The 57,370-nt window shown below is 50.0% G+C and carries 55 protein-coding genes (1 of these 55 cut by a window edge); 31 read left to right on the top strand and 24 right to left on the bottom strand.

Annotated features, from left to right (window positions below):
- The 3 genes from metF to metB all read right to left on the bottom strand — a co-directional run.
- Window positions 1–28 carry the start of a methylenetetrahydrofolate reductase gene (metF, locus tag SPM24T3_RS15540; RefSeq protein WP_009637737.1) on the bottom strand. It extends 878 nt beyond the left edge of the window, so 28 of the gene's 906 nt are visible here — the first part of the coding sequence; its start codon is at window positions 26–28; the stop codon falls past the left edge of the window.
- Between the two features lie 217 nt (window positions 29–245).
- Complete coding sequence (locus SPM24T3_RS15535) at window positions 246–2,681, bottom strand: bifunctional aspartate kinase/homoserine dehydrogenase II (RefSeq protein ID WP_009637736.1); 2,436 nt, start codon at window positions 2,679–2,681, stop codon at window positions 246–248.
- A gap of 3 nt (window positions 2,682–2,684) precedes the next feature.
- Entirely contained in the window at window positions 2,685–3,845 is a 1,161-nt protein-coding gene (gene metB, locus SPM24T3_RS15530) for a cystathionine gamma-synthase (protein WP_009637735.1), read from the bottom strand.
- 329 nt (window positions 3,846–4,174) lie between these two features.
- Between metB and metJ the strand changes: the two genes are divergently transcribed.
- Window positions 4,175–4,492: a met regulon transcriptional regulator MetJ gene (metJ, locus tag SPM24T3_RS15525; RefSeq protein WP_004392248.1), complete on the top strand. Its 318-nt coding sequence runs from the start codon at window positions 4,175–4,177 to the stop codon at window positions 4,490–4,492.
- A 94-nt stretch (window positions 4,493–4,586) separates the two neighbouring features.
- Here the strand turns inward: metJ and rpmE are convergent, their stop codons facing one another.
- Window positions 4,587–4,799: a 50S ribosomal protein L31 gene (gene rpmE / locus SPM24T3_RS15520; protein WP_009637734.1), complete on the bottom strand. Its 213-nt coding sequence runs from the start codon at window positions 4,797–4,799 to the stop codon at window positions 4,587–4,589.
- A gap of 205 nt (window positions 4,800–5,004) precedes the next feature.
- Between rpmE and priA the strand changes: the two genes are divergently transcribed.
- From priA to rraA, 6 genes are all read left to right on the top strand, one after another.
- On the top strand, window positions 5,005–7,200 hold the full coding sequence (priA, locus tag SPM24T3_RS15515) for a primosomal protein N' (protein ID WP_009637733.1): 2,196 nt from the start codon (window positions 5,005–5,007) through the stop codon (window positions 7,198–7,200).
- Between the two features lie 234 nt (window positions 7,201–7,434).
- Window positions 7,435–8,463, top strand: a complete 1,029-nt coding sequence (gene cytR, locus SPM24T3_RS15510; protein WP_009637732.1) for a DNA-binding transcriptional regulator CytR — start codon at window positions 7,435–7,437, stop codon at window positions 8,461–8,463.
- 71 nt (window positions 8,464–8,534) lie between these two features.
- Complete coding sequence (gene ftsN, locus SPM24T3_RS15505) at window positions 8,535–9,473, top strand: cell division protein FtsN (protein WP_071988439.1); 939 nt, start codon at window positions 8,535–8,537, stop codon at window positions 9,471–9,473.
- Between the two features lie 114 nt (window positions 9,474–9,587).
- A complete protein-coding gene (gene hslV / locus SPM24T3_RS15500; RefSeq protein WP_009637730.1) occupies window positions 9,588–10,124 on the top strand; it encodes an ATP-dependent protease subunit HslV in 537 nt (178 codons plus the stop codon).
- Window positions 10,125–10,136: 12 nt separating this feature from the next.
- Window positions 10,137–11,471: an HslU--HslV peptidase ATPase subunit gene (gene hslU / locus SPM24T3_RS15495; RefSeq protein WP_009637729.1), complete on the top strand. Its 1,335-nt coding sequence runs from the start codon at window positions 10,137–10,139 to the stop codon at window positions 11,469–11,471.
- Window positions 11,472–11,645: 174 nt separating this feature from the next.
- Complete coding sequence (gene rraA, locus SPM24T3_RS15490; protein ID WP_009637728.1) at window positions 11,646–12,131, top strand: ribonuclease E activity regulator RraA; 486 nt, start codon at window positions 11,646–11,648, stop codon at window positions 12,129–12,131.
- A 361-nt stretch (window positions 12,132–12,492) separates the two neighbouring features.
- Here the strand turns inward: rraA and zapB are convergent, their stop codons facing one another.
- Window positions 12,493–12,732, bottom strand: a complete 240-nt coding sequence (gene zapB, locus SPM24T3_RS15485; protein ID WP_009637727.1) for a cell division protein ZapB — start codon at window positions 12,730–12,732, stop codon at window positions 12,493–12,495.
- A 485-nt stretch (window positions 12,733–13,217) separates the two neighbouring features.
- On the opposite strand from zapB, the gene SPM24T3_RS15480 reads away from it, so the two are divergent.
- The 6 genes from SPM24T3_RS15480 (at window position 13,218) to tpiA (ending at window position 19,314) form a co-directional block, all read left to right on the top strand.
- Window positions 13,218–14,063, top strand: a complete 846-nt coding sequence (locus tag SPM24T3_RS15480) for an MIP/aquaporin family protein (protein ID WP_009637726.1) — start codon at window positions 13,218–13,220, stop codon at window positions 14,061–14,063.
- Between the two features lie 41 nt (window positions 14,064–14,104).
- Entirely contained in the window at window positions 14,105–15,625 is a 1,521-nt protein-coding gene (glpK, locus tag SPM24T3_RS15475) for a glycerol kinase GlpK (RefSeq protein WP_009637725.1), read from the top strand.
- 145 nt (window positions 15,626–15,770) lie between these two features.
- Entirely contained in the window at window positions 15,771–16,781 is a 1,011-nt protein-coding gene (gene glpX / locus SPM24T3_RS15470; protein ID WP_009637724.1) for a class II fructose-bisphosphatase, read from the top strand.
- A gap of 119 nt (window positions 16,782–16,900) precedes the next feature.
- Window positions 16,901–17,647 carry a ferredoxin--NADP(+) reductase gene (gene fpr, locus SPM24T3_RS15465; RefSeq protein WP_009637723.1) on the top strand — a complete coding sequence of 249 codons (747 nt, stop codon included), beginning with the start codon at window positions 16,901–16,903 and terminating at the stop codon, window positions 17,645–17,647.
- Between the two features lie 15 nt (window positions 17,648–17,662).
- Window positions 17,663–18,265, top strand: a complete 603-nt coding sequence (locus tag SPM24T3_RS15460) for a DUF1454 family protein (RefSeq protein WP_009637722.1) — start codon at window positions 17,663–17,665, stop codon at window positions 18,263–18,265.
- Window positions 18,266–18,543: 278 nt separating this feature from the next.
- Window positions 18,544–19,314, top strand: coding sequence for a triose-phosphate isomerase (gene tpiA / locus SPM24T3_RS15455; RefSeq protein WP_009637721.1), 771 nt, complete (start codon window positions 18,544–18,546; stop codon window positions 19,312–19,314).
- Window positions 19,315–19,383: 69 nt separating this feature from the next.
- Here tpiA and SPM24T3_RS15450 read toward each other — a convergent pair whose 3' ends face one another.
- From SPM24T3_RS15450 to cpxP, 3 genes are all read right to left on the bottom strand, one after another.
- Entirely contained in the window at window positions 19,384–20,373 is a 990-nt protein-coding gene (locus tag SPM24T3_RS15450) for a sulfate ABC transporter substrate-binding protein (RefSeq protein ID WP_009637720.1), read from the bottom strand.
- Between the two features lie 180 nt (window positions 20,374–20,553).
- Entirely contained in the window at window positions 20,554–21,516 is a 963-nt protein-coding gene (gene pfkA / locus SPM24T3_RS15445) for a 6-phosphofructokinase (RefSeq protein ID WP_009637719.1), read from the bottom strand.
- A gap of 481 nt (window positions 21,517–21,997) precedes the next feature.
- Window positions 21,998–22,510 carry a cell-envelope stress modulator CpxP gene (cpxP, locus tag SPM24T3_RS15440; RefSeq protein ID WP_009637718.1) on the bottom strand — a complete coding sequence of 171 codons (513 nt, stop codon included), beginning with the start codon at window positions 22,508–22,510 and terminating at the stop codon, window positions 21,998–22,000.
- A gap of 149 nt (window positions 22,511–22,659) precedes the next feature.
- On the opposite strand from cpxP, the gene cpxR reads away from it, so the two are divergent.
- From cpxR to trmL, 3 genes are read left to right on the top strand one after another with little or no spacing between them, the layout of a single operon-like run.
- On the top strand, window positions 22,660–23,361 hold the full coding sequence (cpxR, locus tag SPM24T3_RS15435; RefSeq protein WP_009637717.1) for an envelope stress response regulator transcription factor CpxR: 702 nt from the start codon (window positions 22,660–22,662) through the stop codon (window positions 23,359–23,361).
- Entirely contained in the window at window positions 23,358–24,728 is a 1,371-nt protein-coding gene (cpxA, locus tag SPM24T3_RS15430) for an envelope stress sensor histidine kinase CpxA (protein ID WP_009637716.1), read from the top strand. Before cpxR ends, cpxA begins: the two co-directional genes overlap by 4 nt.
- 48 nt (window positions 24,729–24,776) lie before the next feature.
- Complete coding sequence (trmL, locus tag SPM24T3_RS15425) at window positions 24,777–25,265, top strand: tRNA (uridine(34)/cytosine(34)/5-carboxymethylaminomethyluridine(34)-2'-O)-methyltransferase TrmL (RefSeq protein WP_009637715.1); 489 nt, start codon at window positions 24,777–24,779, stop codon at window positions 25,263–25,265.
- 118 nt (window positions 25,266–25,383) lie between these two features.
- Here the strand turns inward: trmL and cysE are convergent, their stop codons facing one another.
- From cysE to SPM24T3_RS15400, 5 genes are all read right to left on the bottom strand, one after another.
- Window positions 25,384–26,202 (bottom strand): serine O-acetyltransferase, encoded by an 819-nt coding sequence (cysE, locus tag SPM24T3_RS15420; RefSeq protein WP_009637714.1) that lies wholly within the window; start codon window positions 26,200–26,202, stop codon window positions 25,384–25,386.
- Window positions 26,203–26,306: 104 nt separating this feature from the next.
- Window positions 26,307–27,326 (bottom strand): NAD(P)H-dependent glycerol-3-phosphate dehydrogenase, encoded by a 1,020-nt coding sequence (gene gpsA / locus SPM24T3_RS15415; RefSeq protein ID WP_009637713.1) that lies wholly within the window; start codon window positions 27,324–27,326, stop codon window positions 26,307–26,309.
- Window positions 27,326–27,796 carry a protein-export chaperone SecB gene (gene secB / locus SPM24T3_RS15410; protein WP_009637712.1) on the bottom strand — a complete coding sequence of 157 codons (471 nt, stop codon included), beginning with the start codon at window positions 27,794–27,796 and terminating at the stop codon, window positions 27,326–27,328. Before secB ends, gpsA begins: the two co-directional genes overlap by 1 nt.
- A gap of 70 nt (window positions 27,797–27,866) precedes the next feature.
- Window positions 27,867–28,115 (bottom strand): glutaredoxin 3, encoded by a 249-nt coding sequence (gene grxC, locus SPM24T3_RS15405; RefSeq protein WP_009637711.1) that lies wholly within the window; start codon window positions 28,113–28,115, stop codon window positions 27,867–27,869.
- A 39-nt stretch (window positions 28,116–28,154) separates the two neighbouring features.
- Window positions 28,155–28,586: a rhodanese-like domain-containing protein gene (locus tag SPM24T3_RS15400; protein WP_009637710.1), complete on the bottom strand. Its 432-nt coding sequence runs from the start codon at window positions 28,584–28,586 to the stop codon at window positions 28,155–28,157.
- A gap of 353 nt (window positions 28,587–28,939) precedes the next feature.
- Between SPM24T3_RS15400 and envC the strand changes: the two genes are divergently transcribed.
- Both envC and SPM24T3_RS15390 read left to right on the top strand, forming a co-directional pair.
- On the top strand, window positions 28,940–30,175 hold the full coding sequence (envC, locus tag SPM24T3_RS15395) for a murein hydrolase activator EnvC (RefSeq protein ID WP_237713082.1): 1,236 nt from the start codon (window positions 28,940–28,942) through the stop codon (window positions 30,173–30,175).
- A 2-nt stretch (window positions 30,176–30,177) separates the two neighbouring features.
- Window positions 30,178–31,185 carry a divergent polysaccharide deacetylase family protein gene (locus tag SPM24T3_RS15390; protein WP_009637708.1) on the top strand — a complete coding sequence of 336 codons (1,008 nt, stop codon included), beginning with the start codon at window positions 30,178–30,180 and terminating at the stop codon, window positions 31,183–31,185.
- Between the two features lie 85 nt (window positions 31,186–31,270).
- On the opposite strand, the gene tdh is transcribed toward SPM24T3_RS15390, so the two are convergent.
- Together tdh and kbl are read right to left on the bottom strand one after the other, a co-directional pair.
- Complete coding sequence (gene tdh, locus SPM24T3_RS15385) at window positions 31,271–32,293, bottom strand: L-threonine 3-dehydrogenase (protein ID WP_009637707.1); 1,023 nt, start codon at window positions 32,291–32,293, stop codon at window positions 31,271–31,273.
- Between the two features lie 42 nt (window positions 32,294–32,335).
- On the bottom strand, window positions 32,336–33,532 hold the full coding sequence (kbl, locus tag SPM24T3_RS15380) for a glycine C-acetyltransferase (protein WP_009637706.1): 1,197 nt from the start codon (window positions 33,530–33,532) through the stop codon (window positions 32,336–32,338).
- 241 nt (window positions 33,533–33,773) lie between these two features.
- Here kbl and rfaD point away from each other — a divergent pair, with 241 nt between their 5' ends.
- Genes rfaD through rfaC form a run of 3 tightly spaced genes read left to right on the top strand, consistent with a single transcriptional unit; the run spans window position 33,774 to window position 36,741 of the window.
- Entirely contained in the window at window positions 33,774–34,706 is a 933-nt protein-coding gene (gene rfaD, locus SPM24T3_RS15375) for an ADP-glyceromanno-heptose 6-epimerase (RefSeq protein ID WP_009637705.1), read from the top strand.
- Window positions 34,707–34,723: 17 nt separating this feature from the next.
- Window positions 34,724–35,785, top strand: a complete 1,062-nt coding sequence (gene rfaF / locus SPM24T3_RS15370; RefSeq protein WP_009637704.1) for an ADP-heptose--LPS heptosyltransferase RfaF — start codon at window positions 34,724–34,726, stop codon at window positions 35,783–35,785.
- The gene (gene rfaC, locus SPM24T3_RS15365) at window positions 35,773–36,741 is read left to right on the top strand and encodes a lipopolysaccharide heptosyltransferase RfaC (protein ID WP_009637703.1); all 969 of its coding nucleotides are present in this window, start codon (window positions 35,773–35,775) and stop codon (window positions 36,739–36,741) included. Before rfaF ends, rfaC begins: the two co-directional genes overlap by 13 nt.
- A gap of 141 nt (window positions 36,742–36,882) precedes the next feature.
- Here rfaC and SPM24T3_RS15360 read toward each other — a convergent pair whose 3' ends face one another.
- Window positions 36,883–37,971, bottom strand: coding sequence for a glycosyltransferase family 9 protein (locus tag SPM24T3_RS15360; RefSeq protein ID WP_009637702.1), 1,089 nt, complete (start codon window positions 37,969–37,971; stop codon window positions 36,883–36,885).
- A 434-nt stretch (window positions 37,972–38,405) separates the two neighbouring features.
- Here SPM24T3_RS15360 and rfaQ point away from each other — a divergent pair, with 434 nt between their 5' ends.
- From rfaQ to coaD, 6 genes are all read left to right on the top strand, one after another.
- Window positions 38,406–39,485: a putative lipopolysaccharide heptosyltransferase III gene (gene rfaQ / locus SPM24T3_RS15355; protein WP_037378792.1), complete on the top strand. Its 1,080-nt coding sequence runs from the start codon at window positions 38,406–38,408 to the stop codon at window positions 39,483–39,485.
- A complete protein-coding gene (locus tag SPM24T3_RS15350; RefSeq protein WP_009637700.1) occupies window positions 39,482–40,609 on the top strand; it encodes a glycosyltransferase family 4 protein in 1,128 nt (375 codons plus the stop codon). The genes rfaQ and SPM24T3_RS15350 overlap by 4 nt, the downstream gene beginning before the upstream one ends.
- 489 nt (window positions 40,610–41,098) lie before the next feature.
- Window positions 41,099–42,208 carry a glycosyltransferase gene (locus SPM24T3_RS15345; RefSeq protein ID WP_009637699.1) on the top strand — a complete coding sequence of 370 codons (1,110 nt, stop codon included), beginning with the start codon at window positions 41,099–41,101 and terminating at the stop codon, window positions 42,206–42,208.
- A gap of 63 nt (window positions 42,209–42,271) precedes the next feature.
- Window positions 42,272–43,549: a lipid IV(A) 3-deoxy-D-manno-octulosonic acid transferase gene (gene waaA, locus SPM24T3_RS15340; protein ID WP_009637698.1), complete on the top strand. Its 1,278-nt coding sequence runs from the start codon at window positions 42,272–42,274 to the stop codon at window positions 43,547–43,549.
- 3 nt (window positions 43,550–43,552) lie between these two features.
- A complete protein-coding gene (locus SPM24T3_RS15335) occupies window positions 43,553–44,335 on the top strand; it encodes a glycosyltransferase family 2 protein (RefSeq protein WP_009637697.1) in 783 nt (260 codons plus the stop codon).
- Window positions 44,332–44,817 (top strand): pantetheine-phosphate adenylyltransferase, encoded by a 486-nt coding sequence (gene coaD / locus SPM24T3_RS15330; protein ID WP_009637696.1) that lies wholly within the window; start codon window positions 44,332–44,334, stop codon window positions 44,815–44,817. The genes SPM24T3_RS15335 and coaD overlap by 4 nt, the downstream gene beginning before the upstream one ends.
- Here the strand turns inward: coaD and mutM are convergent.
- The 4 genes from mutM to radC all read right to left on the bottom strand — a co-directional run bounded on the left by mutM (window position 44,814) and on the right by radC (window position 47,348).
- A complete protein-coding gene (mutM, locus tag SPM24T3_RS15325) occupies window positions 44,814–45,623 on the bottom strand; it encodes a bifunctional DNA-formamidopyrimidine glycosylase/DNA-(apurinic or apyrimidinic site) lyase (RefSeq protein ID WP_009637695.1) in 810 nt (269 codons plus the stop codon). The two genes, coaD and mutM, sit on opposite strands and share 4 nt — an antisense overlap.
- Window positions 45,624–45,947: 324 nt before the next feature.
- On the bottom strand, window positions 45,948–46,115 hold the full coding sequence (gene rpmG, locus SPM24T3_RS15320; protein WP_004392084.1) for a 50S ribosomal protein L33: 168 nt from the start codon (window positions 46,113–46,115) through the stop codon (window positions 45,948–45,950).
- Between the two features lie 16 nt (window positions 46,116–46,131).
- The gene (gene rpmB, locus SPM24T3_RS15315) at window positions 46,132–46,368 is read right to left on the bottom strand and encodes a 50S ribosomal protein L28 (protein WP_005164747.1); all 237 of its coding nucleotides are present in this window, start codon (window positions 46,366–46,368) and stop codon (window positions 46,132–46,134) included.
- A gap of 299 nt (window positions 46,369–46,667) precedes the next feature.
- The gene (gene radC / locus SPM24T3_RS15310; RefSeq protein WP_009637692.1) at window positions 46,668–47,348 is read right to left on the bottom strand and encodes a DNA repair protein RadC; all 681 of its coding nucleotides are present in this window, start codon (window positions 47,346–47,348) and stop codon (window positions 46,668–46,670) included.
- Window positions 47,349–47,529: 181 nt separating this feature from the next.
- On the opposite strand from radC, the gene coaBC reads away from it, so the two are divergent.
- From coaBC to slmA, 3 genes are all read left to right on the top strand, one after another.
- The gene (gene coaBC / locus SPM24T3_RS15305) at window positions 47,530–48,747 is read left to right on the top strand and encodes a bifunctional phosphopantothenoylcysteine decarboxylase/phosphopantothenate--cysteine ligase CoaBC (RefSeq protein ID WP_071988438.1); all 1,218 of its coding nucleotides are present in this window, start codon (window positions 47,530–47,532) and stop codon (window positions 48,745–48,747) included.
- Window positions 48,725–49,183 carry a dUTP diphosphatase gene (gene dut, locus SPM24T3_RS15300; RefSeq protein WP_037378789.1) on the top strand — a complete coding sequence of 153 codons (459 nt, stop codon included), beginning with the start codon at window positions 48,725–48,727 and terminating at the stop codon, window positions 49,181–49,183. The genes coaBC and dut overlap by 23 nt, the downstream gene beginning before the upstream one ends.
- Window positions 49,184–49,416: 233 nt before the next feature.
- Window positions 49,417–50,013 carry a nucleoid occlusion factor SlmA gene (gene slmA, locus SPM24T3_RS15295; RefSeq protein ID WP_009637689.1) on the top strand — a complete coding sequence of 199 codons (597 nt, stop codon included), beginning with the start codon at window positions 49,417–49,419 and terminating at the stop codon, window positions 50,011–50,013.
- Window positions 50,014–50,084: 71 nt separating this feature from the next.
- Here the strand turns inward: slmA and pyrE are convergent, their stop codons facing one another.
- Complete coding sequence (gene pyrE, locus SPM24T3_RS15290) at window positions 50,085–50,726, bottom strand: orotate phosphoribosyltransferase (RefSeq protein ID WP_009637688.1); 642 nt, start codon at window positions 50,724–50,726, stop codon at window positions 50,085–50,087.
- A gap of 87 nt (window positions 50,727–50,813) precedes the next feature.
- Entirely contained in the window at window positions 50,814–51,530 is a 717-nt protein-coding gene (rph, locus tag SPM24T3_RS15285; RefSeq protein ID WP_009637687.1) for a ribonuclease PH, read from the bottom strand.
- A gap of 127 nt (window positions 51,531–51,657) precedes the next feature.
- Between rph and SPM24T3_RS15280 the strand changes: the two genes are divergently transcribed.
- Complete coding sequence (locus SPM24T3_RS15280; RefSeq protein ID WP_009637686.1) at window positions 51,658–52,521, top strand: YicC/YloC family endoribonuclease; 864 nt, start codon at window positions 51,658–51,660, stop codon at window positions 52,519–52,521.
- A gap of 497 nt (window positions 52,522–53,018) precedes the next feature.
- Here SPM24T3_RS15280 and SPM24T3_RS15270 read toward each other — a convergent pair whose 3' ends face one another.
- The gene (locus tag SPM24T3_RS15270; protein WP_009637685.1) at window positions 53,019–55,463 is read right to left on the bottom strand and encodes a restriction endonuclease-like protein; all 2,445 of its coding nucleotides are present in this window, start codon (window positions 55,461–55,463) and stop codon (window positions 53,019–53,021) included.
- 11 nt (window positions 55,464–55,474) lie between these two features.
- The coding region (locus tag SPM24T3_RS15265; RefSeq protein ID WP_009637684.1) for an MrcB family domain-containing protein at window positions 55,475–57,370 on the bottom strand (1,896 nt) is incomplete at its 5' end.

Below are 57,370 nucleotides of genomic sequence, written 5' to 3'. Positions count from 1 at the left end.
CGCGCTGGTTGGCGTGGAAAAAACTCATACGATCCCTACCTTGTGCATCATTTCATTTTAATTATCGCTTTACGATAAGCATCTAGACGTCTAAACGTTTAGATGTAAAATGCGACATTTTGCTCAAAGAGTCAACTCAAAATTAGCTTCGGAGTATGATTAATATTCAATCAAACTGAGGGAATTTCAAGTTAATCGGGAAGATGAAACTTCCCCCCACGGCGAGGATCCGCAGGGGGTAAAAATTAAAGCAGCTGGGTCAAGCGGTTAAGGTCAGACTGGATAGCACCAGCCGTGACATCGCGTCCGGCACCCGGCCCACGGATCACTAACGGGTTATCACGATACCAACGACTCTCGATTGCAAAAACATTGTCGCACGGCAGCAAAGAAGCCAACGGATGGTCGTCACGTACAGCTTCAACGCCGACTCGCGCCTTGCCGTTGGCGTCAAAACGCGCCACATAGCGCAACACCAGCCCCATCTCCCTGGCAGCCTCCAAACGCTGCAACATTTGCTGGTTCAGCGCCTCGCCACATTCAAAAAACTGATCCACTGATCCGTCTTCACAACCCTGCGGCACCAGTGATTCGACGCGAACCTGATTTGGCTCGATGTCGTAACCCGCCTCGCGCGCCAGAATAACCAGCTTACGCATCACGTCCTGACCAGAAAGGTCAACGCGCGGGTCCGGCTCAGTCAGGCCTTGCTGCCACGCCAAATCTACCAGTTCGGTAAATGGCTGAGTGCCGTCAAATTGCAGGAACAGCCACGACAGCGTGCCCGAGAAAATCCCGCTGATCGCCAGAATGCTGTCACCGCTTTCACGCAGGTCGCGAACGGTATGGTTAACCGGCAAGCCTGCGCCCACAGTGGCGTTGTACAACCAGTGGCTACCGGTTTTAGCGAAGGCATCGCGAGTCTGGCGATATTTGTTGCCATCCGACGCCCCCGCAACCTTGTTGGCGCTGATCACATGGAAACCGTAGCTGGCGAAATCAAGGTACTGATCGGCCAGGTCGGCGCTGGCGGTCACATCGAGCACCACCAGATCATCGTAAGGGTGTTCGCGCATCCACAAGAACAGCGACTCTTCGTCGTGTTCACGTGCTTCATCGTCGAAGAAGGCCAGCGCGCGACTGGCGTCTAGCCCATCGTAACTCAGCAAGCTGCGTTTGCTGTCGACCACACCAGCCAACACGAATTCGAAACCGCTGCGAGCGGAGATATTTTTCTGCTCGCGGGCAAACAACTCCAGCCAGCGTGAACCAATATTACCTTTGCCGAACAGCATCAGGCCGATACATTTTTCCGCGCGGAACAAAGTGTTGTGCAGCCCGTGGACCAGATGTTCAGTAGGACCGACGCGCAGTACCGCTACCAGGCTAATACCGTCTTCCGCCTGCCAGACAAACTCCACCGGCTGGTCTTTAATTTCCTGATAAAAACGATGGCTGTGCAGCGGGTTCTTGCAAACTCCCGCCCCGACCAGCGCCACTAATGCCAGACCTTCACGCAGGGTCAAACGCCCCGCTAACGCCGCTTCTTCCAACACAGCCAGTGCGCTGCCCACCACTTCCGAGGTGTAGCACAACTGCAAAAGATTACGATCGGGATGCACACCAGTGACCAGCGGTTTAACTTGAGCGCGCTTTAGCAGCAGCTCAACGTCTTTGTGTACCAGCGCAAAATCATGTTCCGGGGAAACAGCCAGTTCAATCAGACAGATATCGTCATGACTGGTGACTATCTTCGCACCAGTTCCTGACGCCAGAACGCGCTCGATACGGGTTGAACCCTGCTCTGGCTGATAGCTGCAACGCAGCTGCAAATCGATATCGCTGCCTGAAACTGGCTGTAGAGTACGGGTATGCAACACAGGTGCCGCCAGACGGGCAAGCTCGCTAGCCTCATCCAGACGCAGCAGCGGCAGCAGGCAGGCATCTTTCACCTTACGCGGATCGGCGCTGTAAACCCCGGCCACGTCGCTCCAGATGGTGACACGGCTGACACCTGCAAGCGCGCCAATTTGCGTCGCAGAATAGTCACTGCCGTTACGGCCAAGCAGTACAGTTTCACCCGCCTGATTGCGCGAGATAAAACCAGTGACGACCAGATACTGATGCGGATGCTGAGCCATCAGCTGTTGCAACAGCGGGTAGGAACGACCTTCATCGACCTGAGGCTGTGCAGCACGCTCGGCACGCAGGAAATCGCGGGCGTCGAGCCAGGCAGAAGGCAGATCTTTCTGGGCCAGCAGCGCCGACATCAAACGGGCAGACCAGACTTCACCATGCCCGACGACTTCAGCGTAAATGGCTTCGGTGACTTTACCGTCCAGCAATACGGCCAAGCGCTCAAGATCGTGAATAAATGTCGCAATCAGCGGTTCAGCCATTTCGGCAGGCAGCAGGCCGGTAATCAAATCACTTTGATAACGGCGCAGCGCCTGCTGCACCTGATGAGCCGAGATCCTGTCGCTCTGGCTCAATTTCAGCCAGCTAATGAGTTGGTTAGTCGTGCTGCCTGCGGCAGAAACCACCATAATATCGCCAGGATTACCGTATTCGGCCATGATGCCAGCTACGCGAAGATAACACTTCGCATCGGCCAGGCTGCTACCACCAAATTTATGTAACTGCCGGCTTCCTGCCGGTGCTGCAACCGCTATTGCATTCATTACTTACCTCTTCGCCGCCGACTGGAAAGCGTGTTCCAGGTCGGCAATTAAATCTTCGCTATCTTCAAGACCGACAGAAATGCGCAGCAGACTGTCGGATATCCCTGCGGCTTTACGTGCTTCCGGCGCCATACCCGCGTGGGTCATGGTGGCGGTATGAGAAATCAGGCTTTCAACGCCGCCCAATGATTCGGCCAATGTGAAAAGTTTAAGTTCTTTAAGGAAATGACGCAGACTAGTCTCATCACCATTAAACTCGAAACTTACCATCGCCCCGAAACCGCTTTGTTGACGTCGCGCAATTTCGTGCCCCTGATTCTCAGGCAAGGATGGATGATACAGTTTTTTAACCAGCGATTGTTTCTGTAAATAAGCAACAATTGCCAGCGCATTTTCCTGCTGCTGTTTTACACGCACGCCAACGGTACGCAAACCGCGTAGCAGCAGATAGCTGTCGAACGCCGCGCCGGTAACGCCAATGTTATTGCCCCACCATGCCAGCTCGGTCGCATGCTCGGCCGTTTTGGAAATTACCGTTCCGGCAACCACGTCAGAGTGACCATTCAAATATTTGGTACAGGAATGCACCACCAGGTCAGCACCCAGTTTAAGCGGCTGCTGAAGTACCGGGCTGAGGAAGGTGTTATCCACTACCGCCAGCGCGCCCGCTTGATGCGCCGCATCGCAAATAGCTTTGATATCCACCACGCGCAACAACGGGTTGCTTGGGGTTTCAATCAGTACCAGCTTGGGTTTTTGGTCCAGCGCTTCCTGCAACGCTTGGGGATCACCTTGATCGACAAACAGCACGCGGTACGCACCGCGCTTGCTCAGGCTGTCGAACAGACGATAGCTGCCGCCGTAGCAATCGTGCGGCGCTACCAGTAAATCACCCGGTTTAAGAAACACGGTGCAAACAAGATGAATCGCCGACATTCCACTGCTAGTCAGCACGGCACCCGCACCTCCTTCCAAATCTGCCAGTGCGCGCTGAACGACATCACGCGTCGGATTGCCGCGACGAGAATAGTCGTGGGCTCTCGGCTGATTGAAATCTTCAAAGCTATAGGTAGTAGAAAGAGTGATCGAGGGAACAACACCGCCATACTGCTGGTCAATGTTGAGTCCACTGTTTACCGCGATTGTGCCTTGCTTGAGCGTCATATTTGTTGCTCCCTGACGGGATAAATGAGGATGAGGGTGTAAAGATTAATCGTTAGCGGGATAGACGTCAATACATCTGGACATCTAAACTTCTTTGCGTATAGATTGAGCATTGTGATAATAACCGCTAAAATTATAGCTATATGGCGTATTATGCGGACGCAGCAACGCTGATTGGCACAGTAAAACACGAACCTGTCTCCGCTGACAAAGCGAACAGCATTCAGGCCAGGATTTACGGACAACGTCTATAGTGAGATCTGCGAAAATCGGGCATAATCGCCGGGTTTTCAGAATTTTATTTCTATTTGATAAATTTAAGGTGTCCCATGGCTGAGTGGAACGGCGAATATGTCAGCCCTTACGCTGAACACGGTAAGAAAAGCGAACAAGTTAAAAAAATTACGGTTTCCATTCCTCTGAAAGTATTGAAAATTTTGACAGATGAGCGCACGCGTCGTCAGGTTAACAACCTGCGTCATGCAACAAACAGTGAATTGCTGTGCGAAGCTTTTCTGCACGCCTTCACTGGCCAGCCGCTGCCAAACGATGAAGACCTGCGTAAAGAACGCAGTGATGAAATTCCGGAAGCCGCCAAAATTCTCATGCGTGAACTGGGCGTTGATCCTGATACCTGGGAGTATTAAGGAGAGTCTGACGTTTTCAGGGAAGAGAGACGTGGAAGAAAAACAGGCAATAAAAAAGGCGCCACCGGCGCCTTTTTTTGCTCTCGAGCGAAGCTTATTTGCTGCTCGGTACGCTGAAACGCTTGTTGAAGCGGTCAACACGTCCACCAGTAGCCACTTCACGTTGCTTACCAGTGTAGAACGGGTGACATTCGCCACAAACGTCCAGGTTCAGATCGTGACCAACGGTAGATCCGATCTTGATAACGTTACCGCATGAGCAGTTAGCAGTAACAACGGTATATTTAGGGTGAATACCTTCTTTCATGGGAAAACCTCTGTTTAGGCCGCGTCGCTATCCAACCGTGTTACCGCCGGACACCACGCGTGGTGTTAATGATTAGGTCTCTGATACGGAATGCATCAAAGGCGGCGAATCATACAGAATAAAATCTGACCGCGCAATCATGTTCATGCATTCCGAGACACCCAGTGTACACTATCTCGTCATTTTTTTATAGTCTGGACCACAAATGCCTGTTGCTCACGTTGCTCTACCCGTTCCATTAAGCCGCACTTTTGACTACATATTACCACCCAGTATGCAGGTGGTCCCCGGCTGTCGGGTCAGCGTTCCGTTTGGCAAGCGAGAGTCGATTGGTATTGTTACCGGCGTCAGCGACAGCAGTGATTTCCCGATTGAAAAACTCAAACCGGTAGCGGCTGTGCTCGACAGCGCGAGCCTGTTTACCCCAGATTTATGGCGCGTGTTGCACTGGGCCGCCGATTATTATCACTTTCCGCTCGGAGAAGTGCTGTCTCACGCGCTGCCGGTGCTTTTACGGCAGGGAAAACCTGCGAAACTCACCCCGTTATTACAATGGTTCGCCACCGAGCAGGGCCGCGCGACACCTTTAGATACCTTAAAACGCGCGCCGAAACAGCAGCAGGCGATGGCTGCGCTGATGCACGGCAAAATCTATCGCCATCAGATAAACAATTTAGAACTTAACGAAGCGGCGCTACAGGCCTTGAGATCCAAAGGGCTTGCGGATTTGCAAAGCGTAGCGCCGGTCACGCAGGACTGGCGCAAAGACTTCTCGGTGGTGGGTGAGCGTCTGCGCCTGAATACCGAACAGGCCACCGCCGTCGGGGCTATTCGTAGCGAAGATCAACAGTTCTCTGCCTGGCTACTGGCGGGGATCACCGGTTCGGGTAAAACTGAAGTCTATCTCAGCGTGCTGGAAAATATTCTCGCGCAAGGTCGCCAGGCGCTGGTGATGGTGCCGGAAATCGGCCTGACGCCGCAGACCATCGCCCGTTTTCGCGAACGTTTTAGTGCGCCGGTCGACGTGCTGCACTCTGGTCTGAACGACAGCGAACGATTGGCAGTGTGGCTGCGCGCCAGAAACGGCGAAGCCGGGATTGTCATCGGCACCCGCTCATCACTGTTCACCCCATTTGCTCGCCTTGGCGTGATCATTATTGATGAAGAGCACGACAGTTCCTACAAACAGCAGGAAGGCTGGCGCTATCATGCCCGCGATCTGGCAGTTTTTCGCGCCTATGCGGAAAACATTCCGATTATCATGGGTTCCGCCACCCCGGCCCTGGAAACGCTGCACAATGTGCAACTTGGCAAATATCGTCAGTTAACACTGACCAAGCGCGCGGGTAATGCCAAGCCGGCCGTGCATCATCTGCTGGATATAAAAGGACTACCGCTGAAGGTGGGCCTGTCGCAGCCGCTAATCCAGCGTATGCAGCAGCATCTCAAAGCAGATAACCAGGTAATGCTTTTCCTTAACCGTCGCGGCTATGCGCCGGCGCTGCTGTGCCATGAGTGTGGCTGGATAGCCGAGTGCCAGCGTTGCGATCACTATTATACATTTCATCAGAATCATCGGCAGCTGCGCTGTCACCACTGTGACAGTCAGCGCTCGGTGCCGCATCAGTGCCCGCAGTGTGGCTCGACGCAGCTGGTGTCGGTGGGTGTCGGCACAGAACAGCTGGAAAACGAGCTGGCGCCCATGTTTCCCGACACACCGATCACTCGTATCGATAGGGATACCACCAGCCGCAAAGGCTCGCTGGAACAGCATCTGGCGGAGGTGCATCGAGGCGGCGCGCGAATTTTGATCGGCACGCAAATGCTGGCCAAAGGTCATCACTTCCCTGACGTCACACTCGTTTCACTGCTTGATGTCGATGGCGCACTGTTCTCGGCAGACTTCCGTTCCGCCGAGCGCTTTGCCCAGCTTTATACCCAAGTCTCAGGACGTGCGGGACGCGCCGGTAAACAGGGCGAAGTGGTGCTGCAAACTCATCACCCAGAACATCCCTTATTACAAGTATTGTTACAGCAAGGTTATGACGCCTTTTCAAAACAGACGTTGGCAGAGCGTAAAAGCGTTTTTTTGCCACCGTTTACCAGTCACGTGCTGTTCCGTTCGGAAGACCATGACAATCAGCAATCGGCGATGTTTTTGCAGCAGCTGCGTAATCTGCTGGAAGCCAGCCCGTTAAAGGATGATTCACTGTGGGTGCTTGGACCCGTTCCGGCACTGCAGGCCAAGCGCAGTGGACGATTCCGCTGGCAGCTGCTTATCCAGCATCCGTCACGTAAAGTGCTACAACACGTAATCAAAAGTTCAATGCCTCTGATTGCCAGTCTGCCGCAGGCAAAAAAGGTTAAATGGACGCTGGATGTTGATCCTATTGATAATTAATTTAACGACGGGCAGGATTTTTGGAACACAGCGCGAAAAAACCACGTAAGTCACATTTTTTATGCAATTAGGTAAATAATCCTAGTCACAATCTGTTTAGAATGTGATGAGCTACGCAATCCATTACGTAGCAAAATAGTTTGCGAGTAAGTAAGCACGGATGCGGTAAATAAATTATAAAAATTAACATCCATGATGTCGTGTCAGATTGATGCAGATGCAAGGAGAGATGCGTTGGATCAGAATAGAGTTATCCCTACCGCCACGATGAAAGACGTGGCGGAAATGGCCGGAGTGTCCACCGCCACGGTTTCAAGAGCATTGATGAATCCTGAGAAGGTTTCCGCCACGACACGCCAGCGGGTTGAACAGGCAGTCATTGCCGTCGGCTACTCGCCTCATTCTCTATCCCGTAATCTTAAACGCAACGAATCGCGGACTATTCTGGTGATCATCCCTGATATCTGCGATCCGTTTTTTGCCGATGTGATCCAGGGGATCGAACGAACCGCTGCTGAAAATGGTTATCTGGTGTTGATTGGTGACTGCGCCCAGCAAAATCAGCAAGAAAAAACCTTTATTAACCTCATAATTACTAAACAAATTGACGGTATGTTGCTGTTGGGTTCGGATTTACCCTTCGATGCCAGCAAAGAAGAACAACGCAACCTGCCACCGATGGTGATGGCGAATGAGTTTGCGCCAGAGCTTGAACTCCCGACGGTACACATCGATAACCTGACGGCAGCCTACGAAGCCGTACATTATTTGATTGACCTTGGGCATCAGCGCATTGCCTGCATCGCCGGTCCAGAAAATATGCCGCTTTGCCAATATCGCCTGCAAGGCTATATTCAGGCAGTGCGCCGCAACGGGCAAACGGTAGAGAGTCAGTACATCGCCCACGGTGATTTCACCTACGAATCCGGTGCTCAGGCACTGGCGACGTTAATGAGTCAGCCAAAGCCACCGACGGCGATTTTTTGTCATAATGACATCATGGCTATCGGCGCAATGTGTGAAGCGAAAAAATTAGGGCTGCTTATTCCGCAAGATTTGTCTATTGTTGGGTTCGATGACATAAAAATCAGCCAGTTCTACGATCCACCACTTACCACGGTTGCTCAACCAAGATTCCAGATTGGCCGGGAAGCCATGTTATTATTGTTGGAACAATTAAACGGTCATGCAGTCCAAAGCGGTTCACGTTTGCTCGAAAGTGAACTGGTTATTCGCGGCAGCACTGCTGCGCCCAAGCGCTAGTTAACAGTCAAGTTTTCAGGATTCTGTAAAATGACGTACTTCTCTAAACATAACGACACAGCGAAACGATAGTGGCACAAAAAGACTATGTGAGCCGTGGACGCTCAGGAGCACGGCGGAAGAAAAGTACCAGCCGTAACAAGAAAAGCAGTTCCCCGATGGTTTCCAAAACCGTGGTGGCAATCGCCGTCGCCGTTCTGGTGGTCTTCGTGGGTGGCCTTTACTTTATCAGCCATAAAAAGATGGAAGAGGCGGAGATTTTGCCGACCCATGCAGTGCGTCCAGGTTCAGGCTTGCCGCCTAAACCGGAAGAGCGTTGGCGCTATATCAAAGAACTCGAGAATCGTCAGATGGGCGTGCAAACCCCAACCGAGCCTACCTCGGGCGGCGACATCTCGTCTAAAACCCAGCTAACGCCAGAGCAAAAACAACTGCTTGAGCAGATGCAGGCCGATATGCGCCAGACGCCGACGCAGCTTAGTGAGGTGCCATATAACGATCCATCGCAGGCAACGCACACTGCGCCGACTTCAAGACAGCAGGCCAGCCAGCCAACGTTTATGCAGCAGCCAGTAAGGGCTCCGCAGGCGCAACAGAATGCGCCGGCTCAGCCAAGGCCGCGGCCGGTCCAGCAGCAGCCAGTATTCACTCAGCCTAAACCTGAGCATGAAAAACCGCAGCAGCCAATGATCACCCAGGCAAAACCGGAACGAGAAAAACCGCAGCAGCAAACTCTCGCTCAGAATGCTCCGGAAAAAGAGAAACCTAAAGAGCAGGAAAAATCCCAGCGCTTTATCGTGCAGTGTGGTTCTTTCCGCGGTACAGAGCAGGCCGAGTCCGTGCGCGCCAAGCTGGCATTTGAAGGCTTTGAGAGCCGCGTCACCTCAAACGGTGGCTGGAATCGCGTGGTGATCGGCCCTTACAACAATCGCGCAGGCGCAGACGGTACGCTGTCTCGTTTGAAAGGTTCTGGCATTTCAAGCTGTATTCCTGTCCCCGTCGGGGGTTGAAAACCCATAATCCTCCCCAATCTATACATACAATATGGCCCGCGAAGTTATGTAACCCATTAAGGTTTGCATGACTTCGCCGGGATCTCTTCCGTCTGCAACGAGGAAAAGCTCGTGACAACAATTGTATGTGTGCGCCGTAATGGCCATGTGGTAGTGGGTGGCGATGGCCAGGCCACAATGGGTAACACCGTAATGAAAGGTAACGTCGTTAAAGTACGTACCTTCTTCAAAGATAAGGTGATCGCGGGCTTTGCCGGCGGTACAGCCGATGCCTTCACACTGTTTGAGCTATTTGAGCGCAAGCTGGAAATGCATCAGGGTCATTTAACCAAAGCCGCGGTAGAACTGGCAAAAGACTGGCGAACCGACCGCATGCTGCGTCGTCTTGAAGCGCTGCTGGTTGTAGCCGACGAGACCGACTCGCTGCTGATTAGCGGTAACGGTGACGTGATCCGTCAAGACAACGGGTTGATTGCTATTGGTTCAGGTGGCGCTTACGCCCAGGCAGCCGCGACCGCGCTGCTGGAAAACACCGATTTGAGCGCTCGTGAAATTGCCGAGAAATCGCTGAATATCGCCGGTGATATCTGCATTTATACCAACCATAACCTCAATTTCCTGGAATTGCCTAAGCAATCCCAAGCGTAAGGATCGAATATTATGTCTGAAATGACCCCACGCGAGATTGTCAGCGAATTAGACAACTACATCATCGGCCAGGACAAAGCGAAACGCGCGGTTGCTATTGCGCTGCGTAACCGCTGGCGTCGTATGCAGCTCGATGAAGCGCTGCGCCACGAAGTTACACCTAAAAATATTCTGATGATCGGCCCGACCGGTGTCGGTAAAACCGAAATAGCTCGCCGTCTGGCAAAACTGGCCAACGCGCCGTTCATCAAAGTTGAAGCGACCAAGTTCACCGAAGTCGGTTACGTTGGTAAAGAAGTCGATTCCATCATTCGTGATCTGACCGATTCGGCCATCAAAATGGTGCGCCAGCAGTCCATCGAACGGAACCGCTACCGCGCAGAAGAGTTGGCAGAAGAGCGCATTCTCGACGTGCTGATCCCACCAGCCAAAAACAACTGGGGCCAGCCGGATGAGGCACACGAGCCATCTGCGGCGCGTCAGTCTTTCCGCAAAAAACTGCGTGAAGGCCTGCTTGATGATAAGGAAATTGAAATTAATGTAGCCGATGCTCCAGCTGGCGTTGAAATCATGGCTCCTCCAGGCATGGAAGAAATGACCAACCAGTTGCAGTCAATGTTCCAGAACATGGCCGGTCAGAAACAGAAAGCGCGCAAGCTGAAAATCAAAGAAGCTTACAAACTGCTGGTTGAAGAAGAAGCGGCGAAACTGGTTAATCCAGAAGAACTGAAAGAGCAGGCAATCGAAGCCGTTGAACAGCACGGCATCGTGTTCATCGACGAAATCGACAAAATTTGTAAGCGCGGCGGTCAAAGCTCCGGTCCTGACGTTTCCCGCGAGGGCGTACAGCGTGATCTCCTGCCGCTGGTTGAAGGCTGTACCGTTTCAACCAAGCACGGCATGGTTAAAACTGACCACATCCTGTTCATCGCTTCGGGCGCATTCCAGACTGCCAATCCGTCAGACCTGATCCCTGAGTTGCAGGGTCGTTTACCGATCCGCGTTGAACTGCAGGCACTGTCTACCGAAGATTTCGAGCGCATCCTGACTGAGCCGAGTGCGTCTCTGACTCACCAGTATCAGGCGTTGATGCAAACCGAAGGCGTGACCATCACTTTCACTACCGATGGTATCCGTCGCATTGCGGAAGCTGCATGGCAGGTTAACGAAACCACCGAGAACATCGGCGCGCGTCGTCTGCATACCGTGCTGGAGCGCTTGATGGAAGATATTTCCTACGACGCCAGCGAGAGCAGCGGCGTTTCCATCACCATTGATGCTGAATATGTAGGTAGCCACCTCGATGCACTGGTTGCCGACGAAGATTTGAGCCGCTTCATTTTGTAATTCACTCGTTTATTCAGATGCTTATAGGGAGGCTCAGGCCTCCCTTTTTGTTGCCAGCAGAAATGAACAGCTGTTTATAAAGCCGTCAACTCAAACTGACAGGTGATGATTTTGCCAACAACTATCAGAAAGGGATATACTTACCACTCACGCGAGCAACCAGAAAAAAATCCTATGAAATACGATACTTCAGAACTGTGCGACATTTATCATGAAGAAGTGAATGTCGTTGAACCGCTGTTCTCCAACTTTGGTGGACGTACTTCATTTGGTGGGCAAATCACCACAGTGAAATGCTTTGAAGATAATGGCTTGCTCTATGATTTGCTGGAAGAAAATGGCCGTGGCCGCGTTCTTCTTGTCGACGGTGGTGGCTCGGTACGACGTGCGTTGCTTGATGCAGGACTGGCGAATCTTGCCCTGCAAAACGAGTGGGAAGGCATCGTGATTTACGGCGCCGTCCGTCAGGTTGACGACCTTGAAGAGCTAGACATCGGCATTCAGGCAATGGCAGCTATCCCGGCTGGCGCGGCAAGTGAAGGCATCGGTGAAAGCGATATTCGCGTTAATTTCGGCGGCGTGACTTTCTTCTCCGGCGACCATCTTTATGCAGATAATACCGGTATCATCCTGTCCGAAGACCCGCTCGATATCGAATAGTTCTTTTCTTAATAAACGAATAACCCTTTGTCTTTTATGTAAAAAAGACAACAAAAAAGACGCACTCAAAGGCGTCTTTTTTATTTTGGAATAGCGCAGATTTAACCGAGTAAATGAAGTTGCAGCAAGGCAGCAAGCGAGCCGAATCCCGATGAGCTGACACAGGTCAGTGATTCGGGTGAGCGAGCGTGGCTAACGCCGCTGCAGCTTCAAGAACCAAATCAGAATCAAAGATTTAACCGAGTAATTGGAGTTGCAGCAAGGCAGCAAGCGAGCCGAATCCCGATGAGCTGACACAGGTCAGTGATTCGGGTGAGCGAGCGTAGCTAACGCCGCTGCAGCTTCAAGAACGAAGGTAAAATCAAACTTCTTCCATCTTACCGAGCAAAGAACGCAAACGCTCTTGCCACACGTGCTGCTCTTCTTTCAGGTGAGTATTTTCACGGATCAGAGATTCGTGATTACCGTTAGCCTGCTGAACCTGCTGAGACAGATTGTTGTTCTGCTCTTTCAGTTCTTCGATTTCCATCTGCAGCAAAGTAATAGTATCAATCGCTTGCTGAACTTTAGTTTCTAGCTTTTCAAATACTTCAAATGACATGTTTATTCCCCTTAATGTTCGCAAAGCGTACATCTTTTAAGACTCGCCACATCTTCCCGACGCAGCTCGATAATACAATTAACTACTGGCTGAAATTAACGCCGCGACTTAATTAACCCCGATTGTATGTAGGCATCCGGTCCCTGTCTAGCGACATGCGGGCCCTACTCGCAGTCTGTTGCAATTATAACGGCCGTACTATCAGGAAATACTGAAAGAAAGCGCCAATGTCCCACTAAATACGATAGTTCTTATCTTGAAAACCCCTTTATTCGATTAACAGTTTCTAAAAAACACTCGTATTCGCTCATTTTTATGACATGGCACACACATTTTGATTTCGGTATTTCTCGTTTATGCTCGTTAACGATAAATTTACATCACATTCTCATTTCATCAGAGATGTTAAAATCAATAACACTAAACAAGAAAAATTAAGTGACCTCAACCCTACCCTAAACAACTATCCTTTATAGGATTCGATTATGAGCCAAAATATGAGTTCTACAATCAAAGGTCAGTGCATTGCAGAGTTTCTGGGAACCGGCCTGATTATCTTTTTCGGCGCTGGTTGTGTAGCAGCACTGAAACTGGCTGGTGCAAGCTTTGGCCAGTGGGAAATCAGCATCATCTGGGGCCTCGGGGTCTCAATGGCCGTTTACCTGACGGCAGCAATTTCCGGTGCGCACCTTAATCCAGCTATCACCATCGCCCTGTGCCTGTTCGCCAATTTCGAAGGTCGCAAGGTTGTGCCTTATATCATCGCGCAGGTCGCCGGTGCTTTCTGTGCCGCAGCGCTGGTTTACGGCCTGTATTACAACCTGTTCCTGGACTTCGAGCAGAGTCACAACATGGTGCGCGGCAGCGTTGCCAGCCTGGACTTGGCCGGTATCTTCTCGACTTACCCTAACCCGCACATCAGCGTGTTGCAGGCATTCCTGGTTGAAACCGTTATTACCGCCATTTTGATGGCCCTGATCCTGGCATTAACCGATGACGGCAACGGTGTACCGCGCGGTGCTCTGGCTCCGCTGCTGATTGGTTTACTGATCGCAGTAATCGGTGCGTCTATGGGCCCATTAACCGGATTCGCCCTTAACCCGGCCCGTGACTTCGGTCCTAAGCTGTTTGCCTATTTCGCAGGTTGGGGAAAAGTCGCCTTCACCGGAGCGCGTGATATCCCTTACTTCCTGGTACCTATCTTCGGCCCGCTGATCGGTGCATGTCTGGGTGCTGTTGGTTACAAGGCATTGATTAGTAATCATCTCCCTCAGACTGTTTCCATTGCACCAGAAGAGACTGCCGCGCAGCAGACTCAGCGTAAAGCCTGATAGGTTAAATTGTTCACAGCCCACTTTGCAGGACATAAATCATGACAGCAGATAAATCACACGAAAAAAAATATATCGTCGCCCTCGACCAGGGTACAACCAGCTCTCGCGCCGTAGTGCTCGATCACGATGCTAATATCGTTAGCGTAGCGCAACGTGAGTTCACCCAGATCTACCCTAAAGCAGGTTGGGTCGAGCACGATCCGATGGAAATCTGGTCGTCACAGAGCTCTGTCCTGGTTGAAGTGTTGGCTAAAGCAGATATTAACTCAGACCAAATCGCCGGTATCGGTATCACCAATCAGCGTGAAACCGCTATCGTCTGGGAAAAAGAGACCGGCAAGCCGATTTACAACGCCATCGTCTGGCAATGTCGTCGTACAGCCGAAATCTGTGAACAGTTGAAAGAAGCCGGGATGGAAGAATACATCCGACACAATACTGGCCTGGTGGTTGACCCGTATTTCTCAGGCACCAAAGTTAAATGGATCCTCGACCACGTTGAAGGCTCTCGCGAGCGCGCCAAACGCGGTGAGCTGTTGTTCGGTACTGTCGATACCTGGCTGATTTGGAAAATGACGCAGGGGCGCGTGCACATCACCGACTACACCAACGCCTCGCGCACCATGATGTTCAACATTCACAGCCTCGAGTGGGACGATCGCCTGCTGGAAGCGCTGGATATTCCACGTGAAATGCTGCCGGAAGTACGCCCATCCTCGGAAATTTACGGCCAGACCAACATTGGTGGTAAAGGCGGGACGCGTATTCCAATCGCCGGTATTGCCGGTGATCAGCAGGCGGCGCTGTACGGCCAACTGTGCGTTCAGCCTGGCATGGCTAAAAATACCTACGGAACCGGCTGCTTCCTGCTGATGAACACTGGCACCGAAGCGGTCGTGTCCAAGAATGGTCTGCTGACTACGATTGCCTGTGGCCCGCGCGGTGAAGTGAACTATGCGCTGGAAGGTGCGGTGTTCGTTGGCGGTGCGTCGATTCAATGGCTGCGTGACGAACTCAAGCTCATCAACGATGCTGCCGACTCTGAATACTTTGCCAGTAAAGTGAAAGACACCAATGGAGTTTACGTGGTGCCTGCCTTTACCGGTCTGGGCGCGCCTTATTGGGACCCGTATGCCCGTGGCGCAATCTTCGGCCTCAGCCGTGGTGCCAACAGCAACCACATCATTCGCGCAACTCTCGAGTCGATCGCCTTCCAGACTCGCGACCTGATCGACGCAATGCAGGCCGATTCCGGCACGCGTTTGCAATCACTGCGCGTTGACGGCGGCGCGGTTGCCAACAACTTCCTGATGCAATTCCAGTCAGATATCCTCGGCACCCGCGTCGAACGCCCTGAAGTACGTGAAGTAACGGCGCTCGGTGCAGCTTATCTGGCTGGTCTGGCAGTGGGATTCTGGAGCGATCTCGAAGAAGTTCGCAGCAAAGCGATCATCGAAAAAGAGTTCCGTCCGGGTATCGAAACCACCGAGCGTAACTTCCGCTACAAAGGCTGGCAGAAAGCCGTGGCGCGCGTTCGCTCATGGGAAGATCACGAATAAATCGGCGTTAATGTCCAAACTTTTCAAGCCTCATCAAACTCCCCGTCTCGGGGAGTTTTTTTTTATGCCTGCCTGCTATGGTAGACTTTGAGGCCTGAGATGAGCCTTTGCTCACCGCCCTGATTTTTCTCAAAACGGATTTATCATGAAACGTGAATTAGCTATCGAATTTTCCCGCGTGACTGAAGCTGCGGCACTGGCTGGTTATAAATGGCTGGGTCGTGGTGACAAGAATCTGGCCGATAACGCCGCAGTGCAGGCAATGCGCATCATGCTTAACAAGGTCGATATCGCCGGTGAAATCGTCATTGGCGAAGGCGAAATCGATGAAGCCCCGATGCTGTATATCGGCGAGAAAGTCGGGACAGGTCAGGGCGACGCGGTTGACATTGCGGTTGACCCCATCGAAGGCACGAGAATGACGGCCATGGGCCAGTCAAACGCGCTGGCGGTATTAGCGGTCGGCGACCAAGGCTCATTCCTCAATGCGCCAGATATGTACATGGAAAAACTGGTGGTAGGGCCAGCAGCCAAGGGCCATATCAATCTCGATCTGCCGCTGGTAGATAATTTGCGACTTATTGCCGCCGCGCTGAATAAACCGCTTAATGAGCTTACCGTATCGATTCTGGCCAAACCGCGCCATGATGCGATCATCCGCGAGTTGCACCAATTGGGCGTGCGCGTGTTTGCCTTCCCCGATGGCGATGTGGCCGCCACTATTCTGACCTGCATGCCGGAAAGCGAAGTTGACGTGATGTACGGCATCGGCGGCGCGCCGGAAGGGGTGATTTCCGCCGCAGTGATCCGAGCTCTGGATGGCGATATGCAAGGCCGTCTGCTTGCTCGTCACCACGTTAAAGGCGACACGCCCGAGAATCGTCGTCTAGGCGAAGAAGAGCTGGCTCGCTGCCAGCAAATGGGCATCGAAGCAGGAAAATTGCTGCAGTTGGAGGATATGGCGCGTAATGACAATGTCATCTTCTCGGCGACTGGAATTACTCAGGGCGATCTGCTCGCGGGCATCAGCCGTCAAGGCAATATGGCGACCACTGAAACCCTGTTAATCCGCGGAAAATCGCGCACCATTCGTCGCATCCGCTCAACGCATTATCTCGATCGTAAAGACCAGGCGCTGCACAAATTTATCATCTGATTTGCGCTTGCAGGCCGGAGCTAACTTCGGCCTGATAACATTTAATCGATAATCCTTCTGCAAAATATGGAATAAGATCAGCCGGTAATTTCAATCCTATAGAACTGGAGAGGGAGTCGATGGCTGAATGGGTAACAGGTAAAGTAGCGAGGGTGGAGCACTGGACAGAAAGTTTGTTCAGCATCGTGATTAATGCGCCAATCAATGACTTTGCCGCCGGGCAGTACGCCAAACTCTCGTTGGAAATAAACGGTGAACGCGTGACGCGCGCTTACTCTTTTGTGAACGCTCCGAGCAATAACGATCTCGAGTTTTATCTGGTGACGGTCCCCGAGGGCAAACTCAGCCCGCTGGTGCATGACATGCAGCCGGGCGCGGAAATCATGGTCACCAAAGAATCGCAGGGCTTTTTCGTCATCGACGAGATCCCCGAGTGTGAAAACCTGTGGATGCTGGCGACCGGCACGGCGATTGGCCCGTTTCTGTCTATCCTGCAGGAAGGCAAGGGGCTCGAACGGTTCAAAAACATCGTATTGGTTCATGCGGCGCGTTTTTCACGTGATTTAAGCTATCTGCCACAGATGCAGCAGTTGCAACAGCGTTACAATGGCAAATTACACATTCAAACGGTGGTAAGCCGTGAGGAGACGCCAGGCTCGTTGACAGGCCGCGTGCCTGCGCTGATTGAAGATGGTTCACTGGAAAGCGCGGTTGGCCTGAGAATGGAAGCTCACGACAGCCACATCATGCTGTGTGGCAATCCACAAATGGTTCGCGACACCCAACAGGTGCTCAAAGACAGCCGCGAGATGCGCAAACATCTGCGTAGAAAACCTGGTCACATGACCAGCGAGCACTACTGGTAACTCATGCTAAACACTATGAAAATCGCTATCCCCCTTCGCCTGGTCTCGACGTTGCTGTTTTTGACCCTAGGCTGCGGGATGGCCTTTGCGGATCCGCCGCCCGATAACCAGGCCAGAGAAGATGTGCCTCGGGCGCCCTATCTAATGCCGGGAGCACCCACGTTTGAACAAACGTTGGTAAATTTCCGTGAAAAATACAACATCGCCAACCCGACGCAGCAAATCGGGGAGTTCCGCGCAATACCTGACAAGCCCGATGCCGTCTTGCTGACCCGCGCCGCCAGTAAAATTAACGAAGACCTCTACGCCTCCACGGCGTTAGAGAAAGGCACGGGAAAAATCAAAAGCATGCAGATCACTTACATGCCGATCCAGGGTCCCGATGAAAAGGCCGCGCATGCCACCGCGATTAGCTACATGGCGAACGTTATCCGTGAATTCGACCCAACGCTTTCGGTCGATCAGAGCGCCGCGAAGGTCAATAGTCTGATCGATAAAGGTAAGGGCATGCAGTTCTATCAACAGCAGGTTGGTGCGGTGCGCTATGTAATTTCCGACAATGGCGAGAAAGGCCTGACCCTCGCCGTCGAACCGGTAAAACTGTCACTGGCGAACTAACAAAGTTGTGGCTGCAAATACCGCAAAATCAATCAGATGCAATCCCTAAGTAGTTTAAATCACAACGCGGCGGCAAACGCACGAATCCCGATGAGCTGACACCGGTCAGTGATTCGGGTGAGTAAGGGAAGCCAACAAAGTTGTGGCTGCAAATACGACGGGATTATGACGAAAAGCAAAGCCTTTGGGCTTGATCATCTCTATACTGTTGTGCAGTTAATCTGCCTTTTCGGCAGAAATTTTAATCGACACTCGCGTCCCCTTATGGAGGAAATAAAATGCGACATCCATTAGTGATGGGTAACTGGAAACTGAACGGAAGCACACATTTAGTTAACGAACTGATTGCCGCTCTGCGTACCGAGTTGAGCACCGTTGAAGGCTGTGGCGTAGCTATCGCACCGCCTGAAGTTTACCTGTCACAGGCTAAACACGCGCTGTCCGGTAGCCGTATCGCGCTGGGCGCACAGAACGTTGACACTAACCTGTCAGGCGCGTTCACTGGTGAAATTTCTGCCGACATGCTGAAAGATATTGGTGCTCAATACATCATTATCGGCCATTCAGAGCGTCGTACTTACCATAAAGAAAGCGACGAATTTATTGCCAAGAAATTCGGCGTATTGAAAGAAGCGGGTCTGATCCCAGTGCTGTGTATCGGTGAAACCGATGCAGAAAACGAAGCCGGACAAACTCAAGCCGTATGTGCCAAACAACTGGACGCCGTGCTGTCTACTCTGGGCGCGAAAGCGTTCGAAGGCGCGGTTATCGCCTACGAACCTGTCTGGGCTATCGGTACCGGCAAATCTGCTACTCCAGCGCAGGCTCAGGCAGTTCACAAATTCATTCGTGATCACATTGCCAAGCAAGATGCCGCGGTTGCTGAACAAGTTATCATCCAGTACGGCGGTTCTGTAAACGCTGGCAATGCTGCTGAACTGTTCACCCAGCCAGACATCGACGGTGCACTGGTTGGCGGCGCTTCCCTGAAAGCCGACGCCTTTGCCGTTATCGTTAAAGCCGCAGCCGAAGCGAAAGCCAAAGCCTGATTGCCGAAACCTTGATAGCAAAAACCCCGCATTGCGGGGTTTTTTTGCTTCTAAAAAGTCAGTTCCTGCTTAACGTTTGTTTACCTGATCGTAGATGCCACCGTTAGCAAAGTGATCTTTCTGCGCAGCGGTCCAGCCACCTGCAATTTGTTGAACAGTATAAAGTTTTATTGCCGGGAACTGCTTGGCAAACTGTTTCGCCACTTCGGGGTCACGAGGACGATAGTAGTTACGAGCGGCGACAGTCTGACCTTCTGGCGAATAAAGATATTTCAGATAGGCAGTGGCAACATCGCGGGTTCCGCGCTTATCGGCCACTTTATCTACGACAGAAACGCTTGGTTCAGCCAGGATTGACTCACTTGGATAGACCACTTCAAACTTGCCCTTGCCCAGTTTTTGATCGGCAAGAATCGCATCGTTTTCCCATGAAATCAGCACATCGCCAATGCCACGCTCTACGAAAGTATTGGTTGCACCGCGTGCGCCAGAATCCTGAACTTCAACGTTTTTAAACAAAGCGCGAAGGAAATCGGTCGCCTTGGCTTTGTCGTTATTGTTGTGATGCAGCGCGTAACCCCAGGCTGCAAGATAGTTCCAGCGAGCGCCACCTGAGGTTTTCGGGTTTGGTGTAATCACTGACACACCCGGTTTGATCAAATCATTCCAGTCGTGAATACCTTTTGGGTTGCCTTTGCGCACCAGGAACACGATGGTAGAAGTGTACGGTGCAGAGTTGTCCGGTAAGCGGGTTTCCCAGTCCTTATTGATGCGACCACGATCGGCAATGGCATCAACGTCCGATTGCAGCGCAAGGGTCACGACATCGGCATCGATGCCATTAATGACAGACGTTGCCTGAGAACCTGAACCGCCATGTGATTGACGAATTGTCACTTTATCGCCAGTTTTCGCCAACCAGTATTTGCTGAATACCTGGTTATAATCCTGATAGAGTTCACGCGTTGGGTCATAGGAAACGTTCAAAATCTGGATATCTTTAGCCATGGCACCCGCTGTGACCAACAGTAATGCCAGCCCTACTCCCAATTTACGCATCGCGCTTCTCCCAGAGAATTTTATAGTTGCATAGGTTTTTTAATCAGAGTGTTAAAGCCTGCCAGAGAAAAAGAAAACAATTAAAGAATTAAAAATTTATTTCTATTCCATTTGGAAATATACGAAATTGGGTCAAAAAAAAGCCTCCATAAATGAAGGCTTTAGTTTTATTAGTGAAAATTAATACAGTTTTTTAGCGGTTTCCCACATTTCTGTCTTGAACGGGCGCTTCATATTTTCGATTGCGTCGATGATATCGTGATGCACCAGTTTTTCGTTTTGTACACCGACGCAGCGACCGCCATAGCCCTGCAACAGCAGCTCGATAGAATACGCACCCATGCGTGAAGCCAGAATACGGTCAAAGGCGCAAGGCGCTCCGCCGCGTTGAATATGGCCCAAAACGGTCGCGCGAGTTTCGCGTTTGGTTTCGGTTTCAATATGACGCGCCAGATCAGCGATATCACAGATGTGTTCGGTGATGGCAACGATGGCGTGTTTCTTCCCTTTAGCGATACCGGCTCGGATCTCTTCGACCAAGTCGTCACGGTTGAACTCAACTTCAGGGATTACGATAAATTCACAGCCACCAGCAATTGCCGCTGACAGAGTCAAATCACCGCAGTAGCGGCCCATGACTTCAACGATAGAAATACGCTGATGAGAAGAGGAAGTGTCGCGTAGACGGTCAATGGCTTCGACCACAGTCTCTAGCGCGGTAAAATAGCCGATAGTGTAATCCGTACCTGCTACGTCATTATCGATGGTGCCAGGCAGGCCGATGCAGGGAAAACCCATTTCGGTGAGGCGTTTCGCGCCCATATATGAACCGTCGCCGCCGATGACCACTAGTGCATCGATACCGCGGTTTTTCATGTTCTCGATGGCTTTGGCCCGCACTGCTTCGTCGCGGAATTCAGGGAAACGCGCTGAACCCAGGAAGGTGCCGCCGCGATTAATCACATCTGAAACGCTGTAGCGGTCAAGCTGCTTCATGCGATCTTCATAGAGTCCAAGGTAGCCGTCGTAAACACCAAAGACCTCAAGGCCCTCGGTAAGTGCTGCGCGAACAACGCCGCGTATCGCCGCATTCATGCCGGGGGCGTCGCCACCACTTGTCAGTACACCGATTTTTTTGATCATGACTACCTCTGAACTTTTAGATGCAATTTCTTAAGAATTCTTGAGCATACCTGCCAAACCGGACCTTTCTGGTCGCATTCCTGGTTCTTCGCTTGGATACTCAAATCATATAACAAAATGCTTAAACTGAATTGATGCAGGTCACCTGCACGTCGTAATTCAGCTTTGTTCAATGCAATTTACTTACAGGCTCTGATTATACAAGGGTCAGGTGACAAACCTTAGATGGAAATTTAAGTTATTCGAGAAAGACCGAGTTTTGTCATCAAATGAGCCGTCTGCCCTAAGGATAGCATTGTTCGCCATGACATCTGACTGATAATGCAACAAATCCGTTACATTTCTTAGGGCCGTTATTTTAGACATTTGGGCAAAAAAAAGCCCCACCTTTCGGTGGGGTAAGACAGGGATGGTGTCTATGGCAAGGAAAAGATGTGATTTGCTTTTACAACTTACTGCTTACTAATGTTGACTCGTACTACTACTCTGTACTGCTTGCGGGCTTCTGGATACTTGTAGGCTGTTGATCAGAAGAAGGTTGGACGCCGGAAATCTGCGCGGCGAGAAGCTGCATACGTTGCTCGTGCTTCTGGTTTAAAACCTCTTTTTGCTCAGGAGTGAGTAGATTAAACATCAGGTTACGAATACGGGCCATTTCTACCTGGCGATTGACCTGCTCCTGCGCTATTTTTTCTGCCAGCGATCTTACCGCGGCCTGATCAAAATTCTTGGCGGTTACCAGCTCATGCATGGTATCCATTTGCTTCAAATCTATTTGCGGTGAATCTTTGCGAGCCTGATGCATAAGATCACGCATTTGCTGGCGTTGCTGTTCGGTTAAATTAATTCCGTCGAACATCGTGTTACGCCTATCCAACATATTGCCATCATGAGCTAAAGTATCTGCAGGCAAAGATTTAGCGCTTTCTGCCAACACTACACTTGAACTAAGTGAGAGCATTGAGGCCATAATCATTGCAGCTACCTTACACATCACGAACTCCTATATATTTTCGCACTGAGCGAATCATTGAAAAGCAGTCTAACCCTGGAGCTGCAAACTAGCGTCAGTGCTTGTAAAACTACGTAAAGTCATGGAATAGCGGCAATTGATGACGTATTTTGCGTCTAGAGGTAAATACAATGAATAAAATTTTGTTAGTTGATGACGATCGTGAACTGACTTCACTTTTGAAAGAATTGTTAGAAATCGAAGGATTTAGCGTTGTGGTTGCCTACGACGGCGAGCAGGCGCTTGAGAAGCTCGACAGCAGCATCGGGCTTTTACTGCTCGATGTCATGATGCCGAAGAAAAACGGCATTGAGACATTAAAAGAACTGCGCCAGCGTCATCAAACGCCGGTAATCATGTTAACGGCCCGTGGAAGCGAGCTGGACAAAGTGCTGGGCCTCGAACTTGGCGCAGACGACTACCTGCCTAAGCCATTTAACGATCGCGAACTGGTAGCGCGCATCAGGGCCATGCTGCGCCGCTCAAACTGGAGCGAGCAACAGCAGGCCGGCGAAACCAACAGTTCACCGACTCTCGAGGTTGATGGTCTTCAGCTTAACCCTGGTCGCCAGGAAGCCAGCTTTGACGGGCAGCCGCTCGACTTGACCGGTACCGAATTTACCCTGCTGTATCTGTTGGCAAAACACTTAGGCCAAGTGGTTTCACGCGAGCATCTCAGCCAGGAAGTATTGGGCAAACGCCTGACACCATTCGACCGCGCCATTGATATGCATATTTCCAACCTGCGCCGCAAACTGCCGGATCGCCAGGATGGACACCCATGGTTTAAAACGCTGCGTGGCCGCGGCTATCTGATGGTATCTGCTACATGATCAACAGCCTTACAGCGCGTATTTTTGCCATTTTCTGGTTTACCCTCGCGCTGGTGCTCATGTTGGTGTTGATGGTACCCAAGCTCGACTCTCGTCAGTTGACCCCGTTGCTCGACAGTGAACAGCGGCAAGGGCTGATGATTGAACAACACGTTGAAGCCGAGCTTGCAGGCGATCCGGCGAATGACCTGATGTGGTGGCGCCGACTGTTCCGCGCCATCGACAAATGGGCACCGCCGGGCCAGCGTTTGCTGCTGGTCACCAGTGAAGGCCGGGTGATTGGTGCGCAACGCAATGAAATGCAGATTGTGCGTAACTTTATCGGCCAGTCTGACAACTCCGATCGCCCCAAGAAAAAGAAATACGGTCGCGTAGAGATGGTCGGGCCTTTTGCCGTGCGTGATGGCGAAGATAACTACCAGCTGTACCTTATCCGTCCAGCAGGCAGCGCCCAGTCCGACTTTATCAACCTGATGTTTGACCGTCCGCTGCTGCTGCTGATTGTCACCATGTTAATCAGTGCTCCGCTGCTGCTCTGGCTGGCCTGGAGCCTGGCGAAACCGGCGCGTCAGTTAAAAAATGCCGCCGACGATGTGGCGCGCGGTAATCTTAAACAGCATCCAGAGCTGGAATCCGGCCCGCAGGAATTTTTGGCTACCGGTGTCAGCTTTAACCAGATGGTTAGTGCGCTTGAACGTATGATGACCGCGCAACAGCGGCTGATTTCTGATATCTCTCACGAATTACGTACCCCTCTGACTCGCTTACAGCTGGCTACGGCGTTATTACGTCGCCGCCACGGAGAAGGCAAAGAGTTGCAGCGTATCGAAATGGAAGCCCAGCGGCTGGACGGCATGATCAACGATTTGCTGGTGTTGTCACGCAGTCAGCACAAAAACGAGCTGACACGCGAACAATTGAAAGCCAATGAACTTTGGGCTGATGTCATTGATAACGCACAGTTTGAAGCCGAACAAGTTGGCAAGACTCTTGAAGTCACCGCCCCTCCGGGTCCTTGGAGGCTGATTGGTAATCCGAATGCCCTGGACAGCGCGCTGGAAAACATCGTGCGTAACGCCCTGCGCTATTCACATCAACACATTGCGCTGAATTTCACGGCGGACAGCGATGGCGTCACCATCATGGTCGACGACGATGGTCCAGGCGTGAGCGAAGAAGATCGCGAACAGATTTTCCGTCCGTTCTACCGTACCGATGAAGCCCGCGATCGCGAGTCTGGCGGTACCGGCCTGGGGCTGGCAATCGTTGAAACGGCGGTGCAGCAGCATCGGGGTTGGGTAAGAGCCGAGGACAGCCCTTTGGGCGGTCTACGTCTGATTATTTGGTTGCCGCTGCAACAACGGTGAAGATTCTGCTATCCTGCGTCCCTCAAGACTTAGAGGGGCGCGGTCCGCATGCTTAACATTGTTTTATTTGAACCAGAAATCCCACCAAACACCGGCAATATTATTCGCCTATGCGCCAACACTGGCTGCCAGCTGCATCTGATTAAACCAATGGGTTTTGCCTGGGATGACAAACGCCTGCGTCGCGCTGGTCTGGATTATCACGAATTTACCAACATCAAGCATCATGAAAACTATGACGCTTTTTTAGCGAGTGAAGCGCCACAACGCCTGTTTGCTCTGACCACCAAAGGCACACCGGCACACAGCGCCGTGTCTTATCAGGACAATGACTATTTGCTATTTGGTCCGGAAAGTCGCGGCCTGCCTGCCACCATTCTCGATAATCTGCCGCCCGAGCATAAAATCCGCATCCCAATGCAGCCAGACAGCCGCAGCATGAACCTGTCGAACGCCGTTTCTGTCGTGGTATATGAAGCCTGGAGACAACTGGGCTACCCTGGTGCAGTGATTAAAGAGCTGCCAAAGGAAGCGTAATTCCGCGGGTTGTAGGATATAGGGCTTAAGACAAGACGGGGAAACCAGTCTTGAGAGAAAAGTATTTACGTTGCTAGTGCAGAACTGAAACGGCATGCGAACACATGCCGCCGAAAAATTAGATCCCGTCGCCGAACTCGAATCCTTGAGTGCCGTTGAAGTACTGGTTCATGTCCATTGAAGGTTTTTCGCTTTCTGGACGACCAACAATCCGTGCTGGAACACCTGCTGCCGTGACGTGCGGCGGTATTGACTGCAAGACAACCGAATTAGCACCAATTTTTGCCCCGGCACCCACTTCGATATTGCCCAGAATCTTCGCACCTGCGCCAATCATCACCCCTTCACGGATTTTTGGATGACGATCGCCTACTGTCTTACCGGTACCGCCCAGAGTAACGGATTGCAGAATAGAGACGTCATTTTCAACCACTGCGGTTTCGCCGATCACAATGCCGGTGGCATGATCGAGCATGATCCCACAGCCGATTCGCGCCGCAGGGTGGATATCTACGCCAAAGGTCACAGAGATTTGATTCTGGAAATATACCGCCAGCGCCTGACGATCCTGCTTCCACAGCCAGTTGCCGATGCGGTAAGCCTGCAACGCATGGAAACCTTTAAGATAAAGCAGCGGCGTTGAATATTTATCGACCGCAGCATCGCGGGAATGTACGGCAAGAATATCGCGCGCTGCCGACAGGGTCATCTGCTCGTCGTTACGGTAAGCCTCTTCGACCACTTCACGAATGGCGATAGCGGGCATAATTGGGCTGCCCAACTTGTTGGCAAGAATGTAGCTCAGCGCACTCCCGAGGGTTTCGTGCTTGAGCAATGTCGAATGGAAAAAGCTCGCCAGCATAGGTTCACACTCAGCCAGTGCTCTCGCTTCTGATTTAATGTTGTTCCACACCAGTTCCAACTCTTCTGACGACATCATCTTTCCTTAAAGCGAATTAAATAAAGCTCTGTAACAGAGAATAGCAAGCCGACCAGTCTTTAACACTGGCGGCTTTATATCAATCGCATTGCTGTGCCGGTTCAGCGGCTGCCCGACTCATCTTTACTGGCGCGAGCCAGCAGGCTGGTTGCAGCTTCACGCGCGTCTTTACCGTTATACAACACCTGATAAATCTGTTCGGTAATCGGCATCTCGACGTTAAAACGCTGCGCCAGAGCTCGAACCTCTTTGGTGTTGCGATAACCTTCGACCACCTGACCAATCTTGTCCTGAGCACTCTGCACGTCGAGGCCCTCTCCCAGCATAATACCGAAGCGACGATTGCGTGATTGATTATCCGTGCAGGTTAGCACCAAATCACCCAGCCCAGCCATGCCCATAAAGGTGGCCGGAGAGGCGCCCAATGCCGAACCCAGGCGACTCATTTCGGCTAATCCGCGGGTGATCAGGGCGGTGCGCGCATTAGCACCAAAACCGATACCGTCAGACATGCCTGCGCCGATGGCGATCACGTTTTTCACCGCTCCGCCGAGCTGAACACCGATAAAATCAGGATTACTGTATACGCGGAAACTTTTCCCGCAGTGCAGCAATTGCTGCAAATCTTCACCAAATTGCGCGTCGGTTGAGGCCAGCGCGATAGCCGTTGGCATACCTGCAGCTAATTCTTTGGCAAAGGTCGGCCCGGAAACCACGGCCAGAGGAATGGTATCGCCCAGTTCTTCGCGTGCGACATCTTGCAGCAGACGGCCCGTTTCGGCTTCGAGGCCTTTGGTCGCCCAGACAATGCGGGCATCGGCGCGTAAGAAAGGTTTGATTTGACGCAAAACGTCGCCGAATACGTGGCTTGGAACCACCACCAACACATCGCGGCTAGCCGCAACAGCGTGGGAAAGGTCGGTCTCAAGAATCAGCGTATCAGGGAAAGTGACGCCCGGCAGAAATGCTTCATTGCAGCGAGCGGACTGAAGTACCTTAATATGGGCAGCGTTATGCCCCCAAAGCACGACAGGGTGGCCATTTCTGGCTAAGGTAATCGCTAAAGCGGTGCCGTACGAGCCGGCACCGATAACGGTCATTGAAGCATTGACAGTTTTCATCAGGCATCCTGATGTGGCTGCGCACCTTCGGTTTCTGACTGCTGTTGCAGATAGTTCATGAACAGAGCGTCAAAGTTTACCGGTGCCAGATTAAGTTGCGGGAACGTGCCGCGCGAAACCAGACTGGTGATGCACTCACGCGCATAAGGGAACAGAATGTTCGGGCAGTATGCGCCCAGGCAATGAGCCATCTGAGTGCCGTCGATACCTTCGATAGAGAAAATACCACCCTGTTGAACTTCACACAGGAATGCAGTTTCTTCAGCTACAGAAGCAGTAACGGTCACACGCAGGACAACTTCAAATACACCTTCGGCCAATTGGCTGGAAGCGGTATCCAGATCCAGTTTAATCTCCGGCTCCCACTCTTTCTGAAAAACTTGTGGAGCATTTGGAGCTTCAAAAGAGATGTCTTTGGTATAGATACGTTGGATCTGGAAAGTCATCTCGGTGTTGTTCTGTTCAGACATTAAAATAGTACCCTTAAGTTAATAATAATCCTTTAAACACCCGCCTTGACGCGCAATCGCGCACCTCTACTTACAGCAGAGAGTCAAGACCACCGCGGGCGTCAAGTGCGTGTAAATCGTCGCATCCACCAATGTGTTTACCATCGATAAATACCTGAGGCACGGTCGTGCGGCCACTGCGCTCGATCATGACTTCACGTTTTGCTGCATCACCATCAATTGCAATTTCGTCAAAGGCTGCACCCTTACTGTTCAGCAAGGCTTTAGCACGATGGCAATAAGGACAGGTTGCTTTGGTAAACATTTCAATCTTAGCCATATCGCACCTCGGAATCATGTCATTAGGTTGGAGTATTCTTTACTTACCGCGAGCCAAAGGCAGATTTTCGCCGCTCCAGCCAGCAATACCTTCTTTCAGGCTATAAACACGCTCAAAACCAGCGTTCACCAGGCCTTCGGCGGCTAAACGGGAAGTCTGACCGTTAGCACAAACAACAATCACCGGCAGTGCCTTGCTCTTGGCAAGATCGCCCAGGTTGTTGCTTTTAATATCTGCGCTGAGCAGATTCACTGAAGTAGAAATGTGACCTTTACGAAACTCTTCGCGAGCACGAACGTCAACGACCACGGCTTCTTCTTTATTGATTAGACGTGTTGCTTCACCGCGGGTGATCTCTTTCACTTTAGAAAAACGGGCTCTTACCGTTGTGAAGATCACTGCAATCAGCAGTGCAACCCACGCCAGGCTCAGAACCGGGTGCGCGCTAACGAATGGCATAATATCTTGCATGGGGTGTAACAACTCCCGACAGTTAGGGGAAAATTCAAGGCTCACGAGTATACCTTGCGGTTTGCGCAATTACAGCTCGAATGCGCCGCCAATTACCATAAACTGAGGCGTATCCCGAAAAAATCAAGGGGTGTTTACCTAAAATACTTCCGAATATTGCTCTTCATTCAAATAATGTTTATCTGCTGGCAGGCACTCTGGAACAGACTATCTTGAATGATAGCGCGCGGATTTTTTGTTTTCGCATCATGTTGTTGATTAGTGTTACGATAAAGCCAATAGGGATCAGATTGTCTATCATCCTGGGTCGACAAGCGGAAAAAAGTTTGAGCAAATCTATCTATTTCAGTTTGATGAGAAAAGTCCTTTCCGGTTCAGCCCTGCTAGTTTGCGGCGTGCTGCTGGTTCAGCCACGGTACGGCCTGGCCGATGACAACAAGGATCAACTCAAGAACATTCAGCAAAACATCGCTGAAAAGGAGAAAAGCGTTAAAGCACAAAAGCTTCAGCGTGGATCCCTGCTCGACCAGCTTCAATCCCAGGAAAAAATCATCGCAGCCGCCAGCCGCAAGCTGCGCGATACCCAATTGACCCTATCCGGGTTAAACAAAGATATTTCCAATCTGAACACCTCCATCGACAAACTGCAAAAACAGCAAAAGACTCAGGAAGATATCCTCGCTAAACAGCTCGATGCCGCTTTCAGACTGGGCAAACAGAGCGGATTACAGCTGGTCTTAAGCGGGGAGGAAAGCCAACGCAGCGAGCGTATTCTGGCTTATTTCAGCTACCTGAATCAGGCTCGCCAGCAGAATATTGACGCGCTGAAAAAGACTCGCAGTGACCTGGCCTCGCAGCGCGTTACCCTGCAATCCAAACAGGTGCAGCAGAAATCAGCTTTGACACAACAGCAAAGCCAACAGCAACAGCTTGAGCAGGCCCGCGCTGCACGGCAAAAAACACTGACTTCTCTGGAATCATCGTTGCATAAAGATGAAGCCAGCCTGGTCGATTTACGTGCCAACCAGACCCGCCTGCAGGACAAAATTGCCGCCGCCGAACGCGCAGCTCGCGCCCGGGCAGAAAAAGAAGCCCAGGAAGCGGCTGCGGTTCAGGCGAAAGAAAAACAGGCGAAATCAAAAGGCTCAACCTATAAACCAACTCAAAGTGAACAGGCTCTGGTATCGCGCACCGGCGGTCTTGGCCGTCCGGCCGGGCAAGATATCTGGCCAGTTCGCGGCAACACTCTGCATCAGTTTGGCGAAGAGTTGCAGGGTGAGCTGCGCTATAAAGGTATTGTTATTGCCGCCCGCGAGGGCAGTGATGTAAGAGCCATCGCCGATGGACGCGTGCTGCTGGCAGACTGGTTGCAGGGTTATGGCCTGGTTGTGGTGCTTGATCACGGCAAAGGGGACATGAGCCTGTATGGATATAACCAGAGCGCACTGGTGAATGTGGGCGACCAGGTTAAAGCCGGTCAGCCGATTGCACAAGTGGGCACCAGTGGTGGTCAAGGTCAGCCTTCTCTGTACTTCGAGATTCGTCGTCAGGGTCAGGCCGTTAACCCACAGCCGTGGTTGGGAAGATAACATTGCGATTTAAAAAGAGACGTTTAGCGACGTTATGTGGTGCGCTGGTGTTCACACTAAACGTTCAGGCTGCCAAGCTGGCCATCTTGTTTGATGACTTTGGTTATCAGGCAAAGAACGAAAATCAGGTGCTAAAAATGCCGATCAACGTATCGGTGGCTATTTTCCCCAATGCGCCCGACTCGCACGAAATGATGTTGAAGGCCCACCAGCAGGGCCGAGAAATCCTGATCCATCTACCGATGCAACCGCTGAGTAAGCAGCCTCTCGAGAAAAATACCCTGACGCCGGATATGAGTAGCCAAGAGGTCAAACGTATTGTTGACCAGGCAGTGGCCAGCATTCCTTACGCAGTGGGTATTAACAATCATCAGGGCAGTAAAATGACCTCGAGCCTGAGCGGCATGCAAAATGTCATTCAGGCCATGGCACCGCACCATCTGTTTTTCCTCGACAGTATGACGATTGCCGGAACTAAATCAGTTCAGGCTGCGCAAGGCACCTCGGTTAAGGTGATTAAACGCAACGTGTTCCTGGACGACGTGCAAAATAATGCCGAGATCCGTCATCAGTTTCAGCGTGCCATCGCTTTGGCCCGTCGTAACGGTTTTGCTATCGCCATTGGTCACCCACACCCGACAACGGTGGCTGCGGTTCAGCAAGAGTTGGCAAATCTTCCATCTGATATTCAGCTGGTTCGCCCAAGCGATCTGCTCAACACGGCGATAACTTATAATCCACACGCTGCGCCACCGCCGCCGCTTAAACCGGCCAAACCTGTGAAACCGCCGAAGCCTAAACAGAAAGGGATTGGCAGCTGCCCTATCAAGCAGAAAATCCCGCAAGTTTATGCTGGGGCGATGTTCAGCGTGCTGGGTGAAAGCATCAAAAACTCTGCCGTAGTCAACTTTGTTGAACGCCAGTGGAGCGACTGGAGCAAAGCGCCAGCGCAGGCTGCCCCACAGATGCTGCAAACGCCAGCGCCTATCGCCGAGCCGCCAAAACCATAAGCATTTGGTGATAAAAGCTTTAACATTCAAAGAGGCCAGCTTGATTGCTGGCCTTTATTTTCACGACGACAAGAGACGGTAAAATCTACCAGTTTAAAATTACTTTACCCGACTTGCCCGAGCGCATGGCATCAAAGCCCTGCTGGAAGTCATCGATAGAAAAATGGTGAGTGATCAGTGGCGTTAAATCTAACCCCGACTGCACCAGCGCGGCCATTTTGTACCAGGTCTCGAACATTTCACGCCCGTAAATTCCCTTGATAAACAAACCCTTGAAAATAACCTGATTCCAGTCGATTGACATGTCAGATGGCGGAATGCCCAACAGCGCGATGCGTCCGCCGTGATTCATGGCATTGAGCATGGAGCGAAACGCCGGTGGCGCGCCAGACATCTCCAGTCCAACGTCGAAGCCTTCAGTCATGCCCAGCTCGGTCATCACACTATTGAGATTTTGCTTGCTGATATTTACCGCTCGGGTAACACCAAACTTTCTCGCCAAATCGAGGCGATACTCATTCATGTCAGTGATAACTACGTGCCGTGCGCCGACGTGACGGCAAATAGCTGCCGCCATAATGCCGATTGGCCCAGCGCCGCATACCAGCACGTCTTCACCCACTAAATCAAACGACAAGGCAGTGTGAACGGCATTGCCCAGCGGGTCGAAAATCGCCGCCAAATCATCGGAAATGTTGTCGGGTATCTTAAAAGCGTTAAACGCCGGGATCACCAGATATTCGGCAAAAGCTCCAGCGCGGTTTACCCCCACACCTTGCGTGTTGCGGCACAGATGAGTGCGGCCGCCCCGACAGTTGCGGCAATGACCGCAGGTGATATGCCCCTCGCCCGACACGCGATCGCCAATTTTGAAGCCTCGAACCTCCTGCCCAATCTCGACGACTTCGCCGACATATTCGTGGCCGGTCACCATCGGCACTGGAATCGTTTTTTGCGACCATTCATCCCAGTTATAAATATGCACATCGGTGCCACAAATTGCCGTTTTACGGATCTTGACCATGATGTCATTGTGACCGAGCTCCGGAACCGGCGCGTCAGTCATCCAGATGCCCTGCCTAGGATAAAGCTTGGCCAATGCTTTCATTTTCATTCCTTAGTTGATCGCACAGACTTTTTTAATCTGGTATCAAGCCAAAACGCCCAGCTCTTTACCGGTGCTGATAAAGGCCTCGATGGCCCGTTCGATATCTTCACGGCTGTGCGCCGCCGACATTTGCGTGCGAATACGCGCCTGCCCTCGCGGCACGACAGGGAAGAAGAATCCGGTCGCAAAAATCCCTTTTTCCTGAAGTTTGCTGGCAAACTGCTGCGCCAACCGGGCATCCCCCAACATCACCGGGATGATAGCGTGATCGGCACCGGCCAGCTTGAACCCGGCCTCGGACATTTTCTGGCGGAACAGCTTGGCGTTGTCCCAAAGCTTACGACGCAGATCTCCCCCCTGTTCCAACAGGGCAAGGACCTCCAGCGAGGCGCAAACAATTGATGGGGCCAATGAGTTAGAAAAAAGATATGGCCGCGAACGCTGGCGCAGCCATTCAACTACCTCTTTGCGCGCAGCAGTGTATCCGCCGGAAGCACCGCCCATCGCCTTGCCCAAAGTGCCGGTAATAATGTCGATACGTCCCATGACCTCACAATATTCGTGGCTGCCGCGGCCGTTTTCCCCCACAAAGCCCACCGCGTGCGAATCATCGACCATGACCAACGCTTGATACTCCTCGGCTAAATCACAAATTTCCCGCAGATTGGCAATCACGCCATCCATTGAAAATACGCCGTCGGTGGCGATCAAAATGTGACGCGCGCCGGCAGATTTAGCCTGCTCCAAACAGGCTTTGAGCTCCTGCATATCATTGTTGGCGTAGCGATAACGGCGCGCCTTGCAAAGGCGAACTCCGTCGATAATCGAGGCGTGGTTCAGGGTGTCGGAAATGATTGCGTCTTCTTCATTTAGCAGCGTTTCGAACAGCCCTCCGTTAGCATCGAAACAGGAGGAATATAGAATGGCGTCTTCCATACCCAAAAACTCGGCCAACCGATTTTCCAGAGTCTTGTGAATATCTTGCGTGCCACAAATAAATCGCACCGACGCCATGCCAAAGCCGTGTTGATCCATGCCCGTTTTGGCCGCAGCGATCACCTGCGGGTGATTGGCTAACCCCAGGTAATTGTTAGCGCAGAAATTAAGCACCTGCCTGCCATCGGCGAGAGTGATCTGTGCCTGTTGTGCCGAGGTGAGGATACGTTCCTGCTTGAAGAGTCCTTCCGAGCGAGCCTGAGCGAGTTCATCTTCCAGGCGCCGATAAAATGAAGCAGACATGACATTATCTCCTTAAATAGTCCATCTAACACAGAGACTACTAACAGAGAGGGGTAATAACGAGTAATCAGACAGATAAATGTTATTTTTGCAGCATATATCACGGGGATGGAAGGTTAGTTGCATTCTGATACTAATCAGATAGCTTACCCATGTAGGCTGGCCTATGAAGTGTTATGATATGCACAATTGAATGAGCGGGCATGGTGCCCCTTTACTACTTAAATTTAAGGTGATTCCCATGATTATCGTCACTGGCGGTGCCGGTTTTATCGGTAGCAATATTATTAAATCGCTCAATGATATGGGATATCGCGATATTTTAGTGGTTGATAACCTTAAAGATGGTACTAAGTTTACCAATCTTGTCGACCTGGATATCGCGGACTACGCAGATAAAGAAGACTTTATTGCCAGCATCGTTGCCGGTGATGATCTGGGTGATATCGACGCTATTTTCCACCAGGGTGCGTGTTCTTCCACCACTGAGTGGGACGGCAAATACATGATGGACAACAACTATCAGTATTCGAAGGATATCCTGCATTTCTGCCTCGATCGCAGCATTCCATTCCTTTATGCCTCTTCTGCAGCCACTTACGGTAGCCAGAACACTAGCTTTGTTGAAGATCGTAAATATGAGCAACCGCTCAACGTTTACGGCTACTCCAAATTCCTGTTCGACCAGTACGTGCGTGAAATCCTGCCGCACGCAGAATCTCAGATTTGTGGTTTCCGTTACTTCAACGTTTATGGCCCACGTGAAGGTCATAAAGGCGGCATGGCGAGCGTGGCTTTCCATCTGAATAATCAGATTAACGCTGGCGAAAATCCAAAACTGTTTGCTGGCAGCGAAGACTTTAAACGCGATTTCATCTACGTTGGCGATGTAGCCGCAGTGAACCTGTGGTTCTGGCAGAACGGCAAATCCGGTATCTTCAACTGTGGTACTGGTCGTTCGGAGTCCTTCCAGGCCGTAGCCGACGCCGTGTTGGCATTCCATAAAACTGGCGCGGTTGAAACCATTCCATTCCCTGAAAAGCTGAAAGGCCGTTACCAGTCCTTCACGCAGGCTGATATGACTCAGCTTCGCGGTGCAGGCTACGATAAACCTTTCAAAACTGTCGCTGAAGGCGTAGCCGAGTACATGGCCTGGCTTAATCGTCAAGTTTAAGGGAAAGAATTAACGCGATGAAAACGCTGGTTATTGGCCCGTCCTGGGTGGGCGACATGATGATGTCGCAGAGTTTGTACCGCACGATCAAAGCGAATAACCCCGATGCCGAGATAGATGTGATGGCGCCCGCGTGGTGCCGTCCTCTGCTCGATAGAATGCCTGAGGTGAATCAGGCTCTGGCTATGCCGCTGGGTCACGGTGCGCTCGAATTGGGTGAGCGCCGCCGTCTGGGCGTTGCATTGCGCAAGGAGGCTTATCAACAGGCTTTCGTGCTGCCTAATTCATTCAAGTCGGCGCTGGTCCCCTTTTTCGCCTCGGTCCCGAAGCGCACAGGCTGGCGCGGCGAGATGCGCTACGGATTGCTCAACGATATCCGCAAGCTCGACAAAGCCGCGTTTCCTCTCATGGTTCAGCGCTATGCGGCGCTGGGCTATGAAGCTTCGAAGATAAAATCGGCCGAGGATTTACCACAGCCAATCCTCTGGCCTCGGCTCGCCGTTAGCGAAACTGAAATTGTTAACGTTAGTGAATCCTTTTCACTCACCGGCGAACGTCCGCTAATCGGGTTTTGTCCGGGAGCAGAGTTTGGGCCTGCCAAGCGCTGGCCGCACTTCCACTATGCCGCCCTCGCTGCCCAGCTCATTGATGCTGGTTATCGGATTGCACTGTTCGGCTCAGCAAAAGATCATCCCGCAGGTGAAGATATCCGCGAGGCCCTGTCTCCAGCCGCACGGGATTTTTGCCTGAATATTGCAGGGAAAACCTCTCTGGATCAGGCCGTGGTGCTGATCGCCGCTTGCCGGGCTATTGTCACTAACGACTCAGGATTAATGCACGTTGCCGCTGCGTTGAACAAACCGCTGGTCGCTTTGTATGGTCCAAGCAGCCCGGACTTTACGCCACCGCTGAGTCATCAGGCACGCGTGATTCGCTTGATAACCGGCTATCACAAAGTTCGCAAAGGTGATGCCGCAGAGGGTTATCATCAGAGCCTTATCGATATTCAACCCAATCAAGTATTCAGTGAGCTACAACAACTCCTGGCAGCTAATAAGGAGCTGGAATGCGGGTCCTAATCGTTAAAACCTCCTCTATGGGGGACGTTTTACACACGCTTCCTGCGCTAACTGATGCGATGCGAGCAATCCCTGACATTACATTTGACTGGGTCGTTGAAGAGGGATTCGCACAGATCCCTTCATGGCATCCGGCTGTTGACCGCGTGATCCCGGTTGCTATCCGTCGCTGGCGCAAAAACTGGTTCGGTTCTGAAACGCGTCAGCAACGCTGTGATTTTAAAAGAGTTTTGCAATCGCGTAATTACAACATCATTATTGACGCGCAGGGACTGGTGAAAAGCGCAGCGCTGGTGACTCGTGTTGCCAAAGGTGAGAAGCACGGCATGGACAGTAAAACTGCCCGAGAGCCTTTCGCCTGCTGGTTCTTTGATAAGAAACACCTAATCAACAAAAAGCAGCACGCCGTTGAGCGTATTCGCGAGCTGTTTGCGCTGAGCCTCGGTTATGAAAAACCGTCGACACAGGGTGATTACGCTATCGCTGCCCGCTTCCTTTCCGCTAAACCCGCATTGCCTGAAAACTATTTAGTGTTCCTGCATGCGACAACCCGTGCGGATAAACATTGGCCTGAAGAACGCTGGCGTGAGCTTATTGGCCTGCTCGCGTCATCAGGACTGAAAATTAAACTGCCTTGGGGTGCGGATCACGAATATCACCGGGCGGTACGTTTGGCTGAAGGTTTCGACTACGTCGAGGTCTTGCCGAAATCGAGTCTGGAGAAAGTGGCTGAAATTCTGGCGGGTGCTCAAGCTGTCGTCTCGGTGGATACTGGCCTGAGCCATCTGACGGCCGCACTGGATCGGCCGAATATTACTTTATACGGGCCAACCGATCCGGGCCTGATTGGCGGCTACGGTCAGAATCAAATCGCGTTGACGGCTGATAAAACCAGAAATATTGGTACTATTTCAGCAACAGAAGTGTTCTCTGCCCTGAATGCATTGAATATTTAGGAAATTATCACACAGGAAGAGAGCTGCTCTTTTCCTGTGCCATTAATACATTCGCAACAGTGATGATTGGGCCGCCTGGCTTTATTCTCACTGATTTCACGAAAAAAGAATGCCTCCCGTTTGTTACCGCTCACGTAAAAACTATTCACTCATAGCGGTAAGCGCTTCAATACAACTGAAGACTTTATCAGCGGAAACTGAAGCCAACGGCTGTCCACCAGGAGCAAATTCCTCAGGACGTAGCTTGATGATGCAATGAAGGTCTTCATCTTGAAACGGCCCGGTAAATTTCGGCTCTGCGGTTGCGAAAAGACAAACTGTTTTAGTTTTTAACGCGACAGCCAAATGCATAGGACCAGTATCTCCGGTCACCAGTACATCAAAATTATCAATTTGCGCCAACAGCTGAGGCAGGTTAGTTTTATTTACATAGCTGATAGTTCGAGATTTTTCTTCATCATTGAGCTTCGACATAAAAGCTTGTTCAAGTTGCAACTCTAGCGAAGTTCCAATCAGCGCAATTTCACAGTGATGGTCTGAAGTGAGCAGTTTTTTGGCTAATTCGACGTAGCGAGCCACCGGCCAACAGCGATGGGGTTCTGATGCGCCCATCTGGAATCCAATGATTTTGCGAGAAAAGTCTTTTTTTATTGGCGTAAAAGGGGCCGGTACAAACATTGAGGTATCGCTGGTGTCACATCCCAAAACTGAAACCAGTTTCAGCTTACGTTCGATCAGATGACCTGTAAAAGCCTTGGAATAATCAGCCAACCATAGCTCCATCCCCATTGGCTTGGGAGCATAGTTATCTCTGATAACATACTCGCAGCCAGCGATTGCGGCACTCAGCACGTCATAAGGTAATTTTGAATGAAGCAAGATGGCAAGTTGGGGGCGCTGCTTTCTAATTTTCCAGGAAATCTGGAATAAATCTTTTACCTTTTGATCCCAATAGATCACTTCCGAGAAATACTCACACTTTTCTACCATGCTTTTATTTTTCACGCTTGATACAAGAGTAATAAAAGCGTGAGGATAGCGTTTTTTAATCGCCCGAATTGCTGGAGTATTGAACATCAAATCTCCCAGCGCCGTGGTCGAGTAAATAACGATGCTGGTGTAAATACGCTTTGGATCGAAAGATTCCTTTGGCTTCAACTGACCAAATAACGGGTTGTACCATTTCAAAACATTGTTAGAAAGAGTGATTTTCCAACGTTTATTAGCCATCTTGATTAACTCTCTGCTGATAATTTTCAGCTAATGTAAGTCCTACAATGCGCTGCTGCGTCAGCTAATTCGCTGATACAGAACGCAATAAATTTTCTCACCTGCTACGCATCTTTCGCCATTTCACAGTGAGCAACATAGACCGACATGACAGCATATCTTTAACAGATCATCTGTAACCTTGGAAACAGGACATAGCTCCCGTTAACGTCATCCTAATGATTCTGTCTAAGGCTTTGCCCTTAATATCAATTGAGGTGATAAAGGTTAGTCTGGTCATACTTAAACCTAATGAACAGGAAGTTCGACAACGATCCAGCGAAATTGTTGTCTATTCTTTGATATTTTTCGACCCATAGCAAGAGCGGTCTGGAAGAGTAGCCACATTCTTCTAGCTCCTTTAGAATCAACCCATAATAAAATAATAGTGAATAATGATGACTCAGGCCTTAGCAACCAAAATGTCCTCACCACCGCGGCGTATCCTTATTATAAAGCTTCGCCATCACGGCGATATGCTGCTGACCACGCCGGTTATCAATTCGCTGCGTCAGCACTTTCCTGACGCCGAAATTGATATGCTGATGTATCACGAGACTCGCGATATGCTGGCCTGCCTTCCGGCGCTCACCAATATGTTCACTATTGACCGCCAGTGGAAAAAGCTTGGCCCTCGTGTTCACACAGGCCATGAAATCCGTCTGGTGCGCCGGCTGATGCAGCGTAAATACGACCTGGTCGTGAATCTTGGTGACCAGTGGCGCAGCGCGATAGTGACTCGGCTCAGTGGAGCACCGGTACGACTTGGTTTCGATTTTCCTAAACGTCGTGGCAAAATTTGGCCGTTCTGCCATACGCAGCTCGTCAGCACTGAGGGACACGGCAAGTTGCATACTGTCGAGCAGAATCTCGCTATCCTTGCACCGCTGAACTTGACGTTATCTACCCAGGCAACGATGAGCTATTCCCCGGAAGATGAGCAGGTGATTAGCAATCTGTTGCATGAGCATGGTGTAAAACTGCCCTTTATCGTGGTTCAGCCAACATCGCGCTGGTTTTTCAAATGCTGGACAGAAGAAAAAATGGCAGAGACATTCCGCGCGCTGTCGGCAAAAGGTTTTCCGATTGTAGTGACCGCCGGACCAGACAAACGCGAGCTGGAGATGGTGGAAAAAATCTTGGTCCTGTGCCCTGGCCTAAATATCACCTCGCTGGCGGGGAAACTTACCCTTCGCCAACTTGCGGCACTTATTGACCAGGCAGCGCTGTTTATCGGCGTAGACTCCGTCCCCATGCACATGGCCGCCGCGCTTCAAACGCCGCTGGTCGCGCTTTTTGGTCCCTCCAAACTAACCTTCTGGAAACCTTGGCAAGCCAAAGGTGAGGTGATTTGGGCGGGTGACTATGGTCCTCTGCCCGATCCCGATACTATAAATACTCACACTTCCGAACGATATCTTGATGCAATTCCCGCTCAGGTAGTCATTGATGCGGCAGAAAGGTTACTCCCATGAAGCATTTTCGACTGGCGCTGGTGCGCCAAAAATATCGCCCTGACGGCGGCGCAGAGCGGTTTATTTCCCGTGCATTAGAAGCGTTGGAAAATCAGGATCTTGAGCTGAATGTCATCACTCGTCAGTGGCAGGGTGAAGTCAAAGCCGGATGGCAGGTACACATTTGCGACCCGTGGAAATTTGGCCGGATTAGCCGTGAACGCGGATTTGCCAATGCAGCTCGCCAGCTGTGGCAAAAAGAAGACTTCGATCTGGTACAAAGCCACGAGCGTATTCCGGGCTGCGATATCTTTCGCGCCGGAGACGGTGTGCATCGTCGCTGGCTTGAGGAGCGTTCCCGAGTACTGCCTGGCTGGAAAAGCAAACAGCTTTTCGCCGATCGCTACCATCGCTATGTAATGCAGGCCGAACAGCAGATGTACGCCGCTCCGGAGTTAAAAGCAGTTATCTGCAATGCCGAGATGGTGAAAAAAGAGATCATTACTGAGTTTGGCGTACCTGAAGACAAGATCCACGTCATTTATAACGCTATCGATAGCCAACGCTATTTGCCGCCGAGTGAAGCCGAACGCCATGCACTGCGAGTGAAACATCAGGTTCCTACCGATGCCACCTGCCTGATTTACGTCGGCTCGGGTTTCGAGCGCAAGGGGCTGAATGCAGCTATTCAAGCCATCGCACCTACCGATCGACATTTACTGGTCGTGGGGCAAGATAAAGATGAAAAACGCTATCGCACGTTGAGTGCCAGCCTGGGATGCGCCAATCGAGTGCATTTCTTTGGCATGCAAACCTCAACGCAGGACTTTTACCAGATGGCCGACGGCCTGCTATTGCCAACGCTGTATGACCCGTTTCCAAACGTTATCCTGGAAGCCATGGCCTGTGGATTACCAGTGATCACCACTCCAACCTGCGGCGGCGCGGAATTTATTACTGCTGGCGTTAACGGTTATGTCTGTGATGCGTTAGATATTGAAGGTCTTCGTGCGGCCGTAATGGCACTACCAAAACAGGCTCTGGGTTCAATTGAAGGAGAACGAGCGCGTGAAAAAATCATCGACTGCTCACCGCAAAAGCTTTCCTCGCAGCTTATTTCTCTCTACTGGAGCCTAATAAAATAATATGCGCATACTCATGATTATCGATGGCTTACCGGGCGGTGGAGCTGAGAAGGTTGTTCTAATCCTTTAGGAAGGTTTAATATGGCAGCGCCATCAGTTGGCTCTGCTTTTATTATTTGATGTTTTTTAGACCAAACCTGTACCTATATTCACTATTAACATCGGCCTGAAAGTGGTTTTAGATGCCTGTACTTAAACTCATTTAAATATTCTTAAAATCAATGTCTTAATGTAAAATCCTTTAACCATTAATGGCAATGTGAAACCAATATTGGATGAAAAACAAACACTATCGAATCATGGAATTTAGACCGCATTAGTCACTTTGACGTCAAAGTACGCGCACTTCCGAATGATATCTTGATGAAATACTCGCCCAATAAATTATTGTTACGGCAGATAGGTTATCTCCATGAAGCATTTTCGACTCCCCACCGCAAAAGCTTTCGTCGCAGCTTATCTCTCTCTACTGGAGCCTAATAAAATAATATGCGCATACTCATGATTATCGATGGCTTACCGGGCGGTGGAGCTGAGAAGGTTGTTCTGACTCTTTCGGAAGGTTTAATCCAGCAAGGCCATCAGGTCGCTCTGCTTTCATTGCGGAATGTTTGTTCTTATACCATTCCCGAGCAAATAGAATATCGAGTGGTCAACGATGATTGCCGCACACCTTGGCGCAAACTTAGCGAGCTTTCCCGCCGAGCGAAGCAATTAGACGAGTGTTTCAGCGAATTAGAGAAGTCTGGACCCGCCTTTGATTTAATCATCTCTAACCTGCACAAAACCGACCGCATTGTCAGCAAGAGCAAACTTTATTCTGATAATCGCCTGTGGTTTTGCATCCACGGCGTGCTGTCATCAACGTATTTAGGCCATAGAAAAGGTTTGAATCGCTGGTTTAAAAAACGAAAAATGGCTTCGGTCTATCAGAACAAAAATATTATTTCGGTCTCTGAATTTGCCGGAAAAGATCTGATAACGGATATGGGCGTGCACGCCAGACATCTTGAAGTCATCAACAATCCGTTTGATTTAGTGCATACCAGAAAGTTAGCGGCAGAAGAGTGTGAGCTAGCTGGCCAACCTTATCTGATCCACGTGGCGCGTTTTCATGTGCAGAAAAGGCACGATCGCTTGCTCAAGGCCTATGCCAAAACCAGGCTTTCTGCGCCCTTAGTTCTTTTGGGCACGGGTCCTGAAGAGAAAATTGCGGAAGTTAAAACTCTGGCAGAGACTCTTGATATTGCCGATCGGGTGATTTTCCTTGGTTTTCAGAAAAATCCTTTCCCATATATCAAAAACGCTAAACTGCTGGTCATGAGTTCGGATAGCGAAGGGTTTGGTAATGTGCTGGCAGAAGCGTTAATCCTTAATACGCCTGTCGTTAGCACTCGTTGCCCGGGCGGTCCGGAAGAGATCCTTATCGGCGATTTGTCCCGAGGTTTGTCTGAAATCAATGTCGACTCTCTTGCCGAGAAAATTGGCGAGATCTATCACAACCCGCCGACAATCGACGAGAAAACGTTGTCACGCTTCGAGCTGCAAACAATCTGCAAGCAATACGCAGCTTTGGCAGCCATCAGTGCCGATCAATAATGATGGCTTTCGCTCAGCTTAAAATTTAGAATTCGGCCTTTACCCTTAGATTTTACGGATATTATGTTACAAACGCTGTATACCGTTCTTCTTTACCTCATTCAGCCGCTGATCTGGATTCGTCTCTGGATGCGTGGCCGGAAGGCGCCGCTCTATCGCAAAAGATGGGCAGAGCGCTATGGATTTTGCAAAGGTAAGGTCGTGGCGGACGGCATTATGTTGCACTCCGTTTCCGTGGGTGAAACTCTAGCGGCGGTGCCATTAGTCAGAGCGCTGCGTCATCGCTATCCTTCCCTGCCGATCACCGTGACTACTATGACGCCGACTGGCTCGGAACGTGCCGTTTCTGCTTTCGGCAAAGATGTTAGCCACGTCTATCTGCCGTATGATCTACCCGGCTCCATCGAGCGTTTTCTTGATCAAGTTCGCCCCAAGCTGGTGATTATCATGGAAACAGAGTTGTGGCCAAATCTTATTTCTGCTCTGCATCAGCGAGATATTCCGCTAGTGATCGCCAATGCGCGCCTGTCTGCTCGCTCCGCCAAAGGTTATGCCAAGATAGGCAAATTTATTCAGCGCGTGATGAAAAAAATCACCCTGATTGCGGCGCAAAATACCGAGGATGGCGAACGCTTTATCTCTTTAGGACTTAAACGCTCTCACCTTGCGGTCACCGGAAGCCTGAAGTTTGATATTTCTGTCACTCCTGAACTCGCCGCTCGCGCACTGACATTGCGCAGCCAATGGGCCTCGCGTCGTCAGGTATGGATTGCCACCAGTACTCACGACGGCGAAGAGGCTATTCTGCTTGAAGCCCACCGCGAATTGTTAAAAACCTTTCCTAATCTGCTGCTGATCCTCGTGCCGCGCCATCCTGAACGATTCCCGGTGGCCTGCGATTTAACTCAAAAAGCGGGTCTGACCTATATTCAACGCAGTAGTGGAGAGGTGCCTTCGGCGCAAACTCAGATGGTAATCGGCGATACCATGGGCGAGCTGATGCTACTGTACGGAATTGCTGATGTTGCTTTCGTTGGTGGCAGTCTGGTTGAACGAGGCGGTCATAATCCGCTGGAAGCCGCTGCGCACGCAATACCGGTGCTAATGGGTCCACATACTTTTAATTTCAAAGATATCTGCGCCAAACTTGCGCAGGCGGATGGCCTGATTACCGTGACAGACAGTGCCTCGCTGGTTAAAGAGATTTCCACGCTGTTGACCGACGAAGACTATCGTTTGTACTACGGTCGCCACGCGGTAGACGTGCTGCGTCAAAATCAGGGCGCACTGCAACGCCTGCTGCAGCTGATGGAGCCTCATCTTCCCCCACGGAGTCATTAAATAATGTCTGCCAAACTACGCCTGTCGGTGGTGCTGATAGCTAAAAACGAAGCCTCCCTACTGGAAGACTGTCTCAACTCAGTCAGTTGGGCAGATGAAATTATCCTCCTCGATTCAGGAAGCAGCGACGGTACTCCGGCTTTGGCCCGCGATTTAGGCGCTAAAGTATTTGAAAATACTGACTGGCAAGGGTTTGGCAAACAGCGCCAGCTCGCACAGGACTATGCCAGCGGTGAATACATTTTGATGATCGATGCCGACGAACGTGTTACTCCTGAACTACGTCAATCTATCGAAGCGTGCCTGCAACAGCCTGATGACAGCAAAGTTTATCGCCTGGGCCGTCGCAACCTGTTCATGGGCCGCTTTATGCGCCACAGTGGCTGGTATCCTGATCGCGTCTGCCGCTTATATAAAGCCGACAAGTTTCGCTATAACAATGACCTGGTGCATGAAGCCGTAGATACTGGCAATGCTAAAATTGTCGATCTCAAAGGGGATCTGCTGCATTTGACCTGTCGTGATTTTTTCGCCTTTCAGCGTAAGCAGATGAACTACGCCGAAGCCTGGGCAAAGCAACGATTTCAACAAGGCAAACGTTGCAGCTATTTTTCTATTATCAGCCATACGCTGGCCGCTTTTTTAAAAACCTGGGTACTACGCGCAGGTTTTCTAGATGGTAAACAGGGCCTGCTTATCGCTGGCGTAAATGCGCAGTATACTTTCAACAAGTATGCGGCCCTGTGGGCCTTCAGCCATCAACTGCAAAAAAGCGAGCCACAATGAGCACCAAAGCAATCTATCCGGGAACTTTTGATCCACTGACCAACGGGCATCTGGATTTAGTAACCCGCGCTTCTTTGATGTTCGAGAAAGTCATTCTGGCCATTGCCGCCAGTCCGCACAAAAAAACGCTGTTTACTCTCGAAGAACGTGTTTCGCTGGCGGCTCAGGCAACCTCTCACCTCGCAAATGTCGAAGTTATCGGTTTTAGCTCATTGATGGCAAACTTCGCGAAAGACCACCAAGCCAACGTTCTGGTTCGTGGACTGCGGGCGGTATCAGACTTTGAATACGAGATGCAGCTGGCGAGTATGAATCGCCACTTGATGCCGACGTTGGAAAGCGTATTTCTGATGCCTTCCAAAGAATGGTCGTTTATTTCATCGTCGCTGGTGAAAGAGGTGGCGCGACATGGGGGAGATATCACGCCATTCCTGCCTGAACACGTTACTAAAGCCCTGCTTGAGAAAATTGCCGCCGACTAACGCTGGCAGTTCGGGCAAAAGAAGGTGCTGCGCTGCGCGTGTTTGCTGCTTTGAATAGGCGTGCCGCAAACGCGACAAGGTTCCCCATCGCGGCCATACACCTGCAGCTCCTGAGCAAAATAACCTGGCTTGCCATCGGACTGTAAAAAGTCGCGCAATGTCGTTCCGCCCTGCTCAATCGAGCGCAGCAATACCGCTTTGATGGTCGCTACCAACAGTGCGTACTCTTCTAATGACAGCGAATTTGCCGGACGATCAGGTGAAATTCCCGCCACAAACAGTGATTCGCTGGCGTAGATATTACCCACGCCAACCACCAGTTTGTTGTCCATCAGCCAAGGTTTAATTGGCGATTTCTTCTTCTGCGATTTATCTCGCAAGTATTCCGCGTGAAAATCTTCACTCAGTGGCTCAGGGCCAAGGTGCGACAACACACTACTACCTTCTAAATCTTGCGTCCAAAGCCAGGCCCCAAAGCGGCGCGGGTCGGTATAGCGCAGCACAAAGCCGGTATCCATCACTAAATCTACATGGTCGTGCTTGGCGGGCTCGGTTTCCTCGGCTAATACTCGCAGGCTACCGGACATGCCCAGATGGATAATAATCCAGCCCGTTTTCAGCTCCACCAGCAAATACTTTGCTCGACGCTGCACGCTGATAACCACCTGATCGCTAAGCGACATGATCTCCTGCGAGACTGGCCAGCGAAGGCGGGAATTGCGCACCACGGCGTGCATAATCTTGTGGCCAACCAAATAGGGCTCTATCCCACGGCGACTGGTTTCAACCTCTGGTAGTTCTGGCATGAAGTATTCCTGGGGACATTAATGTGCCGAGTAGTGTAGCCAACACAGCTACGGCTTCAAGCAGTAAAATTATCCCCGAAGTAATTGGAGTTGTAGCAAGGCGGCAAATGAACGAGTCCCCCGGAGCTTACACTGGTAAGTGACTGGGGTGAGAGTGTGTAGCCACAAAGCTGCCGGGAGCAGATTTGAACGCTGTTTACAGCGGCCCCGGAGGGGTGAAGTCCAGGGATGGGCTGAATAGCACAGCTACGGCTTCAAGTACGAAGGGGATTTTTGGGCATAAAAAAACCCAGCCGAGGCCGGGTTTTTATTAATCCGCTAAAATTACTTAATTTTAGCTTCTTTGTAGATCACGTGCTGGCGGACAACTGGATCGAATTTCTTCAATTCCAATTTTTCCGGCTTAGTACGCTTGTTCTTCGTGGTGGTATAGAAGTGACCAGTACCAGCAGAAGAAACCAGCTTGATCTTCTCGCGAACACCTTTAGCCATGTTTCAGTTCCTTTCCTTAATACTTCTCACCACGGGCACGAATTTCGGCCAAGACCGTTTCGATACCCTTCTTATCAATCACACGCATACCTTTAGCAGATACACGCAGAGTTACAAAGCGCTTCTCACCTTCAACCCAAAAACGATGGGAATGCAGGTTTGGCAGAAAACGGCGTTTGGTCGCGTTCATTGCGTGGGAACGGTTGTTACCGCTCACCGGGCGCTTGCCAGTAACTTGGCAGACTCGGGACATGTGTCTATTCTCCAAAAATCAAATCAGCTCGAGCTTCGTATAGGGTATGGCCGCCTCGTCAGGCTTTGAGAGCCCATCTCAGCAAACTCCACTGAGAACCGACTCACTGTCGTCGGGTAAAAACCATAAATCATCAGGTTAACCATCAGCATGCATGATGCTTTCCGGTAATGAAACCTGCTGAGATAGGCTCTTAACGCCAAACCCAAGATTCTCAAAGGTGGCGTAGTATACGCTCTAGAGCGTAAGTGCTCAAGTCCCGAACAGCTAAAGATCCCTAAGGATCTATAAAAAGGCGTTTAAAGCCAACCGCGCTCGGCAAAAGAGACGGTATCTCCTCCCCCAACCACTAGGTGGTCAAGTACGCGAATGTCCAACAGTTGGCACGCCTTTACTATCTGTTCGGTTACCCTTCTGTCCGCAAAACTGGGTTCAGCTCTGCCGGACGGGTGATTATGCGCCAGAATCAGCGCTGTCGCATTAACCTTCATCGCTTCGCGCACAATTTCACGCGGATGAATTTCGACGCTGCTAATAGTACCAGCAAACATCTCCTCATGGCGAATAACACGGTGTTGATTGTCGAGAAAAAGTACCAAAAACACCTCTCTCTCCCGATCTGACAGCAGATTTTGTAAATACTGACGGGTTATCTGTGGATTCAGCAGCACATTCTCGCATGCGAGCTGACGGGCATGACGCCGTTGTGATAGTTCAGTCACAGCAGAAAGCTGGGCAAACTTTGCAGCCCCCATGCCGTGAAAACTGATTATGTCCTGATAATCCGCAGCTAAAATTTCATAAATTGATCCAAAATGTGCAACCAGGCTTTCTGCCAGCGCCATCACATTCATGCCACGCACGCCAGTGTGTAAAAAAATGGCCAGCAGTTCACAATCTGACAAGCTGGCTGCCCCATGGGTGATCAACTTTTCTCTTGGCCCCGTCCCTCCGCTCCAAACTATTTTGTGCTTTTTCATCATCACACCTCATTAGCCAGGATTGTCGCACAGCCTGATAACGCAAGGTTTGCAGAAGATTTTATCCTGCGAGACATCTCGCAAAACCCGCAAACCCCCTCGCTAATAATGAAAGCGTATAGCTGTCATGAATGAGCAGTATGCTAAAATATCGCCTCTTTGGACTTTCAATCGGACAATCATGATGACGGGACTTTCCGGCAAACATATTGTGCTTGGCGTCAGCGGCGGCATTGCTGCCTACAAAGCACCTGAATTGGTACGGCGGCTCCGCGACCGTGGAGCAGAAGTTAGAGTCGTGATGACAGAAGCGGCCAAAGCTTTTATTACACCACTCAGCCTGCAAGCCGTTTCGGGTTATCCAGTCTCTGACTCGCTGCTAGACCCGGCCGCAGAAGCCGCGATGGGCCATATTGAGCTCGGTAAATGGGCTGATCTGGTTATCATCGCTCCCGCCACCGCCGATTTACTGGCGCGTATCAATGCCGGGATGGCGAATGACCTGCTGACGACTATCTGTCTGGCTACCGCTGCGCCTGTCGCCGCTGTTCCTGCCATGAACCAGCAGATGTATCGTGCTGCCGTCACTCAGGAAAACCTGCAACAACTTACGGCTCGCGGCACATTGATTTGGGGACCTGATGAAGGCAGCCAGGCCTGTGGCGACGTAGGGCCGGGGCGCATGCTCGACCCGATGGTGATTGTCGGCATGGCCGTTGAGCACTTCACGCCTCACCAGGACTTGAAGCATCTGAAGATAATGGTTACTGCTGGACCAACGCGTGAGGCGCTGGACCCCGTTCGTTACATCAGTAATCAAAGCTCGGGAAAAATGGGCTTTGCCATTGCCGAAGCCGCTGCCAGGCGCGGTGCCCAGGTAACTCTGGTCAGCGGTCCAGTTTCACTGGAAACGCCAAAAAATGTGACTAGAATCGACGTGACTACCGCGCTGGAAATGGAAGCCGCGGTTAATAATGGCGTCGCCTCTCAACATATTTTTATCTCCTGCGCCGCTGTGGCAGACTATCGTGCTATCACGATTGCCGACGAAAAAATAAAAAAACAAGGTGATGAAATCACTCTTAAAATGGTTAAAAACCCTGATATTGTCGCCGGGGTTGGTGCCATGAAAGAACATCGGCCGTATGTCGTTGGGTTTGCCGCAGAAACCCAGAATATGGAAGAATACGCCCAACAAAAACGAATCAGGAAGAATCTAGACCTGATTTGCGCAAATGATGTTTCACTTGCCGGGCATGGTTTTAATAGCAATACCAATGCTTTGCATCTTTTTTGGCAACATGGAGATCTGCGTTTACCCCTCAGTGATAAACAGCAGCTTGGCCAAGCTTTAATAAATGAGATTGTCAGCCGTTATGATGAAAAAAATAGACATTAAGATCCTTGATCCACGCATTGGCAAAGATTTCCCATTGCCGGCTTATGCAACACCAGGTTCCGCTGGACTAGATTTGCGTGCAGTTCTGGACAATGCCGTTGAGCTGCATCCGGGTGAAACCACTTTGCTTCCTACCGGCCTGGCTATTCACATCGGCGATGCCAATCTGGCAGCGGTTATCCTGCCTCGTTCAGGCTTGGGGCATAAGCATGGCGTGGTTTTGGGTAATCTGGTGGGTCTGATTGATTCGGATTATCAGGGGCAGTTAATGGTGTCGGTATGGAATCGTGGTCAAACGACTTTCACTATTGAACCAGGCGAGCGTATCGCACAGATGGTATTTGTTCCTGTAGTTCAGGCTGAATTCAATCTGGTTGAAGACTTTACCAGCAGTGAACGTGGCGAAGGTGGCTTTGGTCACTCTGGGCGCCAGTAAGAATCTGTTCAACATCGCGGTGCAGGGCCGCAGGATATTGAACAGATCCTTATTTATATCAAGCCGATGCAATAAACACTAATTATACTCCACTGCTTCTGGAAGGCTGGGCTTTGTCTATCGCTGGACAAAAGCAGAGGGGGTAGATAAGCCGCAAGATCTCTCGATTTAAGCGGCCATTGTGCGGTTTTTTTATAATTTTGAGCCGTTTTTTAGCAAGGGTCTATTCAGACATGGCAGAAAAAGAAAATACTAAAAGGAACCGGCGCGAGGAGATTTTGCAGGCGTTAGCGCAAATGCTCCAGTCCAGCGATGGCAGCCAGCGTATTACTACGGCAAAGCTTGCCGCCAATGTCGGTGTATCTGAAGCTGCACTTTACCGCCATTTTCCCAGCAAAACGCGGATGTTTGACAGTCTTATCGAGTTTATCGAGGACAGTCTTATCACCCGTATCAATCTTATCTTGCAGGATGAGAAAGATACGCTAAATAGGCTTCGTCTCATTCTGCTGTTGATATTGGGATTTGCTGAACGTAATCCGGGTCTGACTCGCATCATGACAGGACATGCATTGATGTTTGAACAAGACCGGTTGCAAGGTCGAATCAACCAGCTGTTTGAACGTATTGAGGTTCAGCTTCGCCAGGTTCTGCGCGAAAAGAAAATGCGTGAAGGTGCAGGATACACCACTGATGAAACCCTGCTCGCCAGTCAATTGCTGGCATTTTGCGAAGGCCTGCTGTCGCGCTTTGTGCGTTCAGAGTTTAAGTATCGCCCAACGCAGGATTTCGACACCCGCTGGCCGCTGATTGCTGCACAGCTGCTATAAGCAATTTGTTCTAAAAATAGAAAGCAAAAAAGGGCCAATGGCCCTTTTCTTTATAATGCTTAAAACTGAAATTAAATGCCGTACTGCTGACGATAAGCACGTACCGCGGCCAGATGATCGGCCATCTCAGCCTTCTCTTCAAGATAATCAATCAGGTCAGCCAAAGTGATGATTGATATCACCTTACAGCCGTAATCGCGTTCAACTTCCTGAATAGCAGAGATATCCGCACGACCACGCTCTTGGCGATCCAGGGAAATAAGCACACCGGCCAATGACGCGTTATTCGCATTAATGATTTCCATCGATTCACGGATAGCGGTTCCAGCGGTGATTACATCGTCCACCAGCATTACTTTACCTTGCAGCGGACTGCCCACCAAAGTGCCGCCTTCGCCGTGATCTTTAGCTTCTTTGCGGTTAAAGCAGTAAGGCACATCGCGTTCATGCTGCTCGGCCAATGCCACAACCGTGGTGGTTGCGATAGGGATACCCTTGTAAGCCGGGCCAAACACCAAGTCAAAATCGATGCCTGAGTCAATCAGAGCTTCGGCGTAAAAACGGCCGAGCAAAGCCAGGTCGCGACCGGTATTAAACAGGCCTGCGTTAAAAAAGTAGGGGCTGATACGGCCTGACTTCAGGGTAAATTCGCCGAATTTCAAAACCTGCTTGTTCAGTGCAAACTCAATAAACTGGCGCTGATAGGCTTTCATGGATGTTTTTCCTCGTGTTCTTTTAATCTTATAACTGGCCCAAAGGCCATACATAAAAAAGGCGACAGATTAAGTCGCCCCAAATAATTACTCTCCCAGAACCGCTTTCTGCGCCTGGAAAATAGTCTCGATTCCCCCTCGAGCGAGGGTGAGCAAGCTAAGCAACTCTTCATGACTGAACGGCTCGCCCTCTGCGGTGCCCTGCACCTCAATCATACGACCATCTTCCATCATCACCACGTTCATGTCGGTTTCAGCGGCAGAGTCTTCTACATATTCAAGGTCGCAAAGCGCTTCGCCTTTAACGATGCCGACAGATACTGCGGCAACCAGGCCTTTCATTGGGTTTGCTTTCAGTTTACCGGCTGCGACCAAGGCGTTTAACGCATCGGCCAGCGCTACGCAAGCGCCTGAAATTGAAGCAGTACGCGTACCGCCATCGGCCTGCAACACATCACAGTCCAGAGTAATAGTGAATTCACCAAGCTTTTTCAAATCAACAGCGGCGCGCAGAGAACGGGCAATCAGACGCTGGATCTCTAAAGTACGGCCGCCCTGCTTGCCTTTTGCCGCTTCACGCGGATTACGGCTGTGAGTAGAGCGAGGAAGCATGCCGTATTCTGCGGTGATCCAACCTTGACCTTGGCCTTTCAGAAAGCGTGGAACCCCTTCTTCAACGGTCGCGGTGCAAAGGACTTTGGTGTCGCCAAATTCAACCAAAACAGAACCTTCAGCGTGTTTTGTGTAGTTTCTGGTCAGGGTAAGTGGGCGCACTTCTTGTGCATTTCGGCCTGCTGGACGCATGGGGGTTTTCTCCGGCTCGTAAATCATAGTTGGCTGCGCATTATACGGGCTTCGTGAGGTAATGCCTATCATGACAGATGCAGCGAGGCTATAATCCTTGCATCTTTACATTAACAGGTACACAGACATGATCCGTAGTATGACCGCTTACGCCCGACGTGAAATCAAGGGTAACTGGGGCAGCGCAGCGTGGGAACTTCGCTCCGTTAACCAACGTTATCTGGAAACTTATATCCGTCTGCCCGAGCAGTTTCGCAGTCTGGAGCCGGTTATTCGTGAACGCGTCCGTGCTCGTTTGACTCGCGGTAAAGTTGAATGCAATCTGCGCTTCGACCTTGACCCAAGTGCGCAAGGTACATTGCAACTCAATGAAAAGCTGGCTAAACAGCTGGTTGAGGCTGCGCAGTGGGTCAAAATGCAAAGTGATGAAGGTGAAATCAATCCACTCGACGTGCTGCGTTGGCCGGGCGTGATGGTTGCCGAAGAACAAGATCTTGATGCTATCAGCAACGAACTGCTGGTTGCCCTTGATGGCGCACTGGATGACTTTATCTTGGCTCGTGAAAGCGAAGGCGCATCACTGAAAACGTTGATAGAACAACGTCTTGATGGTGTCAGCGCTGAAGTTGTTAAAGTCCGTGCCCAGATGCCGAACGTTTTGCTGTGGCAGCGCGAGCGTTTAGTCAACAAACTGGAGGACGCTCAGGTGCAGTTGGAAAACAATCGCCTGGAGCAAGAGTTGGTACTGATGGCGCAGCGCGTCGATGTTGCAGAAGAGCTCGACCGTCTAGAAGCCCATGTTAAAGAAACGCATAAAATCCTGAAGAAGGAAGAGGCCGTCGGCCGCCGTCTGGATTTCATGATGCAAGAATTCAACCGCGAGTCCAACACACTGGCGTCGAAATCTATCAACTCCGACGTAACCACCTCCGCCATCGAGTTGAAAGTACTTATCGAACAGATGCGCGAGCAGATCCAGAATATCGAGTGATTTCTGGTTATAAAATTTGATTCTAGAAGCCCGTCGCTATGGACTGACTCCATAAGGCGGGCTTTTTATTATCCTAAAAACAGCAATCTATCCGATACTCATAAAATCCATAGCGACTTAATGGCCTACCTAGCTTGCACAGATAAGACCATTTCAATATTAGATTCTACACTTAGGCGGTGAGTTGCATTTCAGTAATGGTATTCCTAAGAGCAACACAGAATTTTGGCTGAAAAAATTTGCCATTAATGTTCATAGAGACGAAAAAGCTATAGCTCTATTACTCGAGCAAGGCTGGAGAGTATTTACGATTTGGGAATGCGGATTAAGAAAAGCGGATGAAGTAATTTTAAGATGGATACCGAAGACTATAAAGAGTCAGGAGCGGATGCTAAGTTGGCCAGAGTACTAATTCGTATCTAAGCAAAGATTAAAACACAGCGGCCAATGATTAATATTAAATTAATCATTGGCCGCTCTTACAATTTTCTGGCATTTTAAGATTTAACACGAACCTCCGGATACACCTCTTGAACGTCAGAAAAAATAGAGGAATTTTCCAATCTGTTAATTGTTGTCAGACGAAGAGAATTAACTATCGGCTGATGAGGTACACTCTCTATAGCATTTTTAAATGTTAACGGTTTACCAAGTTTAAATAGATAATAGCGTTCCTCGGAGTTAGAAATGCTTCCAGCTTGCTCTTCAGTAATGTCCCGCCGAGAGACAACCGACACTCCATTTACAGGCCACAATTTATCCATTTTTTTTGTATTGCTACTGAGAGCCGATGTTGAAGCCAAGGCAATAAATTTAATTTCGGGAACAACATGTCCTGCATATTTTTTGACAAAAGTAGCTTCCTTAACATGATACCACTTAGCATCACCAGCCTCGAAAGCGTCAAAATATTTTTTCTTGCGGCCCCTGGTACCTGCCAAAGCAGCTGTCATGACTAAGTCCGGGTAAAGTGCTTGCTGCATTCCATAATGTGGAATACGAACAGAGTCATTTAGCAGTAAGCTTTCCTGTCTAACTTCAGAAGATTCTTTTGATTGAGGCAGGCCAACTTGCATGATCAAGAAATTTGTCAGCCAAGCTCGACCCATCTTTTGATTTTTATTTTGTTGATCTTCACTCGGAAGAAGAGCAAACGCACCAATACCTATTTCTTCAATGGCTTCAGCATAAGGGTTTGGATCCAGATTTTGATTAAAAAAACCAGGGTACAATGCAAAAGCGCCAAAAACTGGGCGACTTTTTTGATAACCTTTTTGAGTCGTCTTTGATACTTCACTGTTCATTCTTATCAAAGCATCACGATAGCGGTGCATCTGATTTATAGCGTCGTCAGGCGCAAGATCATCACGATAATCTTGGCTAGCTTCAATATTTTCATTGAAACGACTATCGAATGTTTTAATCCGATATTTAGCATCGAATAACCAGATAAACTGCTTTCCATTAGGAAACGTGATCTCAAGGAATATATCGGGCTTTTGTGGCACAATATGTGAGCGCAAGTAACTTCCGTCAGCCTTAAAAATAGGCTCATGTGCAAGCCTGGCTTTTAAGCCATCATCACGAGTGAATTTAAATGCATTGCCTAGCCCATCTTTAAATTGATATTCCATATAACTATTGATTTGCAAAGCACTTTTTTTGGAAGATATTTCTTTGAATCCTAAGTCCTCAACAAGAATTTCACGTAAAGTAAGGAAGCACCAGACTTCATATATCTCAGCAACTGACTTCATGGAAACAGATGCCTGATTAGAAAATACATCCAGATAAAACTTTAGTTGCTGCCAAACACTATAAACGGCGCTATAACCAGTTTTCTGCTGGAGCACTAAAGATTCGCGAGACAAGCCATTGTAGTTTCCTACCTCGCGTAAAAACTCCTGATTATGCATTTTTGTTAAAGGCTGTTCCCAGCTGGTAATTTCATCTAAAAAGGCTTTGGAGATACGCTGTTTATCAGGAGACTTATTATTGTCTGTTAATTGATTATGAAAACCCGCAAGACAATCTTTACTGTGTTTTACTACCATTTTTATGAAGCGATTTTCAGGCGTGTCGACACTTAAATGCTTTTTCTCAACGCGATAGCGCTTATCTAACTTTCCGCCTCTAATATCTTCTTGGACGCATTCCGAAAGTCGATGAGAAAGGCGACCTTTCAAACGATCGGCTTTGGTATAACTCACTGTATTTTTTAAACGACTATGGGGTGCCTGTGTGATTACCTTTAGGCCATTCTCAAACTGCCGGCGAAGACTATTAAAGTTCGCAAGCCACAATAATGGGAAATTGCCTCGCTGACTGCCCTTAGCCGCATCTTGTTCTGTCTTTTCAGCCAGACTAAAACGCCATAAGGGGTATTGTTCATCAATTGACTGGTACATTGCAGCCAAATCAGTTTGCAAATCCATTTTGGTCGGCAGTACTTCAAAAGATAAAGTAGAATCGTGAGTTATATCACCTACCTGATAACGTAAAGGTAGCTTAAACCAACCTATATCATTGTTTGTATTGATACTACCTGTCAGTCTAGCATCGTTGCGTCCATGGCTTTTTGTAAAACGAAAGCAATCATTGACAGAATTCAATCGATGAGCAACTTGAGCATTCTGGACATTAATATCCTTGAACTCCCATTCAATTTGGTATTGAATATTTTCAAAGAATAGGGGTTTTTTGAGTATAAGCGCATACATGGCACCATTACTCGTTGCCTTATAATCAAGAGATTGAAGTGATTCGGCAATAAAGGGCTGACTTAATAGTTCCAATGGCGGGTAAAATCGGATTTCACTAAAAGGAAAATACCCACTGCGCTTTTCCAAGGTCTTGGTATAAATATCCTGACGCTTCTCGATATCGCTGCACCAAATCGTCAGTTCGAAATGAGCCGTTTGTAAACGTATTAAATCAGTCATCCCTCGCCCCATTATGGCCAAAAACTCGTGAAACCCAGAGCCAACCGATTTTTCATCCACGTTAATTTGGCTACACTGCGGCATGCGATTAGAATTGTTTTATCTTCAGTATCCAGTTTTTGGCGACTCAGATCGCGCCTTACCTCCCCAGCTGAAATATCATCCAATTGTATACTGAGCGTTAGCAAAAGGTCATCCAGTATAGAATTATTGCTCTGGGTTGAGGCCAGCTTATCCACATCGCCTTCAATTCTTGGTAATACTTTACACATCAGAAAATCATCCCATACCGCCTGAAGCTCTGTATCGGTTTGAGGTTGATGACTAATGACGCTTAACAACAATTCATTGAGCGCGCGGTAGGCTAACTTAAATGGTGAGTTGTTTAAGACCATATTGATCGACTTTAAGAACTCTATACTTTTCGCGCCATCGGCATCTATATCAGGAAGTAGTTCTTTGCTTTCAAGAGCGCTAGACCAAATTGGATATGAAAGGGTTTTTGGTTCACTTTTCGGTGAAAAATATTCATCGTAGTTATTAGGGAAAAACTCACCAAAATCAAAGCTCAATGCGCGGTCTATAACTTTGCGAGAGAAACCATGGGTTGTTTCATCCATGTTTACTGTGCCGGCAACGATAAGATTAAATGGAATACCGATACCGAAATTAAGGAATCTTTCCCACAAAGCTCCTTCGGGCAATGCCAAATCTGTGCGGAGTTTAGCTTGACCTTCTTGAGAGAGATTTTTGATAACGTTGGATGTTAATAATGGGTCGGTAGAATAGGTGAAATCTTTGTCTGCCCAAATCCATTCACGTGTTTCAAGAACGGACAAATAATCAGCAAAATATTGCTCAACTGGTGCCAGATTCATTTCATCAAGGCATAGCCAGTAAGGACGGACATTATCAAGCTGAGTTTTTTCACCCGTGATAGCCCTACCTTCCAAATTAATACCAGTCTTCTCGATCTCTTGCCAAGCTTTCACTAAAAACTGTAAAACTGCGGTAGTAACGTAATTAGTATCACCGCTAAGTCTTGAGGTATAACCAAGTAAATCAGAGGGTTCGTGCCAATCGGGACGCACGGAGACTAGACAGTAAGTGTCTTCAAGCGACCCATTACAGCTGCTTGCAAGAGCTTGCTGACGTACGAAACGAGTTTTTCCCGTACCTGAGATGCCTGCCAGGAGAAGGAATGGTTTCGAGAGTGATTCAAAATTTTGACCAATTATAGGCTCAATTCTTGTTTCATCAGACTTTGGCATCCAAGAAAAATCCTCTAGCTGCTTATAAAGCATTAACAAGATATTAAGATCTTCCTTAAGCCGATCATCACTGGGAATTGATTTGGCGTCATAATACTTTGCCACAATATTAGCTTTTTCATATGATTGACCTAAGGAAGTTTTGGCGTTCAGATGAATATCTCGACTTCCCCAACTCATTAACTTTGGTAATTTATTTAGAATATTTTCTTTTATTTCAATCGCTTGTTTTTCAGCAAGACGCTTACCCAGTTTCTTAGTCGGGGTGGTTGTACCTTGGCTTAGAGATAAATAAAATCCCGTACCGTCAGCTTTAAAAAGATAGACTGGATAAACGCCATCTTGAGTTGTCGTCGTCATATTTGGATTTAAGATAGATAACCAGGGAACACTAGCCCAATTACCCGCACCAACACTTGCTTTCACTTCATAAAAAGGATCAAACTCCTCGACTATATCCACAATTTTTTGTCGAAATTCTTTTCGAAATAGCATGGCAAGCGGATGCTCAGTGAACGGTTCTTTAGTCGCCTGAACCCATCCTTGATTTATTTTTTGCAGTATTTCACTTAGTTGCATTTCCCCCCCTGCGCAACAAATATTAATAAGTAATGCGTTCATAGCCAATAAGTTTGA

It is taken from the genome of Serratia sp. M24T3, from assembly GCF_000257645.1.
Lineage (GTDB): Bacteria > Pseudomonadota > Gammaproteobacteria > Enterobacterales > Enterobacteriaceae > Rouxiella.
The sequence above is the reverse complement of the archived record's forward strand: the minus strand, read 5'-3'. Positions and strand labels throughout refer to the sequence as shown.

Excerpts from the sequence above, each read along its gene's own strand:
- SPM24T3_RS15535 (WP_009637736.1), bottom strand. The coding sequence starts at position 2,681 with ATGAATGCAATAGCGGTTGCAGCACCGGCAGGAAGCCGGCAGTTACAT.
- metB (WP_009637735.1), bottom strand. The coding sequence starts at position 3,845 with ATGACGCTCAAGCAAGGCACAATCGCGGTAAACAGTGGACTCAACATT.
- metJ (WP_004392248.1), top strand. The coding sequence starts at position 4,175 with ATGGCTGAGTGGAACGGCGAATATGTCAGCCCTTACGCTGAACACGGT.
- rpmE (WP_009637734.1), bottom strand. The coding sequence starts at position 4,799 with ATGAAAGAAGGTATTCACCCTAAATATACCGTTGTTACTGCTAACTGC.
- priA (WP_009637733.1), top strand. The coding sequence starts at position 5,005 with ATGCCTGTTGCTCACGTTGCTCTACCCGTTCCATTAAGCCGCACTTTT.
- hslU (WP_009637729.1), top strand. The coding sequence starts at position 10,137 with ATGTCTGAAATGACCCCACGCGAGATTGTCAGCGAATTAGACAACTAC.
- rraA (WP_009637728.1), top strand. The coding sequence starts at position 11,646 with ATGAAATACGATACTTCAGAACTGTGCGACATTTATCATGAAGAAGTG.
- zapB (WP_009637727.1), bottom strand. The coding sequence starts at position 12,732 with ATGTCATTTGAAGTATTTGAAAAGCTAGAAACTAAAGTTCAGCAAGCG.
- SPM24T3_RS15480 (WP_009637726.1), top strand. The coding sequence starts at position 13,218 with ATGAGCCAAAATATGAGTTCTACAATCAAAGGTCAGTGCATTGCAGAG.
- glpK (WP_009637725.1), top strand. The coding sequence starts at position 14,105 with ATGACAGCAGATAAATCACACGAAAAAAAATATATCGTCGCCCTCGAC.
- glpX (WP_009637724.1), top strand. The coding sequence starts at position 15,771 with ATGAAACGTGAATTAGCTATCGAATTTTCCCGCGTGACTGAAGCTGCG.
- fpr (WP_009637723.1), top strand. The coding sequence starts at position 16,901 with ATGGCTGAATGGGTAACAGGTAAAGTAGCGAGGGTGGAGCACTGGACA.
- SPM24T3_RS15460 (WP_009637722.1), top strand. The coding sequence starts at position 17,663 with ATGAAAATCGCTATCCCCCTTCGCCTGGTCTCGACGTTGCTGTTTTTG.
- tpiA (WP_009637721.1), top strand. The coding sequence starts at position 18,544 with ATGCGACATCCATTAGTGATGGGTAACTGGAAACTGAACGGAAGCACA.
- SPM24T3_RS15450 (WP_009637720.1), bottom strand. The coding sequence starts at position 20,373 with ATGCGTAAATTGGGAGTAGGGCTGGCATTACTGTTGGTCACAGCGGGT.
- pfkA (WP_009637719.1), bottom strand. The coding sequence starts at position 21,516 with ATGATCAAAAAAATCGGTGTACTGACAAGTGGTGGCGACGCCCCCGGC.
- cpxP (WP_009637718.1), bottom strand. The coding sequence starts at position 22,510 with ATGTGTAAGGTAGCTGCAATGATTATGGCCTCAATGCTCTCACTTAGT.
- cpxR (WP_009637717.1), top strand. The coding sequence starts at position 22,660 with ATGAATAAAATTTTGTTAGTTGATGACGATCGTGAACTGACTTCACTT.
- cpxA (WP_009637716.1), top strand. The coding sequence starts at position 23,358 with ATGATCAACAGCCTTACAGCGCGTATTTTTGCCATTTTCTGGTTTACC.
- trmL (WP_009637715.1), top strand. The coding sequence starts at position 24,777 with ATGCTTAACATTGTTTTATTTGAACCAGAAATCCCACCAAACACCGGC.
- cysE (WP_009637714.1), bottom strand. The coding sequence starts at position 26,202 with ATGTCGTCAGAAGAGTTGGAACTGGTGTGGAACAACATTAAATCAGAA.
- gpsA (WP_009637713.1), bottom strand. The coding sequence starts at position 27,326 with ATGAAAACTGTCAATGCTTCAATGACCGTTATCGGTGCCGGCTCGTAC.
- secB (WP_009637712.1), bottom strand. The coding sequence starts at position 27,796 with ATGTCTGAACAGAACAACACCGAGATGACTTTCCAGATCCAACGTATC.
- grxC (WP_009637711.1), bottom strand. The coding sequence starts at position 28,115 with ATGGCTAAGATTGAAATGTTTACCAAAGCAACCTGTCCTTATTGCCAT.
- SPM24T3_RS15400 (WP_009637710.1), bottom strand. The coding sequence starts at position 28,586 with ATGCAAGATATTATGCCATTCGTTAGCGCGCACCCGGTTCTGAGCCTG.
- envC (WP_237713082.1), top strand. The coding sequence starts at position 28,940 with ATGAGAAAAGTCCTTTCCGGTTCAGCCCTGCTAGTTTGCGGCGTGCTG.
- tdh (WP_009637707.1), bottom strand. The coding sequence starts at position 32,293 with ATGAAAGCATTGGCCAAGCTTTATCCTAGGCAGGGCATCTGGATGACT.
- kbl (WP_009637706.1), bottom strand. The coding sequence starts at position 33,532 with ATGTCTGCTTCATTTTATCGGCGCCTGGAAGATGAACTCGCTCAGGCT.
- rfaD (WP_009637705.1), top strand. The coding sequence starts at position 33,774 with ATGATTATCGTCACTGGCGGTGCCGGTTTTATCGGTAGCAATATTATT.
- rfaF (WP_009637704.1), top strand. The coding sequence starts at position 34,724 with ATGAAAACGCTGGTTATTGGCCCGTCCTGGGTGGGCGACATGATGATG.
- rfaC (WP_009637703.1), top strand. The coding sequence starts at position 35,773 with ATGCGGGTCCTAATCGTTAAAACCTCCTCTATGGGGGACGTTTTACAC.
- SPM24T3_RS15360 (WP_009637702.1), bottom strand. The coding sequence starts at position 37,971 with ATGGCTAATAAACGTTGGAAAATCACTCTTTCTAACAATGTTTTGAAA.
- rfaQ (WP_037378792.1), top strand. The coding sequence starts at position 38,406 with ATGATGACTCAGGCCTTAGCAACCAAAATGTCCTCACCACCGCGGCGT.
- SPM24T3_RS15350 (WP_009637700.1), top strand. The coding sequence starts at position 39,482 with ATGAAGCATTTTCGACTGGCGCTGGTGCGCCAAAAATATCGCCCTGAC.
- SPM24T3_RS15345 (WP_009637699.1), top strand. The coding sequence starts at position 41,099 with ATGCGCATACTCATGATTATCGATGGCTTACCGGGCGGTGGAGCTGAG.
- waaA (WP_009637698.1), top strand. The coding sequence starts at position 42,272 with ATGTTACAAACGCTGTATACCGTTCTTCTTTACCTCATTCAGCCGCTG.
- SPM24T3_RS15335 (WP_009637697.1), top strand. The coding sequence starts at position 43,553 with ATGTCTGCCAAACTACGCCTGTCGGTGGTGCTGATAGCTAAAAACGAA.
- coaD (WP_009637696.1), top strand. The coding sequence starts at position 44,332 with ATGAGCACCAAAGCAATCTATCCGGGAACTTTTGATCCACTGACCAAC.
- mutM (WP_009637695.1), bottom strand. The coding sequence starts at position 45,623 with ATGCCAGAACTACCAGAGGTTGAAACCAGTCGCCGTGGGATAGAGCCC.
- rpmG (WP_004392084.1), bottom strand. The coding sequence starts at position 46,115 with ATGGCTAAAGGTGTTCGCGAGAAGATCAAGCTGGTTTCTTCTGCTGGT.
- rpmB (WP_005164747.1), bottom strand. The coding sequence starts at position 46,368 with ATGTCCCGAGTCTGCCAAGTTACTGGCAAGCGCCCGGTGAGCGGTAAC.
- radC (WP_009637692.1), bottom strand. The coding sequence starts at position 47,348 with ATGAAAAAGCACAAAATAGTTTGGAGCGGAGGGACGGGGCCAAGAGAA.
- coaBC (WP_071988438.1), top strand. The coding sequence starts at position 47,530 with ATGATGACGGGACTTTCCGGCAAACATATTGTGCTTGGCGTCAGCGGC.
- dut (WP_037378789.1), top strand. The coding sequence starts at position 48,725 with ATGATGAAAAAAATAGACATTAAGATCCTTGATCCACGCATTGGCAAA.
- slmA (WP_009637689.1), top strand. The coding sequence starts at position 49,417 with ATGGCAGAAAAAGAAAATACTAAAAGGAACCGGCGCGAGGAGATTTTG.
- pyrE (WP_009637688.1), bottom strand. The coding sequence starts at position 50,726 with ATGAAAGCCTATCAGCGCCAGTTTATTGAGTTTGCACTGAACAAGCAG.
- rph (WP_009637687.1), bottom strand. The coding sequence starts at position 51,530 with ATGCGTCCAGCAGGCCGAAATGCACAAGAAGTGCGCCCACTTACCCTG.
- SPM24T3_RS15280 (WP_009637686.1), top strand. The coding sequence starts at position 51,658 with ATGATCCGTAGTATGACCGCTTACGCCCGACGTGAAATCAAGGGTAAC.
- SPM24T3_RS15270 (WP_009637685.1), bottom strand. The coding sequence starts at position 55,463 with ATGACTGATTTAATACGTTTACAAACGGCTCATTTCGAACTGACGATT.